Here is a 56,542-nt window from a genome sequence, read left to right as displayed (position 1 = left end):
TTCCCAATTGAGGCAACAAACGTCATGAGGCAGACATAACCATCAGTATGGTTCGCCCCGTTGAGTCTGCCGTTCGTAATCAGCGCGTTGGCCAGGTTAAGTTCAGGCTTTACGGCAGTGCAGGATATCTCGCCACACCAGGAGAACGGAGCGTCATCGCTTACGATGAGGACGTGACAGAGACGCCACAGCAGGCCTGGCTTAAAGCGCAGTGCGCGGGGCTGAAAGTTGTGTTCTTCAGTAATGATTTACGTATACAGGCTATTACGGCGGCTGGCCATGCCGGTATAGCGCTGCTACCCGAATACCTGGCGAATGAATATCACCTTGTGCCGACAGATCCCGATGGCCCGGTTCTCATTCAGGACATCTGGTTGAGCGTTCATGAAGATGTCCGGTATGCGAGACGCATCAGTACTGTCCTGGACTTCCTTAAAGGCTGCCTTGAGCCTGCCTGTAGCTTGTGAATTTTTGCATACTGAGCAGGTGATAATCTGGAATATCACACAGCGTTGCAGCCTCCTATACTCTTCCTGACTCTGAAGACGGGTAATAAACCCGGTGTTTATTACCCGACCCGTTCAGGTTCTCTCGTCATTTCCGGTAACCCAGTAAAGGTAATCTTCTATGAACAGTAATATGAGTGGAAAAGTCATTGTTATCACCGGTGCCAGCAGCGGTATTGGTGAAGCCACTGCCCGGATTTTAAGCGCCGCAGGCGCGAGTGTCGTGCTGGGTGCCCGTCGTCTTGAAAAGCTGACTGCTCTGGCGGATGAACTGACACGGGCGGGCGGAAAAGCAGAAGTCGTGCAGATGGACGTGTCAAACCGTCAGGATGCCGAAAAACTGATTAAGACAGCTGTAAACACGTTCGGCAGGATTGATGTGCTGATTAACAACGCGGGTATTATGCCTAATTCACGACTGGACCAGTTGCGGGTAGAGGACTGGGAAAAGGCTATTGATATCAATCTTAAAGGCACGCTGTATGGCATTGCCGCAGCCCTGCCCTTTATGAAAGACCAGAAAAGCGGCCATATCATTAACGTGTCTTCTGTAGCTGGCCTGCATGTTCGCCCTACCACGGCTGTTTATTCAGCGACTAAATTTGCGGTACGGGCTATATCAGAGGGCCTGCGTATGGAAATGACGCCATACAATATTCGCAGCACGATTATTTCGCCCGGACCGGTTGATACGGATTTACCGGGAAGCGTGACAGATGCTGCCGTAGCAGAGAAGGTCAGAAAGATACACGAAACGGCTATCCCGGCAGAAAAACTGGCTGAAACCATCGCGTTTGCAATCAGCCAGCCAGAAGCCATCGACATCAACGAAATCGTTATACGTCCCACCGCAATAGACTTTTGACCATTGCCCTGAGACAAGCTGGAATGTCGGCAGGGGCACAAGAAACATGCCATCTTCTCCATTGCTTCCCTGACGGAAGCCGTGGGCCCATGAAAGATGCGCACCCTTCACCGTAAAGGAAGAAGCCCCGCGAATGCTGCGGGGCGCTTTTGCGTCCGGTCTCACCCGTATTGCGCCTGCTGGTCGTGCCGCCTCTCTCTCCTCGTACCGGATGAGGCTTCTCACTCACGACAGGCTTCCGACACGGCGTAGCTGTCCTCAAACATACGGAAACGCGTAATGAGCCCCTGTTCGATGTACATATCGAGTACAAATTCGGTCTCAATTAACTTACCGGTTTTTTTAACGCGCGTGGCAAGCTCGCCCGTGGCGACGACGTGGTTGCCGTTGATAAGAATGTCGTTGATGTCGAACTTTTCTGACGTCGTCTGCTCCCGGATTTGCGCATAGAATTCGGCCACACCTGTTCTGCCTTTTTTACGCCCAATCCAGGGAACCACTTGTGTATTACCGGCGATAAGCCAGTCCACCTTTTCACTGACCAGTTCAGCGATCTCGCTCACCGCCTCTGAGGTGGCGATACGATGAAAGAAGGTTTCGACTACAGCCTGAGGTGTTAGCGTCGTCATAAAGTGTCACTCCCGTTAACTGAAGCCCAGGCCCTCAAGATTAATTTAGTGTTCCGGCAAGCGGCTTATCTGCAGATGCGGTTATATGGTGCAGGTCAAAACTCGGGTCACTGACGTGATCGTGTTTCGAAGAGCATGTTGCATAACGCGGGCGGTTTCCCCTTTACCTCGTCACTTGAGATAATGCCGCGATCATTAACGCGGTTATATTCAGGCAAAACGAAGACGAACCGCTTTCCAGACCTGTTTGCTTTGTTCTGAAAAAACATTTAGTCATGCCGGGCGAGTTATTCTGGATAATCCCTCCACAGGGTAACGCCGCATAATCGCTTTTACCGCTCTCTCTGAGATGAAATGCAGCTTATTGTAATAGTGAGCTGACTGACTTAACAGCAATGTAATGCCAGCGTATTCCGTTACAGAGAAAGAGGATTGCGTCAGCCATATAGTCACTACAAGTGATTATACGAGAAGCCCTTTAATAGCGGCAGGTTAACGCCCTCTGAAAATCTTATCCCGCGCTTAGTACACCATTTTATTTTCTCTAGCGAAAAATATAATTCTGTTCCTTTCGGGTTATTTATTCTCCTTTTCCACAAAATCACTATTTAAAAATAACCCATTAATAATAAAGAAAAAAAACACCTGGAAATCTTTTATTGATGGACGAAAAATGTTAAAAGTGAAAACCGGTGAAACAGCTCTTTACATTTCTCGCCTGGCCAGTGCCGAATATAAAAGCATTTATTCACCCTGTTTCTCCAGCCATTTTTGAAATACGCTTCAGTCACTCGCGCTTTGAACAGGGTGCCATATACTTCAGGCATATTCTCATTCGGAATATAAAACTCATTTCAATTTATGGCAGCGCAAACGGCCCTGTAAAGTCGTCTGTGCAAGGAGACAGTATTATGGATCAAACCGCATTTTTGATCGGGTTTTCGGTCATGGCAATTGCGTCACTGGCGATTTATGCCACCGGCAAAAAAACCTTTCCCTTTCGACATCACACGTTAATGCATGCCTCAGTGCCTTTTATTGCCGCCACCGCTTATCTGGCCATGGCCTTTGGTTTCGGAAATCTGGCCACAGAGAGTGGCAGTATCGTTTATCTCGCTCGCTATGCTGACTGGTCTGTCACCACGCCTGTTTTACTGGCAGGGCTTGTTATGGTTGCCTTTCATGAACAGAGTAAACCGGGTGAAATGGGGGGATTTTTAACGGCCATCATTATTCTGGATGTGATGATGATTATCACCGGTCTGGTCTCTTCGCTGGCGGCAACGTTCGCCGCGAAATGGGTGTGGTATCTCTGGTCCTGTGCTGCGTTTCTTGGCGTGGTTTACCTTCTTTGGGGGCCGCTGCGGACGATTGCCGCGGAGCGCGGCAGGGCGATAGCGGACGCTTACAACAAAAACGTCGCATTACTGACGGTGGTCTGGTTCATCTACCCTATCGTTTTCCTTGTCGGTCCGGAAGGGTTAAAAATCATCACCGATCCTGCGTCCGTATGGGCATTCCTGGTTCTTGATATCATCGCCAAGGTGTTTTACGCCTTTTACGCGGCGTCCAGTCTTGAAAAAGCGCTGCGCCATACCACATTTGATGGTGCTGTGCGGGTATGACTCTGCGGCAGACTGCCGGCTGGACAGGACTTTGGGGGGCAGCGCTGGCTGCCTCTTTCAGTCCGATGCCCGTGCAGTTGATTTTTGCCATTGTCGCAATAGGTGTTATTGGCATGGCACACGGTGCCAGCGATCTGGCCGTAGTAAAACGCGGGCGTAAGTTGCCGTTCCTGGCTGCTTACGGCGTGATCATCCTGCTTTGCCTGTTCTGGTGGCACTGCTCGCCGGCACTGGCATTACCTGGTTTCTTGCTGGCATCTGCGCTGCATTTTGCCCTTGAAGATGCGCCAAAGGGAAGGATGACAGAACGCCTGGCCAGAGGCGTCAGCATGATAGCGACGCCCGCCCTCTTCCACCTGCAAGAATACAACATCATTCTTCACCAGGCAGGACTGGCACCCACTCTGCTCGGTTCTGTGACGTTATGCATGGCGATTGCGGGCGCACTTTGTGCCATTAGCCTGATGATCACCGGCTTGAGGCGTCACGATGTGCGGCTCATTACCGGGACGCTGGCGTTACTGCTCCTTCCCCCTTTTGTCGGCTTTTCCATGGGTTTTTTAATTTTGCATGCCCTGCCACAAACCCGGTTACGTCGTCTTCAACTGGGTTATGCGCATTACACCGGCTACCTTTATGCAACCTGGCCGGTGCTGGCAGCGGCCATTCTGCTGGCGGTCGCGACAACCTGTATGATGTACCCGTCCAGTGACGCAGACATAAAATCGCTGTTTGCTGCGCTCGCTTCACTCGCTATTCCCCATATGCTGGTTACCCCTTACTTCGAGCCGGGTAACAGTGGATAACGTCAGAAGTAACAGGAACGCTTCGCCGGACGCAGAAGGTTAACTGTGGCGTCAGCATGTAGATGCCTGGCTTTCAGGCATGATAATCAGCGTGTTGCCCTTTCCACTGCACACGTTGCAACGTTCCCCTAAACATCCCCTGACCCCGGCGCTGAGCGCGTGCGTAATAATGGCGTAAGGTTATGCCGCCGGAATCATGCAGCGGCAAAAGGGGTGAACGTCAGGGAAACGAGGGGAAAGACGAGTATCGGGATTCAGCCTGGCCGTCGTGGGGGATCAGTTCCCGGATTTACGACCGAACAAAAGACCCAGGAGTTCACGGTAGTGCTGCTCTTCTTCTGCACTTCCTGCCAGCTCCAGGCGGCGGACAAGTTTGCTGCATATGGCCGTGCGGTTCAGGCTTTTTCCTGCGCGAAGAATTTCTGACGCGATGCTCCCCAGCGTTTCCTGCTGAGTGGGCAGTGACGCACTGTCGAAGTAGCGGGCAATGGCGCTCATGGCGTCGGATTTGGACGAGTTTTTGTACAATGTTGGCTCTGGGAAAATGTTTAATGGGTTTACTATTACTTGTGGGTAAAGTTATAGACTTGATGGTCCGCTGTACAGGTGTATTTTGGGAAACGCTCGTTTTCTTTTGCAAAACGTGCTTTTACTATTATTCTGAGGATGATGATGAGAGTCTGGCAGACTTTCGGCCCTGACCCAGGCTGATTCAGTGGCATAACAAACGCCATGGCCGCATCCCTGTACAGGTGCTGCTTTCCGTGACAGAGATGAAATGAGAGCGGTAAAGGCACGCTAAGCGAAGGGGATTTTGCGCCATTATTCCCGGTCACTGTGCTGAAAACGTCGAAGGAGATCGGCAAAGATTAACCCATTTCCGCATCAGGATTCAGGGCCCGCAATTGTTTTGCATCGTGGCTGCAAAAGAAGGTAATTTCCTGATGATAGTGACTTAACACCGCACGAAGCTGCCGTTGCGTATCCCGTCTGGTTTTATTATCCATTGCCATCATCCACTGATAGAAACGTAGCCCTGGCGTACAGTGGGGTTTATGCAGTGCCATTTCTTCCCGATAGAACCAGGCGTCCCCGCCATGAAGCAGCCATCCTTCCGCCCCGCGAACTGCAATGCCTGCATGCCCTTGTGTATGACCGGGCAGTGGCACAAGCAGAATATCAGCGGGAAGTCCTGTAAGAGATGTTACGGCATCGAAGCCGTACCACCGCTCTCCCTGAACCTGATAGCCCGTCCAGCCGGAAACGCCTGTCCATTGCCCCGGTCAATAGCGCTCACGGGCCAGCCAGCTGTGCCGTTGCTGTGAAGTATCGATTTCGGTTTGCAGCAGATGTATCTGCGCACCAGGAAAATCAGTGAGCCCGCCTGCATGGTCAAAATCGAGATGAGTAAGAACTATGTGACGGACATCTTTAGCGTCAAACCCCAGCGCCTCAATGCGAGAACGTGCGGTAAGATCTTCACGTCGTTGAATATTGTTCAGCAGTCGAAAAAAGCCAGAAAGGCGTTTTTCTGGCTGGCGCATATCCTCCCGCCCAAAACCGGTATCAACCAGTACAAGGCCGTGCCGGTCTGTTTCTATCAGCAGACAATGGCACACCAGATGCGCATACAGACCTTTACTGAAACCGTCAAACAGCGCTCCACCTACGGGGCACATACATCCACAGTTGAGATGATGAATTTTCATAAATTATCCAGTTTTAAGGTGTAGTCAGGCATTCTGACAACCCCTATCTTTAGGCCTGCTTGCTTAAGGACCTAACGCAGGAAGCAGAATGGCTGAATATTTTTTGTCGCTTCCCTGATGATTGACGCGTCAGAGGCAAAAGCAGAACTGGCGAAAAGCCGCCCTTCAGGCGGGTTACGATGACTGTATTAATGGGGCTCATTGTTCTGTGCAGCAGCACTAAGCCTGTCATCCTGCCCGTCACCCGACGCTCGCTTCAGTGATTTCATCAGACATGAATGGTCAGAGGGGTTATCCACCTGACATGCCGGACTGTCTGCCAGAAATAATGCTGTTCATGCCAGGCAGAGATAAAAAATTCCCCACCTGAATAGCGGGGAGCGAACTAACTAAACAGTTCCAGGCTACTTTAGCTGCAGGCGCCAGCAGCCCCCCACGTTAATGAATTATTGTACTGATATCTGAGCGTTGCAAACGAGACGGTGACACGACGCTAATTTACGTACCGGTTTCTTTTTACTTAGTCAGAATCCGACAAGATCTAAAAATATCAGGACAGCCGCTTCGTTAAAATTAACATCAGAGGAAAACATGACAGACACAATATTGCGCTTATTTGCAAACCAGACAAGAAACGCAAGGCGATTTTATATACGTTTAATAGGATACCTGCTCCACTAACGCCCCCCTTTTACGCCATTTCTTGTTGAAACCCTTAAAATCACCCACACTCTTTTTATACCAAAGAAAATAAAATTAAATGCATAAAATTCAAAATATTAACTAAATAATCAACCCCAAAACTTTGGTTAAAAGATAAATTAGATTTCAGATGATAACGCCTGAAATAATGAAATACCTGATTTTAAGCCAATGAGAATGGGCGGGATTAGGTTGATCAAAATCAAATAAATTTAAAAATAATGGGCAAAAATCAAAAGAAGCATAATGAATGTATCTTTTGTGCCGATATACGATTACCGCCTGAGAAAACCTAAGGCTCGGGGTAACGTTCAACACAGGGTTAATTAAATGAAAATTATAAAAAGCTTTTACAATTTAAAGATAGGCGGGAAACTGGTTCTGGGTTTTCTGTTAGTTATTCTTGCCTCACTGATTATCTCTTCGCTGGCGCTCAAATGTTTTTTAAATATCAAAGAGAACTCTGCCAAACGTGACATTACCGTACAAATGCTGGATTCACTGGCTAAAGCCCGGCTTAACCGCACACTTTTTCAGTATACTCGTGAGACGAAGTTTATCGAAATCAATGGCGAGGCAATGAACCAGCTTTCGGGTTTACGGCAAAGCCTGGAGCACTACTCCTGGTCCACGGCCGGGCGTGAAAAGCTTTCTGTTCTCAGCGTTGCCCTGAATCAGTATCGCGAGAAACGGCAGACTTTTCTTGCGAGTACAGACAAAACCGTCTTCGCCTTAAATGAACTGAACCGCCTCGAACTGGCCACGCTGTCAGAAAAACTGGCTGCCCGACAGACGTCCGTTCCTGCTGACGCTGCTGCTCAACTGCTCACGCTGAGCCTGAAGATCGAACAGGCCGCGTTTTATGTGCAGGCATTTATTAAAACGCCAGATTCGTCATCGCTGGATAAATTTGCTGGCATCAGGGATACCCTGTCATCGCTTAAGACCCAGCTGTCCGGTCCGTCCGCTTCAGAATTCACTACCTTGTTAGCCGAAGTGGAGCAAAAAACAACAGCCGGCCCTGTGCTGTTGAACAACTATCTTCTTGCCGTTAACGCAGAGAAACACGCCTCAGACGACATGACGGCCGCCGCAGGCAAACTCAATCAGTCCATGACAGATTTGGCTTTCTTCCAGTCTCAGATGGCTGAAGAGTACATACATACCGCCCTCTGGCAGATAGGTTTCACCACGATTACCTGTATTATTCTTAGCCTTGTTGTCGCCTGGAGAATGACCCGTAGCATTACCGTTCCCCTGAAAGAGACGCTTTCTTCAGCAAAACGCATTTCAGCAGGCGACCTGACGTCAGAAATAACCAGTTCGCGTACTGATGAACTGGGCGAACTGATGACCGCCGTCGGTGCCATGAATCACAGTCTGCGCACCATCATTTCAAAAGTCCGGGACGGTGTGAACAGCGTAGCTCGCGCCTCCTCTGAAATTGCAGCAGGTAATACTGACCTTTCCTCACGAACAGAACAGCAGTCCGCAGCCGTTGTAGAGACCGCTGCCAGTATGGAAGAGCTGACCTCAACCGTAAAACAGAATGCTGAGAACGCCCATCATGCCAGCCAGTTGGCTACCGAAGCATCACATAACGCCAGCCGTGGCGGGGAAATTATCAGCGACGTGATCGCCACGATGGGTGGGATAAGTCAGAGCTCGGGCAAAATTGGAGAAATCATCACTGTCATTAACGGTATTGCTTTCCAGACGAACATTCTGGCGTTGAATGCCGCGGTTGAGGCGGCACGGGCAGGCGAACAGGGACGCGGCTTTGCTGTGGTAGCAGGTGAAGTACGTAGCCTGGCACAGCGCAGCTCTGTTGCGGCAAAAGAAATTGAGGCACTCATTCGGGAATCCCTGGAGCGCGTAAACAACGGTACCGAACTGGTTAACCGTGCCGGTAATACCATGGGAGATATCGTCAAATCCGTCACGCAGGTCAGAGATATTATGGGCGAAATCGCTGCCGCGTCTGACGAGCAGAACCGGGGCATTACCCAGATAGCGCAGGCGATGACGGAAATGGATACCACGACGCAACAGAATGCTGCGCTGGTTGAGGAGTCATCTGCGGCGGCCAGCAGCCTGGAGGATCAGGCGCTGGAACTCGAAAAAACCGTGGCCGTATTTCGGTTACCGCCGCCCTCTTCAATGACCGCGACCAGCGCCCCGGTGATCGCGCGCAGTCGGCCCATTCCGGCTTCAGTGAAAACCTCAGACGCCAACTGGGAGACATTTTAAGGCATAACGCAAGGCCGTGCTGGGGCGCTGTGTGTGACGCGCCTCAGCAAGGGTTGATGCGCCTGACGGCATTGAGAGGATACGTGACTGAAAATAAAATGCATACCGCTCACCTTATCGTTGGTGAGGCAGCCGAAGCCCTGTTTTATGAAGCCGATTCAATCACGCGGAAAACGTTAATTGATAAGCTCTACAGCATTCTGCAGCAGGAAACAGGTGGTCAGCGTAAAGCCGCAATCATCGAAGCAATAAAACTGTTCATTTGATTTGCACACTCAGTGCCTGAGGAAATGTGAAGGCCCTTCAGTCAGGAAGCATCCTTACCTTACGAAACGTAAGTGCCACTCAGGCGCATCATACGCTTGAGGTCCTTTTCACGACCACAAAGGCGAAGAATGGCCGCAAGTTGTGCTTTCACGGGTAAAAACACCTGCTGCGATTTGATACTCACGGTAACGGTTTCGCCTACTGAGAGAGCTGTCCAGCCTTGTTCTGTCAAAATGTGGAAGCCACCGAGGAGTTCAACCGGCACCGGACCAGGCTCAGGTCGCAGCAAAAAGTCGGAGCGGAACCGTAAAGACGTCTCATCAGCATAGTTGGGCCAGGCGTATTTCTTGCTCAGAAAAGCCGCGGCATGCGAAGGCAGGACAATATCGATATCGTTCACCGGCCCCTTTTCAAGGCCGTAAAGCACCATGGCCGCTCCCCCGATCACCATCCAGGGCAAAGCGTGCTGATTCAGTTGCTGTGCCATTTTTGCCAGGGTTAATTCTAAATCGTCCATATATCACTATCACTCGGTTGAGCGCGTTTTACGACGTAATGTTTTTTCGTTGTGCTGACGTTGTCTTAACGCAACTGGATAACTGTATGCCAGATTTATGACATCTGAAGGCAACTGCAAGGAAGGGTCAGAATCGCGACAGGTTGGCTAAACAGCACCATCATAAAGCCCTCTGCCGCCTTACCCGATCAGGAATGACGTAAACCGGTGCAGGAAAAACGGCGCAACCTGTCGTCAGGCCAGCCACAACGCGCATCTGAAAAGCCCGACCAGGGCCGTTCAGGCGCGGCGAAAGGCCTGAACGCAGCTCGTACCACCGTTTATTTGCTCACTCACAAATAAACTGCGCTTCGCACTGGCGGGCGATTTCCCACAGCCTGTTGCGAATGACCTGCTTAAGTTGCAGCGTGGACTGGGACTGGGGTTGATCACGACGGCTGATCAGCATCACTTCAAACGGCAACGGCTGTGCGACGGGGAGTAATTTTAGCTGTTCGGCATAGCGGCAAGCCGTGAACAGATCCACCACGCCCACACCGCCGCCCGCCAGTACCATATCCGCAATTACCGAGTAGGTTTTAATCGATAACGACACCGCCGGATTCAGCTTTTTATCGCGTAGCGCGCGGTGCAGGACACGCCCAAGCGGATCCTGGGTCTGCATCATCAGCAGGTTATTCGCGCATAACCATGCCAGCGTAACGGGTTCATGCTGGGGATGATTTGGCGGCAGCAGCGCCACCATTGACGACTGAAACAGCGGTTCCGCCAGCAGCGCTGCATCCACCTGCTGACCAAAGACCAGGGCGAAATCAAGCTGATTCTCCAGGATCATTTGGCATAAGGTACTAAAGTGTTCCGTGACCAGCTCAACGCTGACCGAGGGCACCTGTTGTCGCCAGGTGACCAATGCCGGTGCCAACACCATTTGACCGAAAGCGTGAGCCGCACCAACACGGACGATCTGCCCTTCGCCGCGTCGCAGTTGTTCAGTGAGCTGGGTGATGGATTGTAAGCGTTGGTAGAGGTCTTCCACCTCTGGCAGCAGCCTTCGCCCTTCTGCCGTGACGCTCATGCCCTGGATACGCCGCTCAAACAGCGCAAAGCCCAGTTGCTGTTCTGCATGATTCAGCACGCGGCTGATATTGGGCTGCGATACGTTGAGCAGGCGCGCGGCTGCGCTGATGCTGCCGGTCTGTACGATGGCCTGAAAGACTTCTATGTGACGGAGCCGCATCATTATTTACCCTGTGTGGATTCAGCTACCCGCAGGCCGCTGTGATGCACCCTTTTCAGCGCTTCACTTACAGCACCGCCAACGCCTGAATCAAAATGGAAAACCTGAACCATCTGTCATCTCACCCGCGGTACGGGCAAAGAAATGGCCAGCGCCTGAATCTGTCCTGCCTCTGTCGTTATTCCTTACTGCCGATACGATCCGGGCGGGTAAAGACAGGACAACCCCTGCTGCAAAAATTGTACCGTAAAACAGAGGGAGGCGAAGCGACCCGCTACCGCCTTGCGCTGAAATAAGGCGGCACCGGGCTTAAGCAAGGGGAAACGGGTGCAAATCGCGCCGGTATCGGCCCATTTCCCCTCACTGGCTGAATTATTGAAAAGGGTAAAGCCAGGCGTTCGCCCTGCCATGGTGCAGCGGGGAGACGGCCGGGTTATCTCATGTGGATCGACGGTGCCTGGTGGCGGATTGTCGGTCAGTGCGCACGACCGCGCCCGGCAGCGATGTTTCTGAAAAAAGGAAGCTGCAGGGACGAAGGTTACCCGCCCCTGACCTCATGGCTGTCCCTGTGCTACGACTGGGTACTCGCCAGGTAAGAAAACGCACTGAGCAAGCTGATCAACGTCTCCATCCGCTCTGCCTGATATCCCACGGTAACCGCATCGATGCGCGTGACGCCGGGGATCAGGCTGAACAGATCGGCCAACACGGGTTTACTGGCCTGAAGCTGCATATGATAAGGCGCGGTCAACCGGGTCGTGCGTGTATCGCGCTGATGCTCAAGCGCGGCGCGTGCAGCACTGCCTATGGCACGTTGTGCCGCTTTGGGACTAATGGATTCCGCGCAGGTATGGGAAATGGCGCGTTTGACACAAACGTAGTCAACCGTTGGGTAATATTCGGCTATCCAGCTCTGTAGCTGATCGTCGCCCGTGACCAGCCACAGTGGCGTGCCCTGCTCAGCGGCGGCAGCGGCGTAAATATCAGTTTCGCCCATCACCAGGCCATTGATATGGATACGCCAGAATGCACGGCCATTAATGGTGTGCGCCAGTACGCCGGGTTCGCCTGCTGCGCTGTGATAGCCCACCAGAAATAATCCGTCGAACGTCTGCTGTTCTATGCCTTCAACCATCGATAAGCCGCGCGGTTTGCCCTGCACCAGCCGGGCGCGGGGATCAAGATTTTCCGCCCGCAGGTTGGTCATTTGCGCATGGCTGTCTGCAACGACCACCTCCGTTGCGCCTCCCGCGAACGCCCCCTCTATCGCGGCATTCACTTCCTGTTCCATCAGACCGCGGGCCAACTGATATTCCGGGTTGCCGGGTGTGCATTGCTCCGGGCGCATAACGCCCGCGATACCTTCAATATCGGCAGAAATAAAAATTTTCATGTGGTTAACCTGTCCAGAATCTGAGTCAGTGAGGGGCGATGGTGACCACGAAAGCCGGTAACAGGCTCTGCGCTCAACAAGGCATCCAGTACAGCCTGTTCAGTGGCATCTGCCGCGGCGGCAAGCAGCGGCTCCAGCATGGCGTCCTGCGGCGGTTGTGGCAGCGGTTGCGTTGAAAACGCTACGGCGATATCGCCCGAGCCGTGGCCCCAGTAGCTGCCCAGCCGCCCGAGGCCGGCACCGGCACGCTTCGCGATACGCTTCAACTGACGCGCATCCAGCGGCGCATCCGTCGCCATCACGATGATGACAGAACCGGCATCACGCTGCGGTGCCTCTCCTGCCAGCAGCGGTGCAATCACTTCACCAAGCCGCACACCGTCAAGCGTGAGCGCGCTGAGCGCGCCAAAATTCGCCAGCACCAGCACTCCCAGCGTGGCATTGAGCGACGGAATAACACGCGAGGCCGTGCCGATCCCGCCCTTCAGATTAAAACAGCTCATCCCGCGTCCTGCGCCAACGCTGCCGCGGGAAAAGTCCGCTGCGGCTGTATGCAATGCTTCCTGCGCCATCGCCTCACTGATGGCCAGCGCCTGAATATCATTGAGCCAGCCGTCGTTGCACTCCAGGGCCAGCGGGTTCACCGTCGGCAGCGTTCGCCCGAGTTCCGGGTTACGACTGATGGCGTCCCGTACCAGCGTGGTAAACAGCGTGCCCACCGCCAGCGTGTTACTGAGCAGAATCGGCGTGTGTAACACACCCAGCTCCTCGACCTGTGTCAGTCCGACCGGTTTCGCAAAGCCATTCAGAACTTCAGCTCCGCACGGCAGCGGCGTGAGAAACAGGTTATCACCCGGCGGAACGATAGCGGTGACGCCAGTCTGCCGCTCTCCCTCAGCCAGCGTGACGTGGCCGACGCGCACACCAGCCACATCGCTGATGCGATTAGTGGGGCCGCATGCGCTGCGCGGCTGCCCCAACTGACGCTCGTTACGCCAGCGATCCAGCAGCAGTTCGCACTGCCATTGTTGAAAGTCCATCGTCAGCCCTTGAGTTTCGGGTCGAGCGTGTCACGCAGCGCGTCGCCGAGCAGGTTAAACGCCAGCACCGTGATAAAAATCGCCAGCCCCGGAAACACGCTCATGTGCCACGCGCCCGCCATCATCATGCTCCGGCTCATGGCCAGAATATTGCCCCATTCAGGCACATCCGGCTCCGGTCCGAGGCCAATAAAGCTTAAGCCTGCCGCTGTGAGAATACTGGTGCCAATGCGCATCGTAAAATAAACAATGACGCTGGAAAGCGTGCCCGGCAGAATATGGCGCAGGATAATGATTCGGTCGGGTGCACCGGCACAGCGCACGGCTTCCACATAGGCAGCCTGTCTCAATGACAGCGTGGAGGCGCGAACAATCCTGGCAAAGACGGGCACGCTGAACACCGCGACGGCGATGATGACATTGTTCAGGCCCGTTCCCAGAAGCGCCACCACCGCAATGGCCAGCAGCATGCCGGGAAACGCGAATAACACATCGGCACCGCGCATGATCAGCATATCGACCCAGCCACCGTAATAGCCCGCCAGCAATCCCAGCACGACGCCGACAATCATGCCGAGCGTCACGGACAGCACGCCGATATACAGCGAAATACGCGCCCCATAGATAATACGACTGAGCAGGTCGCGCCCCAGTTCGTCGGTGCCCATCCAGTGTGCTGCCGAAGGGGGCGAGGATAACGCCATCCAGTCGGGCGCCATCGGATCCCAGGGAGCCAGCCAGGGCGCAAAGATCGCCACCAGAATCAGCAGCAGGACAAATCCGCCTGAAACCAGCGCCAGAGGATTGCGCACAAAAGCATGCAGGAAATCGCGCCACGGCGAGCGAATAACCTGAGGCGGGTTATCAGTCAGCGATTGATGACTCATCTCGGCTCCTGTCGCAGACGAATTGCCGGATTGACGACCGCGTAAAGCAGATCCACCAGCAGATTAATGACGATAAATTCAAACACAAACAGCATCACCAGCGCCTGAATGACCGGCTGATCCTGCGCTTTGATCGACTCAATTAACAGCCAGCCTAACCCTGGCCAGTTGAAGACGCTTTCCACGACAATCGAACCGCCCAGCAGAAAACCAAACTGCAACCCCAGCATGGTGATTACCGGGATGAGCGCGTTACGCATCACGTGTTTCCACGTCACCAGACGGTTACGCAGCCCTTTCGCTTTCGCGGTGCGCACGTAATCTTCCTGTGCCACTTCAAGGAAGGCCGAGCGGGTAAAGCGTGCCATGACCGCCGCAACGGACGATCCCAGCGTGATGGCGGGCAGGACAATATCGCTGGCCTTGTTAAAGCCGCTGACCGAGAACAGGCCAAAAGGCATCGCAACGAACTGGATTAGCAGCAGCCCCAGCCAGAACGCCGGCATCGAGATACCGCCCACCGCCACGCTCATTAGTGTCCAGTCTTGCCATTTCCCTCGTTTCAGGGCCGCGAGTACGCCAAGCATCAGGCCGAGAAGCACAGACCAGGCGAAACCGGCTAAGGCGAGCCACAGTGTGGGCAGGAAGCCCTGCTTAATCACCTGCAGCACCGGTTGCTGGGTGCGGTACGTGGTGCCAAGATCGCCATGTAACAGGCTGTCTATCCAGTTAACATACTGCTGCGGCAACGAGTCGTTGAGCCCGAGGTGCTGACGTGCCGCTTCGACCGCTTCAATCGGTGCATCCGGTCCGGCATAAATGCGCGCCGGATCGCCCGGCAGCAGCTTGATGAAACCGAAAACCAGCAGCGAGACCACCAGCAAAACCGGGATCATCTCCAGCAATCGGCGAATGATGTATGCAAACATGCCATTCCCTGAAATAAAGGTGAGACGGGGAGCCTCACGTGCCGCCGCAACCGGCAAAGGCACGTGAGGGACATCCGCGACTTATTTAAACGACGCCTGATTAAACAACAGATTGCCATCAGGCAGCATCGAAACGCCGCTCAGGGTGCTGCGTTTGCCTACCAGATTGTCTGGCGTGCCAAGGAACGCCACGGGGGCCTCTTTCCACAACAGCTTTTGCGCTTGTGCATAGGCGATACCACGTTTTGCCGGATCGGCCGTCGCCAGCCCGGCAGCAATCGCCTTGTCAACGTCAGGATTGCTGAAATAGGAGACATTGTACGAGGTAGGTACCCATGATTCGGTGGCGAACAGCGGACGCAGAGCCCAGTCGGCATCGCCTGTAGACGTCGACCAGCCGCCATAATAGAGGTCAAATTCGGCTTTTTTCGGGTCCTGAACGCCCCACAGCTTCGCGTTGCGCGTTCCGGAATCCATCGGTGTCACCGTGGCGCGAATACCCACCGTGGCCAGTTGCGCCTTCAGCACCTGGGCGGCGCGCACGCTGGCGGTCGCATTGGTGACCCAGAGCTTGAGATCCAGCCCATTCGGGTAGCCCGCCGCTTTCAGCAACGCTTTGGCCTTATCCGGCGCATAGTGGTAATCGGGATCGCTCTGCTTCTCATAGAACTGCACCCCTTCCGGCATCGCGGAGGTGGCCGGTTTACCCAAACCGGCAAAGGCCACCTTCAACCACAGATTACGGTCAATCGCATAGTTGATTGCCTGGCGCACGCGGACATCGGCCAGTGGCTTATGCTGCGTATTGATCGCCATGTAATAGAGATAGATGCTCGGATCGCGCTGAATCGCGAGGTTGCTGTCCTGCTTCACCGCCGCGATCAGATCCGAAGGCAAAGGCCAAATGGCATCCACCTGACCCGATTTCAACGCGGCAACCCGTGTCGCATCTTCCGGGCTGGGTGAGAAGATCACCTGATCGACTTTGGGCCAGCCCTGCCGCCAGTAACCGTCATACTTCGCCAGCGTGACCGCTTTGCCCGGAGTCCAGTTTACGAATTTAAATGGTCCGGTCCCCACCGGATGCAGCCGCAACTGGGCCTCGTCCGGATACTGTTTCAGAACCGACGGGCTCCACATCACCGCCGAAGGGTGCGCCAGCGTGTTAATAAAAGCACCAAATGACTGATTGAGTGAGATTTTCACCTGATCGGGTGCCAGCACCGTCACCTTATCGATCATTTTGTACAGGCTGTTGCGCTTCAGCCCTTTTTTCTGGTCAGCCAGACGATCAAGGTTCGCTTTGACTGCTTCCGCATCAAAAGGCGTACCGTCCTGGAAGGTAACGCCTTTACGCAGCGTCAGCGTAAATTCCGTCGCACTGTCGTTGGAGGTGTAACCGGTCGCCAGCCAGGGCTCCAGCTTCATCTGGGGATCAAACTGAAACAGGCGCTCAAAGATACCGCTCTGCACCGAGTAGCTGACATTATCTGAGGTATCGTGCGGATCGAGCCCCGTAATATCGGCATACATTGAAATGCGCAGATCCTGTGCCTGCGCGGTCATGACCAGTGTCGTCGTTAAGGCGAGGGCGAGTGAAGTACGGCGGAACAGCGTTTTCATAAAATCTCCTGGTCGTTAAGGATTATCGCAATGCAATGCCGTCAGCGACCCAGTGTTGCGGTGCAACCTGCCGATAACGGGGTTTCGTGACCGTTTCGCCCACCTTTCGCAACGGCGAAGGGATTTCGCTGTCATCAAAACGGCGAGGCTGACGGTTCTCGGGATCTGCCACTGGCACGGAGGCCAGCAGACGTTGGGTATAAGGATGTTGCGGTTGATTAAAGACCGACTGGCGCGGTCCGAGCTCGACAATCTGGCCGAGGTACATCACCGCCACGCGGTTGGCAATGCGCTCGACGACCGCCATATCATGAGAGATGAATATCCAGGCTACGCCCGTTTGCTGCTGGAGATCCATCATCAGATTCACCACCTGCGCCTGAATTGAAACGTCAAGGGCCGATACGGCTTCATCAGCAATAATCACTTTCGGTTTCAGGGCCATCGCGCGGGCAATGGCAATACGCTGGCGCTGACCGCCCGAAAATTCGTGCGGATAACGACGCGCGTGCTCCGGCAACAGCCCGACGCTTGTCAGCAGCGCATCAATGTGTGGAGAAGCCTGTTCCAGTGAGTCCACCATGCCATGCAACAGCAACGGCTCGGCAATGGTAAACCCCACCGTCAGACGTGGATTCAGTGACGCATAGGGATCCTGAAACACCATCTGAATTTCACGGCGCAGCGGCTGGAATGCCGTCTCTTTCAGATGAGAGATTTCCTTTCCTTCAAAGTGGATGCTTTCCGCCTCACTGGCGATCAGGCGCATCAGCGCACGCCCGGTGGTCGATTTACCGCAGCCACTTTCACCCACGATGGCCAGGGTTTCACCCGGCCACAGACTGAAATCAATCTGCTCAACCGCATGCACATGATGCGTATGGGTCGAGAAGATGCCGCTGCGGATGGGGTAATACACTTTTAGCCCACGTACATCGAGTAGCGGTTCGCTGTCGTAGCGCGCCGTCAGCTGTTCGTGTTGCGCCGCCTGTTGTGCACCCAACAGAGGAAAGCGTTGCGGCCACGCGTATTCGCGCATATCGCCCAGTTTTGGCACGGCTGCCAGCAACGCTTTGGTATACGCATGCTGCGGGGCGGCAAAAATCTCTGACACGGTGCCCTGTTCGACCACTTCGCCACGCAGCATGACCACAACACGATCCGCAATTTCCGCCACAACGCCCATATCATGGGTGATAAACAACACCGCCATGTTCTTCTCGCGTTGCAACTCACGCAGGATATGTAAAATGCGCGCCTGTACGGTGACGTCCAGCGCCGTCGTGGGTTCGTCGGCAATCAGGAGTTGCGGATCACAGGCCAGCGCCTGAGCAATCATCACGCGCTGGCGCATTCCGCCGGACAGCGCGTGCGGATAGCTTTTCATGACGCGATCGACATCGGCAATACGTACCTGTCGCAGCAGTTCACGTACGCGCGCATGAGCCTGTTTCTTGTCGCACTGATGATGGTCGCGTAACGCTTCGGTGAGTTGATCATCGATACGCAGCACCGGATTCAGTGAGGTCATCGGCTCCTGAAAGATCATCGCCATTTCACGGCCACGCAACGTGCGGCGCTGACTGTCATCCAGCGTTTCTAACGCATGAACTTCTCCGCGGCGATCGCGAAACTGCATGCTGCCGCGATCGATACGGCCGCTGCTCGCCAGCAAGCCCATCACGGCCAGCGACGTGACTGATTTACCTGAGCCGCTCTCGCCCACCACGGCGACAATTTCGCCTGGATAAATGGCGAAACTGATGCCTTTCAGCGCCTGATTCTCACCACTGCGTCCACGAAATGAGACGCTAAGGTCCTGAACAGCAAGCACCGGTGATGCACCGTCAGCACGTGTGGCAGAAGAAGTGAGTCGTGTGTCCGTCATCAATGCCTCGTCGCGTTACAGCCAGATACGGCCATCGGAGTAATTCAAAAAAGGAGAGCTGTCAGCCGCCAGCCAGATCGGGCCATCTAAATCGACGTGCTCTGCGTGCACCGCCACAGGCAATGCCGCTTCCATCGCCAGGGATGAACCCAGCATGCAGCCGACCATGATGCGCATGTTCTGCTTGTGCGCTTCATCGACCATCGCCAGCGCTTCCGTCAGACCTCCGCACTTATCCAGCTTGATGTTGATCATCTCGTAGCGATGACGCAGGCTGGCAATATCCTCTCGCGTGTGGCAACTCTCGTCCGCACAGACGGGAACAGGATGACGGAAGCGTTGCAGGTCATGATCCTGACCTGCGGGAAGCGGTTGCTCGACCATCGCGATGTTATAGGCCTGAAGCGCCACCAGCAGGCTTTCCAGATCCATTCCCGACCAGGCTTCATTGGCATCGATAATGAGCGTCGCACGCGGGGCCGCCGCACGAATCGCCGCCACTTTTTCCAGAACCGCATCGCGGTCAAGCTTGATTTTGAGCAGGATGGCACCCCGCGAGACGGCATCCGCCGCTGCCAGCGCCATGTTTTCCAGCGTATTGAGGCTGAGGGTTTCCGCCGTGACGACCGAGCGTGGCGGCGGGCATGCACTCTGTTGCCAGAGCGTTTGACTGGCCCGTGCGGCGTCAAGTCGCCACAGTGCGCAGTCCAGCACATTGCGCGCGGAGCCAGCAGGCAAACGGTGTTGCAGATCATCGCGGCTCAGGCCTGCTTCCACGTCAGCGCGTACCGCCTCAAGCTGGGCCTGAACGCTGTCTGGCGTTTCATCGTAGCGCGCCGTTGGTGTACATTCGCCCTGCCCAATAAAGCCGTTTTGCTCAAGCGTGACGCGGATAACCGTCACGGCGGTACGCACACCGCGCGAGATAGCAAACGGTCGCGCCAGCGGCAGTTCCACCACGTTGATCTGCACCTGTCTCATCTCAGCCCCGCTCCTGAAGCAGCGCGGCGATGTCATCGATACCAAAACGCACCGGATCGGTTGCCGGTAAACCGAATTCGGCACGGATTTCAGCACAATAGGCGCGCGCGTCTTCTTCCGTGTAGTTTGAGGTGTTAATCGCAAAGCCAGCCAGTTGAACGGACTCACTGGTCACCCGGGCGGCGCGCAGATTGGCTTCCACGCAGTCTTTCAGGCTGACCATCGGTTGATGCGGCAAATGGCGCATATGCGGACGGCCCATTTCATGGCACATCACCAACCAGTGCGGTTGCGCACCGTGCATAAGCCCCATACTGACGCCCGCGTAAGAGGGATGGAACAACGATCCCTGCCCTTCCACGATATCCCAGTGATCATCATCGTTGGCAGGAGACAGGGCTTCTGCCGCACCGGCAATAAAGTCCGCGATTACCGCATCCACAGCAATGCCTTCCCCTGCAACCAGAATCCCGGTCTGTCCCGTGGCACGAAAATCCGCTTTCATTCCGCGCGCACGCATTGCCGCTTCCAGCGCCAGTGAGGTGTACATCTTGCCCACTGAGCAGTCGGTCCCCACCGTGAGTATCCGCTTGCCTGAACGCTTCTTACCGCTGCCAACACTCAGCTTCGGACGCATATGACGTAAATCGAAAAGCGCAACACCAAACGTCTCTGCCAGCGTGACCAGCTCGGGCTCATCTACCAGACGATGATGTAATCCGCTGGCCACGTTCATGCCGGCTTTGATGGCACTTTTCACCGTATCCAGCCAGTGTTCGGGCAGATATCCCCCTGCGTTGGCGGTGCCCAGCACCAGCGTTTTCGCGCCGCGCGCTTTGGCGCTGGCGATATCAAGTTCATCCAGCCCCAGGCTGACCGTACAGCCCGGCAGTTTAATTTCGCCAACGCACTGTTCCGGTCGCCAGATATGAATACCGCGCGCCGTTTTTGCCGCGAGGGGATCGGTAACATCGCCAAGAAAAAGTAAATAGGGTTGTGGGATTAGCATGAGAGTTCTCGTTTCAGACAAAGGTAAGGTTCTGAAACCACTATTTCATGCGTGTTGAAAAGTGACGAATGCTTGTTTGGTTGCGGGGTATAACGGCAGGCTATAGTCAGATAAAAAACTAATGGCAACCGCGTTATTTCAACGAATCAGGGTGAAATCGGCCCCGGTGCCGGGGCGAGTCATAGGAAAAGGATAATATCCGCCGGGGAATCCATGGAGAGATATCGCTTTATGTCAGTCAACGGGAAGCAAGGCCGTTTACTTCGACGCTGTCTTTCATAATGCCCCGGCGTGGTATCGGGTGCCACGGATAACACGCTTAGGTGCGTGGTGAGGATGTTATCTTTCCTGTCAAAACGCTGTGACTGACAACCGAGAGGAAACGCGGTAATTACAGCTTTCCGGTCAGATACTGTGCTTCACCATCCGCAAAGCTCCAGTCACCCGGCGCATTGGTAATAAAGCTGATCATCAAATCTTTCCCTTCCACCCCACAGTGTTCTGCCAGTTCCCGTGCCAGTTCCGCCATGAAACGCGTTTTTTGCTCTTCACTTCTCGGGCTGGTAAACACCCGGACCATCACCAGACGGTCGCTGCGTTCAAACCCCAGCCCGGTATCCTGGAACACCATCTGGTAATTTTTATTTTCGTGAACAATCTGATAACGGTCACGTTCGGGAACGTTAAACGCGGTGAGCACAGCCCGATGTGCAGCGTCCAGCATTGTTCTGATTTCCGTAGCAGAACGTCCCTCAATGATGTCGAATGTCAGCAATGGCATAAATAAACCCTCGGTTGGTCTAAATCGTAAGTGTATGATGTCGCGCTATGTTGACGACTACTGCTGAAAAGAAAAAGAGACAGGGCTGAAATGATTATTCGCTATTTTGAACAATCCCGATGAAAGCATTCCGCACGGATGAACTGTGGGTGCATTTGTACTGGCTGACGGTACTCGCTGAATCGGGAAGTTTTACCCGCGCGGCTGATCGGCTGGAGGTCAGCAAGGCAGCCATGAGCCAGAAAATCAAAGAGCTGGAGAATATGGCCGGCACAGCACTGGTGCAGCGCACTACCCGCAGCGTCCGTCTGACCTCGGCGGGCGAAAAACTGGTGGATAACTTACGCGATCCTTTTGCGCAAATTGAGCAATCCTTTTTACGCATTCGTGATGAAACCGGCCCGGTGAGAGGCCTGGTGCGTGTCAGTGCGCCGGTAGCCTTTGCGCGCCAGCAGCTCGTCCCGGTTATTGGCGATTTTGTCCGGGAGTACCCGCAGGTCACTATTCAGCTGGATGTCAACGACCGTCTGGTATCACTGACTCGTGAAGGTTTTGATTTGGCCATCCGTCACAGCCAGACACTTCCGGAGACCCACATTGCGCTGAAGTTGTGTGACACGCATGCGGTTCTGGTTGCCTCCCCCGCTTACCTGGCGCAATACGGCACCCCGCAAAAGCCCGACGACCTGGAGCGGCATAACTGTCTGTACTATCTGCGCGGACAGGAACCGCCGCGATGGCATTTCCACAAAGTGACGGGCGGAGAGGAAACCGTAATGGTGAAGGGACAGGGAAACTTTGCCACTAACAACAGCGAATCCGTCCGCGATGCGGCATTACAGGGACTCGGTATCGCCCTGCTCCCTGATTTTAGTGCGCGCGCCGCGCTGGCTGCAGGGACACTAACGCAGGTTCTGCCCGCATGGCGAACGGTAGACGCATTTGCCGAAAGCTTATGGGTAATACGTCCGCATACTGCGCAGGTTCCTAAGGCTGTGACCACGTTTATTCGGTGGCTGCGGGCGAGGTTTGCGGAGTAGAGATTAGTAGAATGGTGGTGGTGATTATGTGCGGATGGGCTGCATTGTGCCAGGAGCGGACGTTGCTCATATCACTGTTTTAATGAGAGGGTGAGTGTTTTATGTACACAGAGCTTCCTTAACTTCACGTTGTCATGGCACCAGGTAAGGACGCAATAGTGGTCTTGTGATAAAACATCGTGGTTTTTGCACGTTTTATAGGGGTCAGTAATCTTATCCCTAATCACCCTCTTATCTTAAGGCATCACTGATATGGTCACCTGTTTTCTAAAGTACGTCATAGATCCCTATAAGCTGGATGAGTTTGAGTCTTACGCGCGGGCATGGATTCCTATTGTGAACCGTATGGGGGGAAGTCATCACGGTTATTACCTGCCTCACGAGGGAGCGAACAATCTGGCCTATGCTCTTTTTAGTTTTCCCAGCCTTGCGGCATATGAAGCGTACCGTGAAGAAATGAAGAGAGATCCTGAATGCCTTTCTGTCTTTGCAACTGAACAGGTTAATCGAAGCATCATAAGTTATGAACGAAGCTTCATGCGGCCAGTCACTCAGGCGTAGGAAACCGTGATAAAGAGCGGCACGAATGCCCTGAAAGAGAGTGTCCGCAGGATCACGTGAGAATGAGCAGAATGGGTATGGGAAAGCGCAGGTTGCCTGAATACAGCCTTTACGGCAACAGGCGCAACGATCGCGAGTGACCTGATCTGTTCTCTGCAAATGAATATACGGCCTCATTCGCAAATTCTTCAGCTACTCTCGACTAACTGCGCGCGTCCGCTTTTCGCTCATAGCAGACGTTCATTTTTTAACAGCCATCACGTATCTTCTCATTCCCGAGCTGCCTGCTACCTAATACCCTGCCCCTCACCTGCCAGCGCACTAACTCGCCGGCATCGCCCATTCCCCCCGATCACGTAACGGCTTTATCTATTACTTTTCGTAAAGCGGATCACAAATCAGCGCGCCAGATGACTCACTGCACAATTTCATATTGAATATCAATTTTCCAGGTGTCAAGATTAACCGGCATCACGCTTGTTACCGATTATCGGGCAAAACCTGAATGCAGGCTGAGGGATAATCCCTTCAACGCTGTATTTATGTTTTGCCCGATTGTGTTTCAGGAGTGAGCGATGCTGGTCAGACAAATACTGAATAATAATGTGGTCAGTGCCGTAGATGATAACGGCCTTGAAGTGATTTTAACCGGTCGGGGGCTGGGATTTAATACACGCAACGGGGCCCGTATTCATCTGCACGAAGCAGAAAAGATATTTCGGCTGCAAGATTCAGGCATCTCTGCACGCTTTAAAGATCTGGTCAGTGAAGTTCCCATCGATATTCTCCAGTTGACCGCCGATATCGTCAGCCTGGCGCATGAAACGCTGAAGCATAAACTAAGCGAAGGGCTGTATGTCACGCTGGCCGATCACCTCTACTTTGCGCTGGAGCGGCATAAAAATAACGCGCTGCTCGCCAACCCACTGGAATGGGAAGTCCGTCATTTTTATACCGCAGAATATGCGATTGGCCGCCAGGCACTGGGCATGGTGGTGGCCCGCACCGGCACCGTGCTACCAGACAGCGAAGCCTGCAGTATTGCGCTGCATATCGTGAATGCCGGGCTCAATGATAACTTAGGCAAAACCACTAAAATCACCCAACTCCTCTGTCAGTTACAACAAATCGTAAAATACTTTTTTACGCTGACCCGCGATGAACACAGTCTGAATTACCAGCGCTTCATTACCCATTTAAAATTCTTTGCGCAGCGGGTCATTGCTGGCGAAGTATTAAATAACGACGACGAGGAATTATTCACGCTGGCACAACAGCGATATGCCCGAACGTTTGAGTGCGTAGAAGCCATCAGCACCTTCGTAAAAAAACATTATCACCACAGTATGAGTCACTCAGAAAAACTCTATCTAACGGTACACATTGAAAACATCGTGCAGCGCAGTGCGCATGATGTTGACACCTCATAATGCATTACTGAATTGCTTTACCGGCTTGTGACTGTTTAATCAGGCAAACCCCAGAAAATATGCCACCCGGTTTATGCCGGTCATTGTGGATGACGTCATATCGACTTCAGTCTGGAGGAATTTATGAATTATCAGGACACCGCACAGCAAATTATTCCCCTGATAGGCGGAAAAGATAACGTACAGTCTTTATTTCACTGCATAACCCGCCTGCGTTTTTTACTAAGAGATAACAGTAAAGCCGACCATCACGCGCTTGAAGCACTGGATGGCGTGATCGGGGTTAATATTTCTGGCGACCAGTTTCAACTCATCATCGGTAATGATGTCAAACCACTATGCGATGCGCTGCTCAGTCAGCTTCCGCTTCAGGAAGCTCCTGTCCGCCCTGCTTCGCCCTGTAACCCTGTTTCCGCAGTGCTTGAAGGGCTGTCCAGCATCTTCTCACCGATTATTCCGGCCATAGCGGGTGCAGGGATTCTCAAGGGCATTCTGGCGCTAATGGTGGCGTTTCACTGGCTGGAGACACAAAACCAGAGCTACCAGATCCTGCTGGCGCTCAGCGATGGCGTGTTCTATTTTTTGCCGCTGGCGCTGGCGTTCAGTGCGGCAAAACGCTTTGGTGCCAATCCTTATGTCGCTGTTGCGCTGGCGGCATCACTCTTTCATCCTGCCCTGCAAACCCTCTTTACCGCAGGTGAGCCGATACGTTTTCTGGGTTTACCCGTTCCCACGGTGAACTATGCTTCGACAGTCATTCCGGTCCTGCTATCAATCTGGCTGTTGAGTTACGTGGAGCGCCTGATTGACCGCATTATCCCTGCCGCCCTCAAAACCATGTTTGTTCCGCTTTTAAGCCTGCTTATCGTCACGCCGGTGACGCTGATCGCTATCGGGCCATTAGGGATTTTTGCCGGTAACGCGCTGACCGGGGGCATTATCTGGCTGGTCGAAAACATGGGCATTATCGCGGGCGTGGTGGTCGGCGGGACGTTGTCGCTGATTATTATTACCGGCATGCACTATGTGCTGGTGCCGGTCATGATCCATAACATCAGCCATCTGGGATTCGACCCGTTTAAAATTCTTTTCTATGTGGCTAACCTTGGTCAGGCCGGTGCGGCGTTTGGCGTCTTTCTGCGGGCCCGGGATAAAAAGCTTAAATCGCTGGCGCTTACCACCAGCTTCAGTGCTGCCATGGGCATCACCGAGCCTGCGATGTACGGCATCAACATTCGCTACAAACGTCCCTTTGCCGCCGCTCTGCTTGGCGGTGCCTGTGGTGGTGCGTTTGCGATGGCGATGGGCGTAAAAACCTATGCGTTTGCACTCAGCGGCCTGCCCGGCATTCCCGCCCTGGTTGGTCCCACCTTCTTATCAGCACTGCTGAGTCTGGTCATTGCCTTTTCCAGTGCGGCCATGCTGACCGTCATACTGGGTTTTGAGGAAGCGCCCCGGAAGAACGTGGACAATACAGCCTCCTCACACTGTCATCATACACAGGACCACGTAAGGCTTTTTGCGCCGGTCAGCGGTGAGATCACTCCGTTAAGCGCCTTAGCCGATCCGGTTTTTGCCGATGAAATTTTTGGCAAAGGGCTGGCGATTTATCCGACCGGCGGCAAGTTGCGCTCCCCCATTGATGGCCGCGTCGAGTCGCTCTTTGAAACCCACCACGCGCTGGGGCTGAAAAGTGACACTGGCGCGGAAATCCTGATCCACATTGGCATCGATACCGTGAAACTCGGCGGCCGCCATTTCACCAGCCATATTCAGCCGGGCCAGTTTATCCGCACCGGCGATCTGCTGATCACATTCGATCTGAACGCGCTTGAGGCCGAAGGCATCGATCCGAGCGTGATTGTAATCGTGACCAACTGCGAACGCTATGGCGAGGTTCGCCCGGTAAAAGCCGGGGGACATATCGCCTGCCGTGACGCTTTTCTGACACTCACCGCTGCAGCGGTTTAAGGAGCAAAGCATGACGTATTCACCCTCTTTTCCCGAAGGTTTTCTGTGGGGCGGTGCCACGGCCGCGAATCAGCTTGAGGGCGCCTGGCATGTCGGCGGTAAAGGGCTGTCCGTATCGGATGTGTACACCTTTGACGCATCCACACCACAAGACCAGTGGCTGGATCAGTGGTTAAGCATGACCCATGCGCAGGTAGCGGAAGCACAGAATCCGGAGAGCAAAAAATATTATCCCAAACGTAAAGGCAACGGGTTTTACACCCACTTTAAAGAGGATATCGCGCTGTTCGCCGGGATGGGATTCAGGTGCTTCAGGATGTCGATTGCCTGGACGCGCATCTTTCCACGCGGCGATGAAGCAGAACCCAACGAGGCGGGCCTGCAGTTTTATGATGCAGTGCTGGATGCTCTGCTCGCTCACGGGATCGAACCGATTGTGTCATTGTCACATTACGAAATGCCGCTTGCGCTGGTGACGGATTACGGCGGCTGGCCCAATCGCCAGTTGGTAGATTTCTATGTGCGTTTTGCCACCACAGTTTTCATGCGCTATCGAAAGAAAGTGAAATACTGGATGACGTTCAACGAGATCAACTGTGTTAAGCATCACCCTTACGTGAGCATTGGCGTAATTGAAGAAGGTCACCCGCATATTGAACAGGATAAATACCAGGGTGCCCATCATCAGTTTGTCGCCAGCGCGCTGGCGACAAAGGCTTGCCACGCCATTATTCCCGGTGCGCAGGTGGGCTGTATGATCAGCTATCAAATCCTGTATCCGCACACCTGCCATCCGGATGATGTGCAGGCGTGCGAAGAGATGCAGCGCGTGTCGTTGTTTTTTAGCGATGTGCAGGCACGCGGCTACTATCCGGCTTATGCAGAAAGAATGCTGGCGGAAAAAGGCGTACAGCTGATTAAAGCCGTGGGCGACGATGAAATCCTGCGGCAACATCCGGTGGACTTTGTTTCCTTTAGCTATTACATGTCCAGCACGGTCAGCGCCCATCCTGAAAAACTCACCGGCGCGCAGGGCAACCTGATCACAGGCGGCATCAGAAATCCGCACCTGGAAACCAGTGAATGGGGCTGGCAAATCGATCCCAAAGGCCTGCGACTGGCACTGAATCAGCTGTATGATCGCTATCAAAAGCCGCTCTTTATTGCCGAAAACGGCCTTGGCGCAGTCGATACCGTCAAGGCCGATGGCAGTATTGATGACGATTACCGCATTGACTACCTGCGCCAGCACGTCGCGCAAATGAAAGAGGCCATTGCGGATGGCATTCCCCTGTTTGGCTACACCTGGTGGGGACCGATTGACGTGGTGAGCGCAGGTACGGCGCAGATGTCTAAACGTTATGGGTTTATCTACGTGGATCAGGACGATATGGGCAATGGCACGCAGAAACGTACCTTAAAAAAGAGCTATCACTGGTATAAAAAACTGATAGCCTCCAATGGCGAAGACACAGGTCATTAAGCCGGTTGAACGCCATTGCTGTGACCTGCTGGCAGTCGCTGTCAGCAGGTCGTTTTGATCTCAGCCGCTGCCATGCATATCTGGCAGAAACACGTTGCTGTCACATCAACCTGAAGAGAGGGTTAAGTTGAACACGCTGCATCTCGTCGATCCCGAGCTACGTCCCCTGCTCGCTAACAGCGCGCCGCTGGAACTCACGCCTGACGCAATCATTGCGCTACGCCAGCAGCGCCAGGATGCTGCGCTTGAGCAGGTCCAGTCGTACCTCGACCAGGGGCTGAACATTGATGAACACCTGATCGCGTTTCCCGGCCATCCGTCGGTCAGAGTCTGTGTGATCACGCCCGTTGCGGCCGCCGGTAAACGCATGGGCATATTACATCTTCATGGCGGCGGTCATCTGTTTGGCAGCCCGGAGCAGTCCCTGTCGCTGACCAGCGCGACGGCACGGCGACATAACTGTGTGGTGGTCTCGGTGGACTATCGGCTGTCACCGGAAACCGTATTTCCGGGATCGCTGGAAGACAGCTATCAGGTGCTGAACTGGATGGTGAATGAAGCCGCGATGCTGGGCATCGATCCGGCACGTATCGGTGTTATGGGCGACAGCGCCGGTGCCGGGCTGGCGGCCTCACTGGCGCTGTTCACCCGCGATCGGAATGGCCCCACGCTGGCCTTTCAGAATCTGATGTTCCCGATGCTGGATGACCGCACGGTCACCGAAACCCACCCCAATCCCGTGACCGGCGAGTTTGTCTGGACGCGGGAATACAACCGCATCGGCTGGTCGGCGCTGCTGGGCGAAGCACCCGGTGGCGAAGCCGTTTCGCCTTATGCGGCCCCCGCTCGCGCCACAGACCTGCGCGGACTTCCCCCAGCCTGGATTGGCGTGGGCACGCTGGATCTGTTTCTGGATGAGAACCTCGACTATGCACAGCGGTTAATCCGCGCCGGGGTTGCCGTGGAGTTGCACGTCTGGCCGGGCGCGTTTCATGGTTTCCACGGCAGTGAGACGGCGGCAGTATCGTTGCAGGCCCGGGAACTGCGCCAAATCTGGCTGTCGCGCTTTGCGCCCTGATACTCAGCCAGGCCAGGGTTAACGTCCACCCAGGGCTCACGGAGTGAAGTGATGCAAATGCTGCACATTGTGCCTCGCCTGATGACAGCGGTGCGGGCGGGCAACAAACGCCATACGATACGCTGGCAGGAACAGGCCATTACGCCCGGCCCACTGCGTTATATCAACCACGAAGATCCTGCTGACAGCGTCATTGTGACTGTTGAACGGGTTGTCATGATGCCGCTGTCATCCGTCGCGCAGCATCTGGGCAAAGATGAGGAATGGCCCGATGCGGAACTGCTGGCGGGCATGCAGGAGCACTATCCCGCGATTCAGCTCGATTCTCAGGTGGCAGTGATACATCACACCGCCCCCTGTGAGACGGAGACAGGACGCTATCAGACACTGCTGGCCGCATTGACGGCGCTGGAATGCAGTCTGCATCAGGAAAAACGTTACGATGCAGCCTGGCTGGCGCAGCGACTGCATCCTGAATTTCAGGAAATTACCCGCTCGGGCGTGCGGGTGAATCGCGCGCAGACGATTGCGGCCTTACAAGCTGAAGCGCATGCGCCGGCAATCGTCAGCCGCGATTTTCAGCTGATACAGACAGGTACACATCACGCCCTGTTGCTTTACCGTACCGCAAGACCCGATGGCCGTCATGCCGCATGGCGGTCGTCCCATTGGGTGTACCACGCAACGCAAGGCTGGCAGATGATTTTTCATCAGGCCAGCCCCGCAGCAGAACCGGATTTTTAGTGCGGATACCGGCGCATCCTGAAGACGGATGCGCCCGCCTGGCTATTTCACTACCGGGTTTTTCTGCAACGACAGCGCATCCATAAACGCATCGTCCAGTTGCAGGTGTTGTTTCACCAGGTCGCGCGGCGTACCGGCCAGCCATTGATTCAGTGAAATGTCAGCGTAATAATCGCTTTTGAACAGCTCCAGGAACCGCAGCGGCCCCTTGCCGGTGTTTTCCACATAGTGCCCCATGGCGAACGGCACATAGCCGACATCTCCGGCCCGGTAATCAAAGGTTCTGGCCTGGCCGGATGAACCAAACACGCCCATGCGCCCTTCGCCTTCCAGATAGTATTGCCACTCATCGTTGTTTGGATGCCAGTGCAGCTCACGCAAGCCACCGGGTTCGATCTCGACCAGTGCCGCCGCAATGGTTTTGGAGACCTTAAAGGTGGAAGAGTCGGTGATGCGGACCGTGCCGCCTGGCGCTTTGATCGGGTCCTGCGCCAGCATACGGTGAGTAAAGGTGCGTTTGGCTTTGGTTGCCCCTTGCACCTGCACCGATGACAGGCTGCCGGGCACCGGTGCGGCAAAGATATATTCGTCCTGCGGCGACGGTAGTTTCGCAAAGGTTGAGACAGGGACCTTAAAGTTTTTCGCCAGGATCTCGGGCGGAATATGTTTAAACCAGTCGGACAGCAGGAAGGTGCTGTCTTCATCGAATCCACCGTTATCAAAGGCCAGCAGGAACTCACAGCCGTCCGGCCCCAGGCCCTGAATAGAGTGCGGAATGCCCGGCGGGAAATACCACAAATCACCCACGCCAATATCGTCCACGAACCAGGTGCCGTCGGTATCAAACGCCGTGACGCGGGCGTTGCCATAGGTCATGTAGGCCCATTCGCCCTCTTTATGCCAGTGCAGCTCACGAATGCCCCCTGCATTGAGGCGCATATCCACGCCCGCAATCGTGGTGGAGACGCCGAGCTCACGTTGAGTGACCTGGCGGGTCCATCCACCGCTGCTTTTACGTACGTGCGCGTCACTGAAGGAAAAGCGCAGATTCGGTAACGTGCCGCTGTCCGTCACCGGTGGATTCACGATATCCGGGTTTTCGGCTTCGCGGATCGGATCGTGCGGGCCGGGATCGCGGCCCCCGCCGGAAAAAGACTGGATGCTGTCATGCGCGTGCACCTGTCCGGCCGCCAGCGCGACGGTGCCGCCCGCCGCAAAAGCCATAAAACTTCTTCGGGTTAATTTACTCATAAATACACTACCTCGTTCCTTGCTGATAAAGTCGCCGACATGCACTGTCCTAAGGAATGTATAGCGGGGAAAGTTGAATTTTATTTATGTGATATGTAAATTTTGATGACAACCACAAGACAGGTATGGCGCAGAAGTTATCAACGCGTGCGAACTCTTTGCCGCCGGTTTAGGAATGGTTAAGTTTTCTTATTGATACTGCCCCAGAACTGGCACGAAAAGATAATTTTCGCGTCCGGCCTTCGTATCGTTTTTGGTCACACTTTGTTACAGGTGCAGGCCAGTGAGTGCACCGGCGCAGGCGGGTGACTGAGCAGGCATAAGGTGAATTGACTGCATAACGGGCGATCAGGTTATCCGGCCAGCATGACGGTGGTGTCCTGACCGCCTGAACAGGGCGCAAATAAGTCGGAGCAGTGCGGCGTCTGGCTGACATAACCTGCGTGACCCGACATGAACGTCCTGTCAGAACACGCCGTCCCGACGCGGTCTGGCGGCCTGTTGGGGTGCGCGTGCGGAGAAAGGCGCATCAGGTTGTTGCGCACAAGACGGGTAAGCGCTGTGCCGTTCAGGCAGGTTAACGATGATGATGCTCTCTTCCGGTCCGTCGAGCACCTCATCCATCAGGTTCAGATAGTCGTAAGCATTTTGCATAAATCGTCTCTGTTCAGTTATCCATAGTGAAGCAGGTAATCCAGTCAACACAGGCACGAAATGATCACTGCGAAGGATCGATAATAGCCGCTAATCACCCTGTCACAAGCAGATTACGCTTATATGACAACCATCAGAGGAAAATGCGGCGTGCACAGGGCACGCCGCACCAGGTCAGAAGAAGCCAAGTGGCTGAATGCTGTAACTCACCAGCAGGTTTTTAGTCTGCTGATAGTGATCAAGCATCATCTTGTGGGTTTCACGACCAATGCCCGATTTCTTGTACCCGCCAAAGGCGGCATGGGCAGGATAGAGATGGTAACAGTTAGTCCAGACGCGACCGGCTTTGATCGCACGGCCCACCCGATAGGCGCGGTTGATATCCCGCGTCCAGACGCCCGCGCCCAGCCCATAGATGGAATCATTGGCGATGGCGATGGCTTCTGCCTCGTCTTTAAAGGTGGTGATGCCGACGACCGGTCCAAAGATCTCCTCCTGGAAGACGCGCATGCTGTTGTTGCCTTTCAGCAGCGTCGGCTGGATGTAGTAGCCGCTGGCAAGTGCATCGTCGAGCTTTTCAACGCCGCCGCCGGTGAGGATTTCGGCCCCTTCCTGACGGGCAATCTCCAGATACGAGAGTATTTTGTCGAACTGCTGCTGTGACGCCTGAGCACCGACCATGGTCTCCGTATCCAGCGGATCGCCGCGTCTGATGGTTTTGATGCGTTTAAGCACCGCCGCCATAAAGGGCTCATAGATGGATTCCTGCACCAGCGCGCGCGACGGGCAGGTACAGACTTCGCCCTGATTCAGGAAGCCCAGCACTACGCCCTCTGCCGCTTTTTCAATGAAGCTCTCTTCGGCCTGCATAATGTCTTCGAAGAAGATGTTAGGTGATTTACCGCCCAGCTCAACGGTGGACGGGATCAGGCTTTTCGCCGCCAGCTCCAGAATGTGTCCGCCCGTCGCCGTCGATCCGGTAAAGGCCACCTTGGCAATACCGGGATGCGAGGCCAGCGCCTCACCGGCTTCTTTTCCGTAGCCGTGAACCACGTTCACCACACCGGGCGGCAGCAGATCTTGAATCAGTTCAACAAACAGCGTGATCGACAGCGGCGTTTGTTCTGCCGGTTTAAGCACCACGCAGTTGCCCGCACCCAGTGCCGGTGCCAGCTTCCAGGCCGCCATCAGCAGCGGGAAGTTCCACGGAATAATCTGCGCCACCACGCCCAGTGGCTCGTGGAAATGATAGGCGGCGGTAAACTCGTCGATTTCAGCTGCGCTGCCCTCCTGCGCCCTGACGCAACCGGCGAAATAACGGAAATGATCCACCGCCAGCGGCATATCTGCAGCCAACGTTTCCCGCACCGGCTTACCGTTATCCCATGTTTCATTGACCGCCATGTATTCCAGATTTTCTTCCAGGCGGTCAGCAATTTTTAACAGTACCAGCGCACGTTGCTGAGGTGAGGTTTTGCCCCATGCGTCAGCGGCTGCGGCGGCGGCCGCCACGGCATTATCGACATCGGCCTTGTCCGATCGGGGAAACTCGCCCGCGGCTGAGCCGTTAACGGGGGACGTATTGGTAAAATAGTTACCGTTTACCGGGGCGACGAACTCGCCGTTGATGAAATTGCCGTAGTGCTTCTGCAAAGTGATGAGAGAACCCTGTTCTCCTGGAGCGGCATAACGCATGCTGGATCTCCTTACGCTGTGTGATGTGAAACAACTTTGAAACTTGTTGTTAACATATTCGATCAGCGCCAGCCTGACAGGTTTGTTGTCCCTAAACTGTGACCGCGGCGAAGGAAATACCCGCCAGAGCCACTACAGATAATTCCGACTTTTTACCGCTTCGCCTGTTAACTGGAAACTTTCGGCGCGAATGAGGTCAATATGAGGATATGTTCACTCTGGAGGTAGGTCAGCATGTTGGCTTCGGCTTTCACGTTAATGCGCGCAAAAGCAGATTTCGTCCACCAGTTCATCCGCAATCCGCGCAAGATGGGCAGCATCACCCCGTCTTCCGAAGCGCTGTGTCGCACCATGGTGGAAGCGGTCGACTGGCGTCATCAATTCCGGATCGCTGAGTTAGGCGCAGGCGATGGTGTGCTGACGCGTCGCCTGCTGGCAAAGATGGCACCTGAGGCCACACTGGACGTATTTGAAATCAGCAGCGCGCTGGCACAAAAGCTTAACGCGCTGGATGATGAACGCATGACGGTACGCACCTGTTCGGCGGAGTACCTGAACGGCAGCTATGACGCTATTTTTTCTGGCCTTCCGCTTCTGTCGCTGTCGCCGGAACTGCGCGAGGCGATTTTACAGGCGGTTTTCCACGCGCTGGGCCCAAACGGCGTCTTTGTACAGTTTCAGTACACATCCCTGACCCAGCCCGATTTGTCCCGTTACTTTACCTGGGAACGTCAGCGGGTTTTAAAAAACGTGCCGCCCGCCTGGGTTTACCGCTGCGCCCGTCACTATGCGCCCTGAGCGCTGTCGACCGCCGGGCGCGTTTGCAGCCAGAAATGGGTTAAAATGCTGCGTGCCCAGTCCGCCCCCTGCAGTTCGGCGCCATCGCTGTCCACATCGTCGGGCAGACAGGCATCCATAATCTGGCGATCAAATTCGGGATGGAACTGCATGGACAGCGCATTCGGCGAATAGCGCAATACCTGGCAGGGATCTTTTTCTGACTGTGCCAGAATCGTCGACTGCGCCGGCGGTATCACCACCGACTGACGATGAGAAAGCCAGGCCTCGAAGTGTTCCGGCAGGGTCGCAAGCAGGGGATCGTGCTTCGCCGCGGTCGTCGTGTTCAGCGCCAGTAATCCCCGTTCCCAGCCATGAGGGTTGTCCGCGACTTTACCTCCCAGCGCATACGCCATGAGCTGATGCCCGTAGCACACGCCCAGTAGTGGCAACTGCGCGTCCATCCCCGCGCGAACCCAGGCGGCGGTGCGTTCGCTCCACTCCTCATGGTCAGTCACCATTGCCCACGAACCGCTTAATACCGCGCCGGAGATTTCAGTAAACTGTGGCAACGGCTCACCCAGATGCGGACGGACGATAAGGTAATCTTCAGGCTGTAAATTCAGAGCATCAATAAACCAGACCGGCTGTTCACCGATTTTTTCGACCACACTGGCAGGAGGAACATCTAACTGAATCAGGGCAAGCGGCAAGGCAGGTGCATAAGTCATACCGAATCGGATCCTCACAGGCGTTAACGTTTCGGAAAATCAGTCTGACAGCAACTGTTGTAAAAGTCTTATGAATTTTTAGAGTTAACTAAATAAAAAAAACGTTAATCATTGTCTTAACCGCGCGGGTTCATGCCATGATTATCGGGTAACGTGTTTTTTCAAAGGATGACATTGTGGCAGTGCGGCATTTCTTTACGGTTCTGATGGTCGTGTCCATCTGGGCCTTTAATAACGTGGCGGTGAAATGGGGCTTAGTGGATTTACCGCCCCTGTTCCTGACCTGGATGCGGTTTTTCGTCGTGGCGATTGTCCTGGTACCGTTTTGCCGGATTAACCGTCAACAGTTTCCCTGGCTGTTACTGCTGGCCTTTACGTTTGGCTTTATGCACTTCTCGCTGCTGTTTCTCGGCATGCGTTACACCGATGCCGGAACAGGAGCGATTGTGGTGCAACTGGGCACGCCGATTGCGATGCTGCTGGCGATGGTATTCCTGAAAGAGAAGCTGCGGCTTATCCAGCTTATCGGCATTATGATTTCGCTGAGCGGTGTAGTGGTGCTGTCCGGCAGCCCGACTATCCCCGCCTGGTGGGTGCTCTGTATCCTGCTTTGCAGCGCCACGGGCTGGGCGGTGAGCAATCTGATTGTGAAAAAATCGCCCCCGATTAAGCCGCTGACCATGACGGGCTGGATCGCGTTTCTGGCGTTGCCCATTGTCGGCGCGGCCAGCTATATGTCCGAATCACATCAGCTTTATGCCCTGCAACATGCGGGCTGGCGCGGCTGGTTTGCCATTCTCTACAGTGCGATTGCCTCTTCGGTAGTCGCCTATACCTTGTGGTATTCACTGCTGAAGAAATACAACGTTAACCTGATTATGCCCTACTCCCTGCTGACACCGGTGCTGGCAGTGATCATGGGCATTGTGGTGCTGGGCGACAGCCTGAACAGTTTCAAAATTATTGGTGCCTCGCTGGTGATCCTCGGCACTACCATTGCGGTAATCAACCTGCGTAATCTGCGCATGCACGCCCGGTTTCCGCGCTTACGACGTCGTTAAAGGCACATGCTATGCTTCAGGAATCGTCCGCTTCAGGAGCCTGTAGCATGAATCATCTGGCCAACGCACTCTGGCAGCAGATGTGGCAGGGATTGCATGGCAACCCTGCGCCACACGCGCTGCCCGTTTTCACCGATCACGCGGCCTTTTCCTCCGCCTATGCCGTCAGTGAACTGGCGGCCACCAGTCTGGGATTAGCGACGCAGGGCATCGCTGAATTACTCAATCGTCCTGCCCGTGCACAGATCAATGTCCGCCTTGCCTCACGCTGGTTCCAGCACAGTTTTATGCCGCTTAACCGCCCTGCACCCGCGCTGTGGGATGCTTTCGCGGGCGATTACGCCTGCCGCAACGGCTGGATCCGTCTGCATACCAATGCGCCCCACCATCGCCTGGCGATGGAGAGCGTGCTGGGTCAGCATCCGGATCGGGATGCGCTGGCGCGGGAAGTGGCGCAGTGGCAGGCCTCCGAGCTGGAGCAGGCCGTGATTGACGCTGGCGGTTGCGCTGCCGAAATGCGCAGTGCTGAAGCCTGGCGACAGCATCCGCAGGGACTGGCCGTCATACATGAACCGTTGTTTGCCCGGCAGACCATGACCGAAGGCCCTGCGGTCGACTGGGCGTTGCCCGACGCGCGTCCGTTACTGGGCATCAGAGTGCTGGATCTGACGCGCATCATCGCGGGCCCGGTGGCCACGCGCTTTCTCGCCAGCCTGGGGGCAAATGTGTTGCGTATCGATCCACCCGGCTGGCAGGAGCCGGGCGTGGATGAGGAGCTCGCCTGCGGCAAGCGCCGCGCCGTGCTGGACCTGAAACAGCCCGCTGACCGTGCACAGTTTATCTGGTTGCTGAAACAGGCCGATGTGCTTGTGCACGGTTACCGTGCCGATGCGCTGGAAAAGCTGGGATTTGATGCGGAATCGCTGCAAAGCCTGTGTCCCGGCCTGGTGGACGTGGGCCTGAATGCCTGGGGCTGGCAGGGCCCCTGGCGCAACCGGCGCGGTTTCGACAGTCTGGTGCAGATGGGTTGCGGTATTGCCGAACAGGGCATGCGCTGGAAGCAACATACTGCACCGGTGCCTCTGCCGGTTCAGGCGCTGGATCATGCCACGGGTTACCTGATAGCGGCGGCCGTGCTGGCCGGTCTGCGTCAGCGCCTTCATGAAGGCAGCGGAAGCCAGACGCGCCTGTCGCTGGCGCGCACCGCCTGGCTGCTGGAGCAGCACCGTTACGCCAGCGACATGGCCCATTCGGGGATCATCCCGCAGCACAGCGACAATCAGCCCAGCCTGGAACTTACACCGTGGGGAATCGGCGTACGTCTGCACTCCGCCGCATGGCTGCCCGGCACCGCCCTGAAGTGTGCCACGCCCGGCTGCCCACCCGGCAGCCATCCGGCGACGTGGTAAATCAGGCGTCGTCGCCCTGCTCGCTGGCGCTTTCCACCAGCTCATCGTACATGGCCTGAATCGCTTCACGGCTCAGCTCGGCCAGGGTGCGGTAAAAGGCGGTAGTGGCATGCGCCTCGACTTTGCCCAGGAATGCGCCGCACCACGGCATCAGAAACGTATCAAACAGCGCCAGTTGAGCGGCGCTTTCGTCTGCCGCAGACTGATCTTCCAGCCATGACGCCGCCAGCAACAGCGCGCCAAAATGGTCCGTCGGTGCTTCACCCAGCGGCATACCGCGCGAGGTTAAAAAGGCGCGGATCTCGGACTCCGGCTTTCCTTCCGGCCAGTGTGAGGCAAAGGGCGAAACGTTACATGATTCGCCAACAAACAGCGCCTCATAGTCGGCAGTCAGTGCCTGCGGATCGCTGCTCTGCTGTAACCGTTTCAACAGCGCATCCTGCTCCAGCGGCCACTGCGCCGCCAGTTTGCCTTCGCGAATCAGCGTAAACAGCGGTGCCAGCAGGGGATCCTGCGGATGGCGGTTAAACAGCGAGCCGATAATGCGGCACAGAATGGAAAACTCATTCATGAGTCAGAATTCCTTGAAGGAGAAAAATTAAAAGTCCGCCAGCTCGGGGATCGTCTTGCCCGTGCGCAGTGCCAGAAAATCGAGCAGGCGACGCGGCGTGACATTTAACACGCGATCCTCCGGAAAATCCACTTCTCTGGCGATACGCAGGCAGTGCTCAAAATTGCCCAGGGTAAATGCCGTATGGGAATCAGAGCCGAAGGCCAGGCGTCCACCCGCCTTGCCGACGGCTTCGGCAATCGCCCGGCAGTTCGGTTCGCTGCCCGGACGCGAATGGGTAAAGGAGGAATTGTTCAGCTCCAGCGCCACATCGTAGTGTGCGGCCGCTTCGGTAATCGCCGGGATATCAACGGGATATTTCGGGTTACCGGGATGGCTGATGATATGCACTAACCCTCCCGCCATGGCGGCAATCATCGCCTCGGTATTCTGAGTAAGGTCGCGCGGTGCATAGACGGGTTCGTGGAAGCCCGCCACAATCAGATCCAGCGATTCCAGCATCGGGCCGGAACAGTCGATTTCGCCCTGCTGGTTTTTGATGTTGGCCTCGATGCCGCGCAGGATCGCCACGCCGTCAATGATACGGGGCCAGATGCGCATATTCACAAAGTGCCAGTAGTGCGGTGCATCGGCCATATCCGGGCCGTGATCGGTGATGGCAAACAGTTTCAGGCCGTTCAGTTTAGCCTGCGCGACATAATCATGTAGCGTGCTGTAGGCGTGGGTGCTGGCAACCGTGTGCATGTGAAGATCGACGGGATACATTGTCTGCTCCTGTAGGGGCCGGTTACGGCCCGAATCGTTAATAGCCACGTTGGCGATCGACGTAGCCCTGTGGGTTTTCACCTGCTTCAAGTTGAGTAATCGCGCGGGCAATGTAGTCCATCGCTTCCTCTTTCAGGGTGACCGCCGCATTATGCGGAGTAATTGTGACGCGCGGATGGAACCACAACGGATGATCGGCAGGCAGTGGCTCGACCTGGAAAACATCCAGTGCGGCGCCCTTTATTTGCCCGCTATCCAGGGCGGTGAGCAAATCGGCTTCCACAACCTGATCCCCACGAGCGAGGTTAAGGAAAAACGCGCCCTGCGGCAACCGGGCTAACAGTTTCTGATCAATCAGATTGCGCGTTTCTGCGGTGCTGGGCAGCAGATTGATCAGTACCTGAGTGTCACGCAGGAAATCGTCCAGCGCGTCGCGCCCGGCGAAGCTGGTCACACCGGCAATCTGCTTGGCTGAACGGCTCCAGACGCGCACCGGGAATCCCCAGGCCGCCAGGCTTTTCGCCACCTGTTGCCCCAGCACGCCCGCGCCTAAAATCCCGATATGAAACTGGTCACGCGAATACGACGGCAGCGGTTGCCACTGGGCCGACTGCTGCTGCTGTTGGTAATCATCAAAGCGCCGAAACCAGCCCAGCACCCGACAGACCGCGTACTCCTGCATCTGTTGCGCCATGCCTGTGTCTTCCAGACGATAAAGGGGAACACTGTCTGCCAGCATGTCCGGGTTTTGCTGCAGCTGACGCAAAATTTCGTCTACGCCCGCCCCCAGCGCAAATACCCCTTTCAGGTCATTGCGGCCCCGCAGCATGGCCGGTGGCGGCGAACGGACCAGCGCATAATCTGCCGGGGACGTATCGTCGGTTGTCCAGTGACGGACACGTGCATGAGGTAAGCGCTGCTGTAATCCGCTGATCCAGTCGTCAGCAGGTTGCGATGGATGAAACCAGATGATGTCCATAGTGATCCTCTTTTTTTCTCAGCCTCGGGGAAAAGTGGTCTCAGGGCAAGCGGAGCCTGAAAAAAAAGCACAAAATTTCGCAGGTTATGATCATCAATAAGTTACGCGGCTTCACATTTCCGCCGGACGAAAGGGTGAAAATTGCGGTTAAGGTCTAAAGTTGGAGAGTGGTCAATGCGTGACACATGATCACATTTCGGACAAGGAGAAACACCGATGAGAAACACTGAGGTAACAACGACTAAACGGTCTCAACGTCATGCGCCCGTTTTGCTTGGCGTGTTGTTAAGTGCGACCGTTTTCAGCACCTGGGCAGCCGAGGATTCCCGATTACTGACCAGTCAACCCCAGCCGCCCGATGTCCGTTTAGGACCGTTGTTCAATGCCGTACAACAGGCAAAATTTTACCCTGACCAAAAGACGTTTGCAGATGCCGTGCCTAAATATGATCCGTCCTCCATTCTGGCCGACTGGCAGATGCAGAAGAATCAGCGCGGTTTTGATTTAAAGCGCTTCGTCGCCGCGAATTTCACCCTGCCCACCGACAGTGACAAATATGTACCGCCTGCGGGCCAGAACCTTCGTGACCATATTAACGGCCTGTGGCCGGTGTTAACGCGGACGACAAGTAACACAGGAAAATATGACTCGTTGCTGCCGTTGCCCAAACCCTATGTGGTGCCAGGCGGGCGTTTCCGTGAGGTTTACTACTGGGACAGCTACTTTACCATGCTCGGCCTGGCGGAAAGCGGCCACTGGGATAAAGTGCAGGATATGGTGGACAACTTCGCCTCGCTGCTGGATCGCTATGGCCACATTCCCAACGGCAACCGCACTTATTACCTGAGTCGCTCACAGCCGCCATTCTTTAGCCTGATGGTAGATCTGCTGGCGACGCATGAAGGCGATAACGTCTATGTGCGTTATTTGCCGCAGTTACAAAAAGAGTACGATTACTGGATGGCGGACAGCGACAGCGTCGCCGCAGGTAATGCCAGCAAGCGGGTGGTCAAACTGGCCGACGGGACAGTGCTGAACCGCTACTGGGACGCACGCGACGTGCCGCGTACCGAATCATGGATGGACGACATTGCAACGGCAAACAAAGCGCCACAGCGCAACAAAGCAGAGATGTATCGTGATCTGCGCGCCGGTGCGGCATCGGGCTGGGATTTCAGCTCACGCTGGTTTACCGATGCGCATAACCTTTCGACCATCCGCACCACGCAACTGGCCCCGGTCGATCTCAACAGCCTGATGTTCCATCTGGAAAAAACGCTCTCGACGGCGTATCGCCTGAATAAACAGGATGCGCAGGCTAAAGCCTTTGCCGATCGGGCTGAAAAACGTCAGGCGGCGATTAACCGCTATCTGTGGGACAGCAAACAGGGCTGGTACGCCGACTACGACTGGAAAACGCGTAAGATTCATCCGCAGCTAACGGCTGCTACGCTGTTTCCGCTCTATATGCAGATTGCCAGTGACAAACAGGCTGACAGCACCGCCAGCGCGGTGGAAAAACAGCTGCTGAAACCGGGCGGTCTGGTGACCACCACAGTGAACAACGGCCAGCAATGGGACGCTCCCAACGGCTGGGCACCGCTGCAGTGGGTGGCCGTTGAAGGGCTGGAGCACTATAAAAAGCCGCAACTGGCGCAGCAGGTGGGTCTGCGTTTCCTGCGTAACGTTCAGCTGACGTACGATAAAGAGCATAAGCTGGTCGAAAAATACGTGGTCGAAGGCAACAATCTTGGCGGCGGCGGCGGTGGTGAATATCCGCTTCAGGACGGTTTTGGCTGGACGAACGGGGTCACGTTAAAATTGCTGGATAAATATTGTCCGAAAGATAAAACCTGTAACAGCGCCCACGATATTCCCGAGGCGCAAAGCAGCGCGAAATAAAGCGAGCAGGCGAGAGATCGCGTTAACATAAAAAAGGCCCGCTGCGAAGCGGGCCTTTTTTGGTTATCTGCGTACGTTAACTGCGTACTTTGCGGTAGATAAACAGCACAACCAGCGCGCCGATGACCGCGACGACAAAGCTACCGAAGTTGAACCCGTCCACACGGCCAAAGCCGAAGAAGGTACTGATCCACCCACCGACAACGGCACCCACGATACCCAGAATAATAGTAATGATGAATCCACCACCATCTTTGCCTGGCATGATCCACTTCGCCAGGATACCAGCGATTAAACCAAAGATGATCCATGAAATAATACCCATCTGTTACTCCTTCCTTTTGGTTAGTCAATGGCGATCGCCTGATTAATCAAGCGGTTCACGCGCTTAGTATAGTCGCAATTTTTAAAAATGCTGCGCGTGAAGGTTATGATAGTGGTTATTGTGTTAAAGCTTTATTATTGTCAGCCGATAACGAACGGGTAGTAACAGGATAAATATAAATGATAAAGCGTTGCTCATCGGGGGCCAGCAAGTGAAAGAAGCCGATAAAGAACATTATCTCAAACGTGGCACGCTGGCGGTTCTGGGCGTCATGAAAGACCTGCTTCAGGCGCAAACACCTTTGCTGGTGAATTTCTCACGCGGGCAGTTTATCAGCCGTATGCTGGCGGCGGATGAAAACCGCATTGTTTTTGATCTGGGCAGTAATAATCTGGATAACGACTACGCACTGCAGTGCAACGATATTACCGTGTTTGCCGAAACCCAGGGCGCGAAGGTTGAATTTGCCTTACCTGGGCTGGAGAAAACGGAATTCGACGGCCTGCCTGCATTTCAGGCAACGTTACCGGAGGTGCTGTGGCAAATTCAGCGGCGTGAATTCTTCCGCATCAGCGCACCGATGGACCCGCAGTTCTGGTGTCACTGCACATGGCCTGACGGCTCGGCTGCCCGACTGCGATTACAGGATTTATCGTTAGGCGGTATCGGCGTGCTGGTGGACGACGCGATGCCGGACGGCCTGAAAAGCGGCGACGATTTTAAAAATCTGCAGGTGGAACTGGGTGAATACGGCCAGTTCAACGTCAATGCGACGTTAATGCATATTGGTGAACGCAGCATGATTACCAGTAAAAATGAAACCAAAGTTACGCCGCGGCTGAGCTTCCGTTTTACGGCACTCGAACCCCATCAGGAACGGCAGTTGCAGCAGGTGATTTTTAGCCTGGAGCGGCTGGCGCGCGACAAAGCGCAACGCTTCCAGTAACCTCCGCTCTTTTCCCGCGCCGCACATCTGCGGCGCATCCAGGCTATGCTTTCCTTGCTTTCTCGTTTAACCGGAACCAGCAAGGAGACACTCCCCAATGGAAAACTGGCTCAGTTTGCGTCATTTTCAGTCCATTCTTTTTAATCAAACGCTGTGGATCAACAGCGCCATCGTCATCGTTGCCACCCTCGTTATTTACTGGTTGCTGCGCAGCCTGATCAGTTTCGTGTCCAACCGCATTGCGCACTTCAGCGAAGACCGCCACGTCCGATTTACCGGCATCCTGGTGGAAATACTGCGCAGCACCAGCCACCTGCTGCTGCTGATTTTTTCGCTGCTGATTGCCCTGCGTTTCATCGATTTGCCCGACTCGTGGCGCTCGACGGTTTCTCACAGCTGGTTTCTGGCGCTGATTGTGCAACTGGCGTTGTGGATCGACTGCGGCATTCGCCTGTGGTTAAAAAGCCTGCTGCGCGATCCGCTTCACGTGCGCAATCCGGTGACCACCGTCATTCTGGGGATTCTGTTGCGGGTCGTGGTGTGGGTCATGATGCTGCTGGCGATTCTGTCGAATATGGGCATCGACATCACGGCGCTGGTAGCCAGCCTGGGCGTGGGCGGTATTGCCATCGCCCTGGCGATTCAGACCGTCCTGAGTGATGTGTTTGCTTCCCTGGCGATTGGCTTTGATAAGCCTTTTGAGCACGGCGATTTTATCGTGTTTGGCGATATTGCCGGCACTATTGAGCATATAGGCCTGAAAACCACGCGGCTGCGTAGCCTGAGCGGTGAGCAGATCGTCTGTTCCAATACCATTTTGTTGCAGCAGACGATTCATAACTACAAGCGGATGCAGCAACGTCGTCTGGTGTTTACATTCGGTATCAGCTACGCCACGCCGTCTGAGCAGGTGCGCGAAATCAGCGAACTGGTGAAAACCATCATTCAGGGTATTGAAATGACGCGCTTTGACCGCGCCCATTTTCTGGCCTTCGATGACTCGAAGCTGACCTTTGAAGTGGTCTACTTTGTGCTGAGCGCCGACTACAACGTCTACATGGATATTCAGCAGGAGATTAACCTGCAACTGATGGCGGCGCTGGAAGAACGCAATATTCGCTTTGCCTTTCCGATCCGTCAGGTCGAATTCAGCGGCGGAAGTTTACCGCCGGTCGATCTTAAACCGGTGCCGGACGATGAAGAGACTGTCCCGCAACGCGTCAGTCGTTAACCTCGCTGTACTGAGGGCTGGCTGTTACAGTCTGGCCCTCATTTTCCGTTCATTGTGGCTGATAGCGACAGCGGGTCACCGCGTTTTTCCAGCCCTGATAGTTATCCTGCATGTGCTGCGCCAGATGGGTGCGCGGCATGATGATCGGCCCGCCCTGCAAGGCCAGCATATCGTCGCCCTGCTGCCACCATCCCAGCCCTTTTCCTGCCAGCAGTGCCGCCCCCAGCGCAGAGGCTTCGGCGGTCGGCGCGCAGTGCAGCGGACGTTGCAATACGTCGGCCTGAAACTGCATTAGCCAGGGGTTTTGCGTGGCGCTGCCGTCAACGCACAAGGCCGGAAGCGCTGTGCCGCAGGCCTCTTCCATGGCAAAAAACACGTCAGCAATCTGCCAGCAGATGGATTCCAGCGCCACCCGCGCCAGTACGGCGGGCGTGGCCGCATCGGTCAGGCCGCAGATCAGGCCTCTGGCCTTGAGATCCCACCACGGCGCCCCCAGCCCCGACAGCGCCGGAACAAAATAGCAGCCCTGATTATCATCACAGCCTTCAGCCAGTGCCGTAAGTTGCCGGGGATCGTGAATGCCCAGCATCGTCCCCAGCCAGGCGGCCCCGGACCCGGTGTGCGTGATATTACCTTCAAAGGCAAAGCGCGCCTGGCCGTCGTGCCAGGCAACGGTGGTGCTGAGCCCGTTATCGGTCAGCAGCGGCGTGGCCATCGACATCATCAGCGATGATCCAGTGCCGTAAGTGGCTTTGACCACTTCCGCCGTGCCGCGTCGCTGAGCATAAAGCGCGGCATGAGAATCGCCGATGCGCGCCAGAATCGGTGTGCCGGGTGCGAGTCCCGGTATATCGCTCACGCGTATCATGCCTGCCACGCTCGCCGACGCGGTAATCTGTGGCAGCGCCGCACGCGGCAGGCTGAACAATGACAGCAGTTCATCGTCCCAGTCATTGCGGTGCAGGCTGTAAAGCTGCGTGCGCGCGGCATTGGCATGATCGGTCACAAATGTCGTGCCCGCCGTCAGTTGCCAGGTCAGCCAGCTGTCCACGGTGCCGATGCACAGTTCCCCCGCCGCTGCACGGGCGAAACCGTCCGGTATGGCTGCCAGCATACCGGTCAGTTTGGCGGCCGGGAACATCGGATCGACCGCCAGGCCCGTCAGAGCGCTGATGCGCGCGGCGCTGCCCGACTGCTGTAAATCCCGGCAAAACGATTCTGACCGACGATCCTGCCAGCTCACCAGCGGCGTTAACGGCACGCCATCACGGCGCTGCCAGATCAGTACGGATTCGCGCTGGTTACTGATAGCCACCCCTGCCACGCTTGCTCCGTCGCACTGCGCCAGGCAGTCGGTGATGGCCTGCCTGACGGCTGACCATATCGCCTGGGGATCCTGTTCTGCCAGGCCGGGTTGCGGATGTTGTAACGTTAAACCCTGACTGCCGCGCGCCACCATGCGTCCCTTTCGATCGACAGCGACCGCTTTGGCATTGGTGGTGCCTTCATCAATGGCCAGAATCACCGACTCCCGCATCGTCAGCCTCCTGCACAGAGGCGTAACGCCTGCGCGGCGATGCTGCTGGCATCAATGCCATGGTGCGCGCGCGTGGCGGCCCGATCGCCGGCTATAGCATATTCGCCGTTGGCAATCCCCAGCCGCAGAAGCTTAACCGGCAAGCCGTATTCCGCCAGCACCTCCGCCACCAGGCTGCCTAAGCCGCCATTAATGTTATGCTCTTCCACCGTAATCACGGCGCGGAAGTGGCTGAGCAGATTGTGCAGCTGCTGCGTATTACAGGGGCGAATGGACGGAACCGAAATCACGGCGGCAGAAACGCCCTGCTTTTCCAGTTGCTCTGCGGCGGTCACGGCTTCATGTACCGTCGAGCCCATGGCAACAAGCGCAATATCGTGGCCTTCTCGCAGCCGGTCAATCTGACCGGGCCGGAAGCGGTAATTTTCGTCGTGCAACGACGGCAGCGCTTTGCCGTCCAGCCGGATATAAACCGGCCCCCTGTGGTCAAGCGCATAATCGATAATTTGGCGGCACTCGACTGGACAGGCGGGCGCATAAATTTCGATATTGCCGAATCCACGCATGACGGCGATGTCATCGATGCTGTGATGGGTGCTGGCAAGCGGACCATAGCTGGCTCCGGCATTCAGTCCAAACAGCTTTACGTTAGTATTGTTGTAGCAGACATCGATTTTGATCTGCTCATTGGCGCGCGAAATCAGAAAGGGCGCGGCGTTACAGGTCACAGCGATTTTGCCGCCCAGCGCCAGGCCAGCGGCTGTGCTGACCAGCGCCTGTTCTGCAATACCGACGTTAACCAGACGACCGGGAAAGGCGTCAATAAAGGGCGCAATCTTCGCGGTGGAGGTCGAATCCGCCACGACCGGCACCACATCGATGCCGCGATGTACGGCATCTGTTAACGCGTCGACCATGACGTTGGCCAGGTGTTGTGCATTACTCATCGTTTAATTCCTCCAGTGCCCGCGCAATCTCGTCCCCTTTCGGCACCCGATGGTGCCATTCGGCTTGTCCCTGAATAAACGAGATGCCAAAGCCCTTTTCGGTGTGCGCGATAATGACCTGTGGCTTACCGTTCACAGGCAGGTTTTCCAGCGTATTCACCACTGCGGCCATGTCATTGCCGTTGCATTCCCTGACCTCCAGACCAAAGGCGCGCCATTTTTCTGCCAGTGGATCGGTATTGAGAATGTCACGCGTTGCACCCGCCAGTTGCAGCTTGTTCTTGTCGTTTATGATGATGAGGTTATCCAGGCCATAGTGCGCGGCTACCAGCGCGGCTTCCCAGTTGCTGCCTTCTGCCAGCTCACCGTCGCCGGTCACCACAAACACACGGCGCGGGCTGTGGCTCTTTTTCGCCGCCAGCGCAATGCCCACCGCCACGGGCAATCCGTGACCCAGCGCACCGGTGTTGAGTTCAACGCCCGGAGTTTTCTGCCGTACCGGATGGCCCGGCAACGCAGAATCGGCATGTTGATAAGTAGGCAGCCAGTCCAGCGGGAAATAGCCGGCTTCCGCCAGCACGCAATAGTATCCTCCCACAGCATGACCTTTTGACTGGATATAGATATCACGTTGATCGTCTTCCGTTCGATCCGGTGCACAATTCAGAATGCGAAAATAGAGCGCGGTCAGAATCTCAACCTGTGACAGATCGGCACCGGTATGCCCGCCTGCCGGACTGCCCGCGTTAAGCTGGATGATGCGGCGGCGTACGGCCCGGGCCTTTTTTTCGAGCGCATCCACAGAAAGCGTAAATGGATTCATATTTCACCTTTGAATTTTAAGTCGAACTTGAATATATATTCAGAGAGAGTACAACTCTCCCTTCTTTCGCCGTGATGACAGCAATAACCTACCCTTTCATCGCCTGCTATTACGCGCAGAAACACAACAGCCTTAACAGTTATGAATATATATTCAATAATGATTTTATATTCACAAGTACTATGCGCCCGACGAACGACGGCGTCTATGCACGAAGTGATAAAAAGCGAAAACGATCACAAATTGCCCTGGATTGTGCTTTTCACGTCAGTGGTTAACAATGGCGGGCAGAACACGAGAGGAAAAACAGATGGCGAAGCAGGACGAACAGCGGCTCATGGTGAAAATTGCCACGCTCTACTATGTCGAAGGCAGGAAGCAATCCGATATTGCGCAGTTACTTAAGCTGTCCCAGTCGTTTGTTTCACGCATCCTGACCCGCAGTGTGAAAGAAGGCGTGGTGAAAATTAGCGTGGTTCCCCCCGCCAACGTTTTTCCTGAACTGGAAAAAGCGATCGAGCAAACCTATCAGTTACCTCAGGCCATCGTAGTGGATGTGGCAGAACAGGCTTCTGTCAGCGAAATTAAACAGGCGATTGGATCGGCGGCGGCTCACTATCTGGAGACGCGACTGCGCCCCGATGAGCTGATCGGCATCTCTTCCTGGAGCGGCACCATTCGCTGTATGGTCGATGCGTTGCATCCGCTGAATGCCTCATGCAAAGGGGTGATTCAGCTCCTGGGCGGCGTGGGGGCGAACGGCAACGTGCAGGCGACTATCCTGACGCAAAACCTGGCCGCGCTGCTGAACTGTCCGGCCTGGCTGCTGCCTTCGCAGTCGATTGAACATTCGGTGAGCGACCGTCAGCGGCTGGCGGCCAATCCGGAGGTGGCCGAGGTGCTGAATAAGTTCGGCGAAGTAGACCTGGCGATTGTCGGCATCGGCGACCTGGAGCCGTCCGCCCTGTTGCGCAACTCCGGTAACTATTACGATGCAACCATGTTGCGCACGCTGGCAGCGCGCGGCGCGGTCGGCGATATCTGTCTGCATTATTTTGACGAACAGGGCCAGCCCGTGCTGCAGGCCGACGAAGATCCGGTGATTGGTATGGAACTGGAACAGGTCAGACAGTGTCAGCAGGTGGTGGCGCTGGCGGGTGGCAAAGAGAAGGCCCAGGCGATTCGCGGAGCCCTGCGCGGCGGTTATGTCAATGTGCTGATCGTCGATTATCCGACGGCCCGGCTGCTGGTGGGTTAAGTGTTTTCTCCTCACCTTCTGTCAGGTGAGGAGAAAAAACGCGACTCAGCTGATAGCCCGGTAGGCCGTGGTGACTTTCCATAAGTAACGCGGTGCCTGAGCAGCCGGATGCTTGTTCTGCACGTGCTGGTAGAATTCGTCCGGCGTCATGGCGTTAATCATGGCAATCGCGCGGTCACGATCGCGCGAGAACGTGCGAAGCAATGCCCCGGCACCGTTAGCGTAAGAAACAATCGTGGCATAACGCAGCGTGAGTGGATCGCGGATGCCGGACAGCGCAGACTGCTGGAGGATTTTGATATAGGCGGTGCCGATCTCAATATTCCTGGCGGGATCGCGTAACTCAGCGGTGGTCGGTTGACCCCGGCGCCCCTGGGTACGGTACACTTCACGTCCGGCCGTTGCCGCTTTGATTTGCATCAACCCGACAGCATTCGAACGGCTGACCACGCCCGGATTTCCTCCGGATTCCACATTAATAATCGCGCTAATCAGTTTCTCATCCACCCCGTACTGGCTGGCCGCGCTTTCGGTAAAGAGTGACCATGTGCCCGAAATACGCGACGGCGGTGCCTGCGTCAGCGGTGTATTCTTCTCTTTAACATACGTATGCGGCGGTTCACTGGCACAGCCTGTCAGCAATAATGCTGAAATGACAAAGTAGCGAATTTTAAGCAATTTTTTATCTCGTCGCAGAAGTGGCGGAAGCTATCATACCTGGCAGGGTAAATTGCAAAATTACCGTTTATCCTAATTACAGTAGTCGGATGACTTATTGGCACTTTTTCGTCATTATCGTGACGTCTGTCACTGACTAATTTCAGGAATTTACTATGACGTCACGTTCAATCCGTCTTATCGCCCCTTCAGGTTATTGCCACAATCAGCCTGCAGCCCATCTGGGGGTTGAACGCCTGCGCGCAGCGGGGCACCAGGTTGAAAATACGGGGGCAATCGCACGGCGTTTTCAACGTTTTGCCGGTACGGATTCGGAACGCTTAGACGATATCAATGCGCTGACCGAGCTGGCGACCTTACCTGATATTGTGCTGGCAGTGCGCGGCGGCTACGGTGCCACGCGCCTGCTGCCCTCAATCAACTATGCCGCGTTACAGCGCCGCTTAGCGGACCAGCCGCTGGCACTGTGTGGCCACAGCGACTTCACCGTGATTCAACTGTCCTTACTGCAACACGCCGGAATAATCAGCTTCAGTGGGCCGATGCTGGCGGGCAACTTTGGCGCTGCGGTTTTATCCGAATTTACCCTGCAGCACTTTTGGCAGGCGCTGACATCACCTACAGTCAGTGTGAACTGGAAAAGTGACACGCCCGATAACGGCACCTGGCACGGTACGTTATGGGGAGGAAACCTGGCGATGATCAGCTCGCTTATCGGTACGCCGTGGATGCCAGCCATCACAGACGGCATTCTGGTGATTGAGGATGTGAATGAGCATCCGTTCCGGATTGAACGTATGCTGCTGCAGCTCCACCAGTGTGGGATTCTGGCGCAGCAACGGGCGATTATCACCGGCAGTTTCACCAGCACCGCCTTGTCCGACTACGATAACGGGTTTGACTTCGCCACGGTCTGGCAGTACCTCCGCGATCTGAGCGGTCTGCCCGTTATCAGCGATCTGGATTTCGGTCATGGCCCTGACACCGTGACCCTGCCGTTGGGTGCCAGGGCGACCTTAGCGGTACATCAGGGACAGGTCAGTTTACAGGCAAGCGGGCATCCCGTATTGCGCACATAACTGGAGTTGCAGGAGATCGACATTGAAGCCGCTGTATGACGATTTGTGGATCTCTACGCCGGAGTTTCCGGAAGACGATGCCGTCGATATCATGATGCATGGGTTTTTACTGCGCCATCCGCGCGGTAATTTACTGATTGGCCGGGTGGAAAATCCGCTCGATCATGAAGTGCTGGCCGATGAGAACGGCGTGATTCGCCATTATCTGACTCACTGGCATGAGTCTGCACCGGGCGCAGCGGTAATCCAGAAGCGTTTTAGCAGCGCGCTGTACTGTCACAGCCGCTCGCTCGGGCAAATCAGCCGCTTTGTGGAGCCGGACGATACTTTTACCCAGCAGGAAACCCATTTCGGTGATTTTCATCTGTTGCCCACGCCCGGCCATACACCCGGCAGCTGCAGCTACCTCTACCATTCGCCGCAGGGGCCGACCTATTTATTTGTCGGGGATACGCTGACGCGTGATCATGACCGCTGGGTAACCGTGTTGGTACCCGACAGCAATCCTGCCGAACTGGCGGCGTCGCTGGAGCTTTACCGTAGCCTGCGTCCCGATGTGGTGCTGATGAGCACCACGCGTGGTCATCTGTCCTGGCAAAAGGTTACACTGCCCTGCTGGCTGGCCGCGATTGATGAGGCTGAGCAGCACCCGCTGGATTTGCGGCAGCAGGCGCTGCCCTCAGCATAGCGTTTTCGTCAGATAGTGACGCTGATGATGCATAATGTACTCGCCCAGCGTCAGCCGGACACGGTAACCCAGCTTTTCGTAAAACGGCTTTGCCTGAAAGCTGCCGGTATCCACCTGTGCAAAACGGCAGCCGCGCTGGCGGGCTTCCTGCTCAGCCGCCAGCACCAACTGGCGACCGGTGCCTTGCCCACGCAGCGCCTGTGCGACCCAGAGTAAATCAATGCGTAGCCAGTTGCCGGTGGTCGTGCCGGTCAATCCGGCCAGTTTCCTGCCCTGCGCATCGCAGATGAACAGCCCAAGGGGTTTAATCAGGTCAGCATCGTAAAACTGATTGTTCCAGGCATTCAGGCCCAGCCGGATTTCATCCAGATCCTTACTGCTCACCGTGTCAGTCAGGGTAATCTGCATTTATCTTCCTTATCGCTGCGGGTCAGGAGTCGTTGCGCTGGCGATCATCATAGCGCTCAAGGCTCAGCGCATCGACCTCACGCGTCGTGGTACGGCGGCACGGGATCAGATCGTCGCTGTCATGGTAGACAAAGAAGGTGTCGAGATTGCTTTTGTTCACAATCAACTGATCGCCGTTGCGAAAGCGTGTAATCGCGACCTTGTCGCCGTTATCCGTGCGGGTTTGCAGCTGGCCTGCGGCAATCTGGAAATGCTGTTTCGGCCAGTAGAGCGTGCTGAGCCCATATTGCGCCCGCGAGACGGTCATAACGGGACGTCCGGGACACTGGATCTGAAACTCACTTTCGCTCCATGCGGATGCGCTGAAACCGGCGATCAGGCACAGGGCAAGACGGGCTGCTTTCATCTGATTCCTCCACTGAAAATAAGGGCGGCCACATGTCAGGTGGCGCTAAGACGCTGTAAGCAGGGGTAAAGCATCGCGCGGTGAGCGCGACCGCGCAATAAAAAACGGCACATCAGGCCGTAAGAGACGCGTGACTGGCTGCCGCCAGCGGGATGACACTCGCGCATGCGGATACCAGGCGCGACGGATGAAACTTACTCTGCCGCAACCTCCGCCGCGACCAGCATCAAGGCCAGACCGGCAGGTTCGTTGTCGAAACTGCTCATGACATCGCGGATTTCTGCCGCACAGGCAATCACCTGCTGCCTTTTCTCTGCGTCCAGCGCATCGATGGCATGGCGAATAATCATTAGACTGGCTTCTTCTTCTTTCATCTTTTATCCCTGAATTTGCTTAAGCGACGCGCAAAGATGGCAAGAATAACGTTTATTTGCACCGAAAGTCATCTTTTACATTCCCACTGCTTAACGATTGAACAAACGGCAAATCAACCCGGCGCGCGTAAACGCTATGATCATGTTATTTGTCGCGTTTCAGGCTAAAATCGGTCATTCATTCTATGGACCGGGGCAGGAGCAGGCTATGTTGCGACCAGGATTTTTCATTTTTATGGCACTGCTCTCAGGCTGTTCCTCTTCGCCGAAAGGCGTGGAGTGTCCGGGCGACGTCAGCACAATTTACGGTCAGTCACTGGGGCAAACGCAGGGAACGGTATTCGATCTGGTCACCGCGTTCAGCGTCAGTCGGGATGGCGTAAACGTGCGGAGCGGGCCGCTTCAGTCGCTGGATCGCTTTCAGTATGTCCCCTCTGCGGTGACGTCTGAAGGTTACTACGCCCAGCGCCTGTCCGATAAACAGTTTCGTCTGATCAACCCTTATCAGGACACCATGATTACCTGGACCTGTCCGTAAAGCGGGCAATCCTGACACTGCGTGATATAGTGTCAGGAAACGTCAAGCGACAGGTCAGGCTCATCATGGAAAAACGGCTGGATAACAACGGTTATATTGATTTCCCGTTCCCTGCTACCCGCAATGCAGATGGCTCCGTTAATCCCTGCGGTATCGACCTGACCCTGGAGACAGAACGGCTGGACGAGATCGCCGTGATTCGTCACTCCCCTAACCTGCAACGTTTACTGGAAGAGGTGAATCTGCAGGAAGGCCTGTTTATGACCCTGGCCTGCGACTGGCAGCAGCAGGAAAACGCGGTATGCGGATTCATTGATATCGCCTTTCGGCCCGAACTCCTTCACTGTTCTCACAAGGAGGCACTTCAGCTAGAAGCCGCCTTTTATGACTATCTGAAGGAACAAGAGCAGCAGCACGCGCTGGCAGCCGACACGCTGGTGAACTTTGCCCGTTGTGTACTTGACTGGGGCTGGTCACCGCTACAGCAACGCCAGCGCCATTATGAAAAAATTACGATTCAGTATTACTGCCAGCAGGCTGAGGATGCCGAGTGGTGCTTTGACCATCTGCGGCATTTTCTGGTGAGCTGGTATCCCAACACGCGATCCCATCCACTTCATCCCGTCAGGTGAAACAGCTGGTAATAATTTTCCTCGCCGGGCCCTTCGCGTGGTGGCGTTAACGCGCCCTGTCCGCTTCATGCCCGTCTCTCCGCGCCTTCCGCCAGTCCGATGGCCATCACCAGGCGGAGTTTTCATCTGGTCAATTCCCCCCTGACAGACGATTAATGCGTCTAAACGCAGCACAGTGGCGAAGGTTTGCTACGCTTTAAATGACTGTGATAACCAAGGAGATGAAGCATGTCAGGAAAAATTGAAGATGCCGTAAAAGAAGTCGCCGGTGCCGCAGAGCAACAATGGGGTGAAGTCACCGATTCGCCGCGTCACCGCGCCCGTGGTGCAGCCCGCCGCTACACCAACCAGGCATCCTATGCCGCACGCGATGCCGCCGACTGCATCAAAGATCAGATGCAGTCTAACCCGTTTGCGGGTCTGGCGGTCGCGGCCGGTGTGGGCGTCGTACTGGGCTTCCTGCTCGGTCGTAAGTAAGTTCAAAACGGGGGCGTTTGCTCCCGTTTTTCCTTTATGTCAGCTCCCGCGTGTGGTCGTCTTTATTGAGTGTCATCAGGGCCGGGATGGAAACCAGTGCCGTTGCCATCATATACCAGGCCGGAATATCCAGATTGCCCGTCTGCTTAATCAACCCTGTAATAATTAAACCCGCACAGCCGGAAAACACCGCATTGGATAACGCATAGGCGACACCCAGCCCGGTATAACGTACCGTTGTTGGAAACATTTCCGACAGCATCGCAGGTCCCGGCCCGGCGAGCAAACCAACCAGTCCCCCCGCTATCAGCACCACCAGCGCTTTTAGCAGCAAACTCACGCCATCCGCCTGCACTATTTTCAATAGCGGCATCGCCATAAGTAGCAGGAGTACGCTGGCGCTAACCATGACACGACGCCGACCAACGCGATCACTGACGATGCCCGCCGGGATAATTGTCAATGCGAAGCCCACATTAGCGATCACGGCAATCAGCAGCGCCTGATTCATACCGGTATGTAGCGCCGACTGCAAATAGCCGGGCATGATCACCAGACAGGTATAGCCTGCGGAGGACCACAGCATGACGCGCGCGATCGCCAGGAAAATAATTTTTATCGTCTGGCGCGGTGCAGCCCTGACGCGCTGCTGTTGCTGGCGTACAAAGTCCGGCGTTTCTGTGATTGCCAGACGCAACCATAGCGCAACCAGGCCCAGCGGTAACGCCAGCCAAAACGGAATGCGCCAGCCCCATGCCAGCATCGCCTGCGGGCTGAGCAGCCAGGACAGCAGCGCCACCAGCCCCACACCGGCCAACAGGCCAAACGCCACGGTCAGCGACTGCCAGGCACCATAGCGTCCACGTTGACCGCGCGGCGCAAATTCGGTCATCAGCGCCACCGCCCCGCCATATTCGCCGCCGGCAAATAGCCCTTGCAGGATACGCAGTGCCGTAAGCAACACGGGCGCGAGAATGCCCGCCGTCGCATAGGTGGGAATTAACCCGATAGCGGTGGTCGCCAGCGTCATCAATATCAGGACGGTAATCAGGACAGGCTTGCGGCCCAGGCGGTCGCCCAGTCGGCCAAACACCAGGGCGCCAAGGGGGCGAAAAAAGAACGCAATGGCAAAGGACGCCCAGGTCAGGATCAGACCACTCAGCGCTGACTCGCCCTGAAGCTGAAAAAAATTGTGCGCAATAATTGTGGCGAGGAAACCGTAGATGGCAAATTCATACCATTCGATAAAGTTGCCTACCGCACCCGCGATCAGTGCGCGTTTTGAGTGTTTTACGGGTGAAAGAGGCGTTTCCATTCAGGGTTCCTCCGGGATTTATGCAAAATCAGTACGGCGTTGACAGTGAGAGTATAGAATTTCAGCCGATACGATTTTGTCTCCCGGACGAAAATAATCACATCACACCCTGGCGCCCTGCCCTGCGCGCAGTGCCGACAGCAATATACCGTCGGATAAACGGTTCGCGCAGGGGATTAAAAGCGCCGTGCGTGAGGCGTTGCTACGTAATGAAGACGCCCTGTCAGGCAAGCGTGAGTGTTTTCGCCGTTGAATTTTTTTACGCATCAGAGTACGCAAAGCGATGGATACCCTGGCGCAGGACGGAATCATTCGCGCGGCTATGCCACACCGATTTGCAGCGCGCTGGAATAGTCATTAAAAGGACCGCACGGCTTTTCACAACAGGTTGGGTTAAGTGGCGAAAACCGGACACCCTGTGGCTGTAAAAACGCCGGATGCACTGCGATGTGGAGATTGCGGAAAAAGTGCAGTGAGCACCCGACGTCACGCTTACTAATCGCAAAGCACACGACAACGCGTATTCGCCATCCAGCGTTCTTATTAACTTCAATAAACCACCGCTTCGTTTAGTCAGAAGAGTCTGCCGTAAGCGGCTGGCGCAGCTCATTTCTGGACATGCTTCTTTTCGCTTTGCTGACATACTAATTTCTGCGTATTTATTAAACTACGCGCTGAGAATGAACGTTCATTACAGGGTAATTCATGAAAAATTTTCAGCGCAGTATGATCGCCGGGCTGGTGTTGATCATGGCGGGTTGCGATCAAAGCGGTCAGCAACCTGATGCAGACATGACCACCGAGGTCGGGGTGAAAACGTTGCAAAGTACATCGGTAACGTTGACCAGCCAGCTTGCCGGGCGCGTCACCGGCAGTATGACGTCGGATGTCAGGCCGCAGGTGGATGGGATCATCCAGAAACGTCTGTTCACCGAAGGCGATGACGTGAAAGCGGGACAGGTGCTGTATCAGATTGATCCGGCCAGCTATCAGGCCAGCTACGATCAGGCCGTCGCACAACTTAAGAATGCGCAGGCCCTGGTGAAGAGCAGCAAACTGAAAGCCGAACGCTATGCCGCACTGGTGAAAGATAACGGCGTGTCGCGGCAGGATGCGGATGATGCGCTGGCAACT

Annotated in this window: 56 protein-coding genes and 1 pseudogene; 26 read left to right on the top strand and 31 right to left on the bottom strand. The window is 55.3% G+C overall.

All coding sequences use genetic code 11. The features are described 5' to 3' along the window. Positions 1–32 precede the first annotated feature (32 nt). Positions 33–467: pseudogene (locus RAC90_RS03250) on the top strand (LysR family transcriptional regulator); the annotation flags it as partial. A gap of 160 nt (positions 468–627) precedes the next feature. Continuing rightward, positions 628–1,371, top strand: a complete 744-nt coding sequence (locus tag RAC90_RS03245) for an SDR family oxidoreductase (RefSeq protein ID WP_375123953.1) — start codon at positions 628–630, stop codon at positions 1,369–1,371. Between the two features lie 221 nt (positions 1,372–1,592). On the opposite strand, the gene RAC90_RS03240 is transcribed toward RAC90_RS03245, so the two are convergent. Then, positions 1,593–2,000 (bottom strand): nuclear transport factor 2 family protein, encoded by a 408-nt coding sequence (locus RAC90_RS03240; protein WP_375123952.1) that lies wholly within the window; start codon positions 1,998–2,000, stop codon positions 1,593–1,595. Positions 2,001–2,911: 911 nt separating this feature from the next. Here RAC90_RS03240 and RAC90_RS03235 point away from each other — a divergent pair. Together RAC90_RS03235 and RAC90_RS03230 are read left to right on the top strand one after the other, a co-directional pair. After that, on the top strand, positions 2,912–3,625 hold the full coding sequence (locus tag RAC90_RS03235) for a bacteriorhodopsin (RefSeq protein WP_054634118.1): 714 nt from the start codon (positions 2,912–2,914) through the stop codon (positions 3,623–3,625). Continuing rightward, positions 3,622–4,431, top strand: a complete 810-nt coding sequence (locus RAC90_RS03230) for a Brp/Blh family beta-carotene 15,15'-dioxygenase (RefSeq protein ID WP_375123951.1) — start codon at positions 3,622–3,624, stop codon at positions 4,429–4,431. The genes RAC90_RS03235 and RAC90_RS03230 overlap by 4 nt, the downstream gene beginning before the upstream one ends. Positions 4,432–4,707: 276 nt before the next feature. Here the strand turns inward: RAC90_RS03230 and ycgZ are convergent, their stop codons facing one another. The 3 genes from ycgZ to RAC90_RS03215 all read right to left on the bottom strand — a co-directional run bounded on the left by ycgZ (position 4,708) and on the right by RAC90_RS03215 (position 6,140). Next, the gene (ycgZ, locus tag RAC90_RS03225) at positions 4,708–4,959 is read right to left on the bottom strand and encodes a regulatory protein YcgZ (RefSeq protein ID WP_155489659.1); all 252 of its coding nucleotides are present in this window, start codon (positions 4,957–4,959) and stop codon (positions 4,708–4,710) included. Between the two features lie 341 nt (positions 4,960–5,300). After that, complete coding sequence (locus RAC90_RS03220) at positions 5,301–5,498, bottom strand: hypothetical protein (RefSeq protein ID WP_375123950.1); 198 nt, start codon at positions 5,496–5,498, stop codon at positions 5,301–5,303. A gap of 216 nt (positions 5,499–5,714) precedes the next feature. After that, positions 5,715–6,140 (bottom strand): MBL fold metallo-hydrolase, encoded by a 426-nt coding sequence (locus RAC90_RS03215; protein ID WP_375123949.1) that lies wholly within the window; start codon positions 6,138–6,140, stop codon positions 5,715–5,717. 1,032 nt (positions 6,141–7,172) lie between these two features. On the opposite strand from RAC90_RS03215, the gene RAC90_RS03210 reads away from it, so the two are divergent. Together RAC90_RS03210 and RAC90_RS03205 are read left to right on the top strand one after the other, a co-directional pair. Next, complete coding sequence (locus tag RAC90_RS03210; protein ID WP_375123948.1) at positions 7,173–9,092, top strand: methyl-accepting chemotaxis protein; 1,920 nt, start codon at positions 7,173–7,175, stop codon at positions 9,090–9,092. A gap of 83 nt (positions 9,093–9,175) precedes the next feature. Next, positions 9,176–9,358 carry a hypothetical protein gene (locus tag RAC90_RS03205; protein ID WP_375123947.1) on the top strand — a complete coding sequence of 61 codons (183 nt, stop codon included), beginning with the start codon at positions 9,176–9,178 and terminating at the stop codon, positions 9,356–9,358. A 59-nt stretch (positions 9,359–9,417) separates the two neighbouring features. Here RAC90_RS03205 and RAC90_RS03200 read toward each other — a convergent pair whose 3' ends face one another. The 11 genes from RAC90_RS03200 to RAC90_RS03150 form a co-directional block, all read right to left on the bottom strand. Next, a complete protein-coding gene (locus tag RAC90_RS03200) occupies positions 9,418–9,876 on the bottom strand; it encodes a hypothetical protein (protein WP_033737137.1) in 459 nt (152 codons plus the stop codon). A 328-nt stretch (positions 9,877–10,204) separates the two neighbouring features. Next, entirely contained in the window at positions 10,205–11,113 is a 909-nt protein-coding gene (locus RAC90_RS03195) for a LysR substrate-binding domain-containing protein (protein WP_375124054.1), read from the bottom strand. Between the two features lie 571 nt (positions 11,114–11,684). Further along, on the bottom strand, positions 11,685–12,506 hold the full coding sequence (locus tag RAC90_RS03190) for a M55 family metallopeptidase (protein ID WP_015065586.1): 822 nt from the start codon (positions 12,504–12,506) through the stop codon (positions 11,685–11,687). Then, positions 12,503–13,546: a P1 family peptidase gene (locus RAC90_RS03185; RefSeq protein WP_054634124.1), complete on the bottom strand. Its 1,044-nt coding sequence runs from the start codon at positions 13,544–13,546 to the stop codon at positions 12,503–12,505. Before RAC90_RS03185 ends, RAC90_RS03190 begins: the two co-directional genes overlap by 4 nt. A 2-nt stretch (positions 13,547–13,548) precedes the next feature. Beyond that, complete coding sequence (locus tag RAC90_RS03180) at positions 13,549–14,433, bottom strand: ABC transporter permease subunit (RefSeq protein ID WP_375123946.1); 885 nt, start codon at positions 14,431–14,433, stop codon at positions 13,549–13,551. Continuing rightward, positions 14,430–15,362, bottom strand: a complete 933-nt coding sequence (locus RAC90_RS03175; RefSeq protein ID WP_015065583.1) for an ABC transporter permease subunit — start codon at positions 15,360–15,362, stop codon at positions 14,430–14,432. Before RAC90_RS03175 ends, RAC90_RS03180 begins: the two co-directional genes overlap by 4 nt. Positions 15,363–15,443: 81 nt before the next feature. Beyond that, a complete protein-coding gene (locus RAC90_RS03170) occupies positions 15,444–16,985 on the bottom strand; it encodes a glutathione ABC transporter substrate-binding protein (RefSeq protein ID WP_283787146.1) in 1,542 nt (513 codons plus the stop codon). 22 nt (positions 16,986–17,007) lie between these two features. Further along, entirely contained in the window at positions 17,008–18,873 is a 1,866-nt protein-coding gene (locus tag RAC90_RS03165) for an ABC transporter ATP-binding protein (protein ID WP_058701351.1), read from the bottom strand. A 15-nt stretch (positions 18,874–18,888) separates the two neighbouring features. Next, positions 18,889–19,854 (bottom strand): N-acetyl-D-Glu racemase DgcA, encoded by a 966-nt coding sequence (gene dgcA, locus RAC90_RS03160; protein WP_375123945.1) that lies wholly within the window; start codon positions 19,852–19,854, stop codon positions 18,889–18,891. Position 19,855: 1 nt separating this feature from the next. Beyond that, positions 19,856–20,863: an N-acetyltransferase DgcN gene (gene dgcN / locus RAC90_RS03155; RefSeq protein ID WP_375123944.1), complete on the bottom strand. Its 1,008-nt coding sequence runs from the start codon at positions 20,861–20,863 to the stop codon at positions 19,856–19,858. Positions 20,864–21,254: 391 nt separating this feature from the next. Next, entirely contained in the window at positions 21,255–21,644 is a 390-nt protein-coding gene (locus tag RAC90_RS03150) for a tautomerase family protein (RefSeq protein WP_015065578.1), read from the bottom strand. Positions 21,645–21,763: 119 nt separating this feature from the next. Here RAC90_RS03150 and RAC90_RS03145 point away from each other — a divergent pair, with 119 nt between their 5' ends. From RAC90_RS03145 to RAC90_RS03115, 7 genes are all read left to right on the top strand, one after another. Continuing rightward, positions 21,764–22,684: a LysR substrate-binding domain-containing protein gene (locus tag RAC90_RS03145; protein ID WP_375123943.1), complete on the top strand. Its 921-nt coding sequence runs from the start codon at positions 21,764–21,766 to the stop codon at positions 22,682–22,684. A gap of 252 nt (positions 22,685–22,936) precedes the next feature. Further along, on the top strand, positions 22,937–23,245 hold the full coding sequence (locus tag RAC90_RS03140) for an NIPSNAP family protein (protein WP_375123942.1): 309 nt from the start codon (positions 22,937–22,939) through the stop codon (positions 23,243–23,245). A 575-nt stretch (positions 23,246–23,820) separates the two neighbouring features. Further along, positions 23,821–24,675, top strand: coding sequence for a BglG family transcription antiterminator LicT (gene licT / locus RAC90_RS03135; RefSeq protein ID WP_375123941.1), 855 nt, complete (start codon positions 23,821–23,823; stop codon positions 24,673–24,675). Between the two features lie 123 nt (positions 24,676–24,798). Next, a complete protein-coding gene (locus RAC90_RS03130) occupies positions 24,799–26,646 on the top strand; it encodes a beta-glucoside-specific PTS transporter subunit IIABC (RefSeq protein WP_375123940.1) in 1,848 nt (615 codons plus the stop codon). Positions 26,647–26,656: 10 nt separating this feature from the next. Next, a complete protein-coding gene (locus RAC90_RS03125; protein ID WP_375123939.1) occupies positions 26,657–28,129 on the top strand; it encodes a glycoside hydrolase family 1 protein in 1,473 nt (490 codons plus the stop codon). A 127-nt stretch (positions 28,130–28,256) separates the two neighbouring features. After that, the gene (locus RAC90_RS03120; protein ID WP_375123938.1) at positions 28,257–29,207 is read left to right on the top strand and encodes an alpha/beta hydrolase; all 951 of its coding nucleotides are present in this window, start codon (positions 28,257–28,259) and stop codon (positions 29,205–29,207) included. Between the two features lie 51 nt (positions 29,208–29,258). After that, positions 29,259–29,951, top strand: a complete 693-nt coding sequence (locus tag RAC90_RS03115; protein WP_205959450.1) for a DUF4440 domain-containing protein — start codon at positions 29,259–29,261, stop codon at positions 29,949–29,951. Between the two features lie 42 nt (positions 29,952–29,993). On the opposite strand, the gene RAC90_RS03110 is transcribed toward RAC90_RS03115, so the two are convergent. The 3 genes from RAC90_RS03110 to RAC90_RS03100 all read right to left on the bottom strand — a co-directional run bounded on the left by RAC90_RS03110 (position 29,994) and on the right by RAC90_RS03100 (position 33,551). Next, positions 29,994–31,202, bottom strand: coding sequence for a cupin domain-containing protein (locus RAC90_RS03110; protein ID WP_375123937.1), 1,209 nt, complete (start codon positions 31,200–31,202; stop codon positions 29,994–29,996). A 465-nt stretch (positions 31,203–31,667) separates the two neighbouring features. Further along, positions 31,668–31,856 carry a hypothetical protein gene (locus tag RAC90_RS03105; protein WP_039340978.1) on the bottom strand — a complete coding sequence of 63 codons (189 nt, stop codon included), beginning with the start codon at positions 31,854–31,856 and terminating at the stop codon, positions 31,668–31,670. A gap of 174 nt (positions 31,857–32,030) precedes the next feature. After that, entirely contained in the window at positions 32,031–33,551 is a 1,521-nt protein-coding gene (locus tag RAC90_RS03100; RefSeq protein ID WP_375123936.1) for an aldehyde dehydrogenase family protein, read from the bottom strand. Between the two features lie 234 nt (positions 33,552–33,785). On the opposite strand from RAC90_RS03100, the gene RAC90_RS03095 reads away from it, so the two are divergent. After that, positions 33,786–34,349, top strand: coding sequence for a class I SAM-dependent methyltransferase (locus RAC90_RS03095; RefSeq protein ID WP_162286833.1), 564 nt, complete (start codon positions 33,786–33,788; stop codon positions 34,347–34,349). Here the strand turns inward: RAC90_RS03095 and RAC90_RS03090 are convergent. Beyond that, on the bottom strand, positions 34,337–35,059 hold the full coding sequence (locus tag RAC90_RS03090) for a glutamine amidotransferase (RefSeq protein ID WP_277281786.1): 723 nt from the start codon (positions 35,057–35,059) through the stop codon (positions 34,337–34,339). The two genes, RAC90_RS03095 and RAC90_RS03090, sit on opposite strands and share 13 nt — an antisense overlap. 176 nt (positions 35,060–35,235) lie before the next feature. Between RAC90_RS03090 and RAC90_RS03085 the strand changes: the two genes are divergently transcribed. Together RAC90_RS03085 and RAC90_RS03080 are read left to right on the top strand one after the other, a co-directional pair. Continuing rightward, a complete protein-coding gene (locus RAC90_RS03085; protein ID WP_006119699.1) occupies positions 35,236–36,120 on the top strand; it encodes a DMT family transporter in 885 nt (294 codons plus the stop codon). A gap of 47 nt (positions 36,121–36,167) precedes the next feature. After that, positions 36,168–37,529, top strand: coding sequence for a CoA transferase (locus tag RAC90_RS03080; RefSeq protein WP_375123935.1), 1,362 nt, complete (start codon positions 36,168–36,170; stop codon positions 37,527–37,529). A gap of 1 nt (position 37,530) precedes the next feature. Here RAC90_RS03080 and RAC90_RS03075 read toward each other — a convergent pair whose 3' ends face one another. The 3 genes from RAC90_RS03075 to ghrA are packed head-to-tail and all read right to left on the bottom strand — an operon-like array spanning position 37,531 to position 39,844. Next, positions 37,531–38,100 (bottom strand): molecular chaperone, encoded by a 570-nt coding sequence (locus RAC90_RS03075; RefSeq protein ID WP_006119701.1) that lies wholly within the window; start codon positions 38,098–38,100, stop codon positions 37,531–37,533. 27 nt (positions 38,101–38,127) lie between these two features. Then, the gene (locus RAC90_RS03070; protein ID WP_006119703.1) at positions 38,128–38,865 is read right to left on the bottom strand and encodes a phosphatase; all 738 of its coding nucleotides are present in this window, start codon (positions 38,863–38,865) and stop codon (positions 38,128–38,130) included. 37 nt (positions 38,866–38,902) lie between these two features. Next, a complete protein-coding gene (gene ghrA / locus RAC90_RS03065) occupies positions 38,903–39,844 on the bottom strand; it encodes a glyoxylate/hydroxypyruvate reductase GhrA (protein WP_058701366.1) in 942 nt (313 codons plus the stop codon). Positions 39,845–40,060: 216 nt separating this feature from the next. On the opposite strand from ghrA, the gene treA reads away from it, so the two are divergent. Further along, positions 40,061–41,746, top strand: a complete 1,686-nt coding sequence (gene treA, locus RAC90_RS03060; RefSeq protein ID WP_039340997.1) for an alpha,alpha-trehalase TreA — start codon at positions 40,061–40,063, stop codon at positions 41,744–41,746. A gap of 76 nt (positions 41,747–41,822) precedes the next feature. Here treA and RAC90_RS03055 read toward each other — a convergent pair whose 3' ends face one another. After that, positions 41,823–42,071 (bottom strand): GlsB/YeaQ/YmgE family stress response membrane protein, encoded by a 249-nt coding sequence (locus tag RAC90_RS03055; protein ID WP_033737514.1) that lies wholly within the window; start codon positions 42,069–42,071, stop codon positions 41,823–41,825. A 211-nt stretch (positions 42,072–42,282) separates the two neighbouring features. Between RAC90_RS03055 and RAC90_RS03050 the strand changes: the two genes are divergently transcribed. Beyond that, positions 42,283–43,017, top strand: coding sequence for a flagellar brake protein (locus tag RAC90_RS03050; protein WP_006119706.1), 735 nt, complete (start codon positions 42,283–42,285; stop codon positions 43,015–43,017). Positions 43,018–43,114: 97 nt separating this feature from the next. Continuing rightward, positions 43,115–44,248, top strand: a complete 1,134-nt coding sequence (locus RAC90_RS03045) for a mechanosensitive ion channel family protein (protein ID WP_033737515.1) — start codon at positions 43,115–43,117, stop codon at positions 44,246–44,248. A gap of 49 nt (positions 44,249–44,297) precedes the next feature. On the opposite strand, the gene RAC90_RS03040 is transcribed toward RAC90_RS03045, so the two are convergent. Genes RAC90_RS03040 through RAC90_RS03030 form a run of 3 tightly spaced genes read right to left on the bottom strand, consistent with a single transcriptional unit; the run spans position 44,298 to position 47,555 of the window. Beyond that, entirely contained in the window at positions 44,298–45,785 is a 1,488-nt protein-coding gene (locus RAC90_RS03040; protein WP_283787185.1) for an FGGY family carbohydrate kinase, read from the bottom strand. A gap of 2 nt (positions 45,786–45,787) precedes the next feature. Continuing rightward, entirely contained in the window at positions 45,788–46,732 is a 945-nt protein-coding gene (locus RAC90_RS03035) for a transketolase family protein (RefSeq protein WP_375123934.1), read from the bottom strand. After that, entirely contained in the window at positions 46,725–47,555 is an 831-nt protein-coding gene (locus tag RAC90_RS03030; protein ID WP_006119710.1) for a transketolase, read from the bottom strand. Before RAC90_RS03030 ends, RAC90_RS03035 begins: the two co-directional genes overlap by 8 nt. A 310-nt stretch (positions 47,556–47,865) precedes the next feature. Between RAC90_RS03030 and RAC90_RS03025 the strand changes: the two genes are divergently transcribed. Then, positions 47,866–48,813: a sugar-binding transcriptional regulator gene (locus RAC90_RS03025; protein WP_324028564.1), complete on the top strand. Its 948-nt coding sequence runs from the start codon at positions 47,866–47,868 to the stop codon at positions 48,811–48,813. 45 nt (positions 48,814–48,858) lie between these two features. Here the strand turns inward: RAC90_RS03025 and emtA are convergent, their stop codons facing one another. After that, positions 48,859–49,491: a membrane-bound lytic murein transglycosylase EmtA gene (gene emtA, locus RAC90_RS03020; protein ID WP_006119712.1), complete on the bottom strand. Its 633-nt coding sequence runs from the start codon at positions 49,489–49,491 to the stop codon at positions 48,859–48,861. Positions 49,492–49,646: 155 nt separating this feature from the next. Between emtA and ldcA the strand changes: the two genes are divergently transcribed. Further along, a complete protein-coding gene (gene ldcA, locus RAC90_RS03015) occupies positions 49,647–50,570 on the top strand; it encodes a muramoyltetrapeptide carboxypeptidase (protein WP_054634148.1) in 924 nt (307 codons plus the stop codon). A 22-nt stretch (positions 50,571–50,592) separates the two neighbouring features. After that, positions 50,593–51,258 carry an MBL fold metallo-hydrolase gene (locus RAC90_RS03010; RefSeq protein WP_033737520.1) on the top strand — a complete coding sequence of 222 codons (666 nt, stop codon included), beginning with the start codon at positions 50,593–50,595 and terminating at the stop codon, positions 51,256–51,258. Here the strand turns inward: RAC90_RS03010 and RAC90_RS03005 are convergent. The 3 genes from RAC90_RS03005 to RAC90_RS02995 form a co-directional block, all read right to left on the bottom strand. Next, positions 51,250–51,666, bottom strand: coding sequence for a GNAT family N-acetyltransferase (locus RAC90_RS03005; RefSeq protein ID WP_205956322.1), 417 nt, complete (start codon positions 51,664–51,666; stop codon positions 51,250–51,252). The genes RAC90_RS03010 and RAC90_RS03005 overlap by 9 nt on opposite strands. Before the next feature lie 22 nt (positions 51,667–51,688). After that, positions 51,689–52,072: a hypothetical protein gene (locus RAC90_RS03000; RefSeq protein WP_033737521.1), complete on the bottom strand. Its 384-nt coding sequence runs from the start codon at positions 52,070–52,072 to the stop codon at positions 51,689–51,691. 194 nt (positions 52,073–52,266) lie between these two features. Next, positions 52,267–52,446: a hypothetical protein gene (locus tag RAC90_RS02995; protein ID WP_006119718.1), complete on the bottom strand. Its 180-nt coding sequence runs from the start codon at positions 52,444–52,446 to the stop codon at positions 52,267–52,269. Between the two features lie 208 nt (positions 52,447–52,654). Between RAC90_RS02995 and RAC90_RS02990 the strand changes: the two genes are divergently transcribed. The 3 genes from RAC90_RS02990 to RAC90_RS02980 all read left to right on the top strand — a co-directional run bounded on the left by RAC90_RS02990 (position 52,655) and on the right by RAC90_RS02980 (position 54,093). After that, entirely contained in the window at positions 52,655–52,984 is a 330-nt protein-coding gene (locus tag RAC90_RS02990) for a hypothetical protein (RefSeq protein ID WP_054634357.1), read from the top strand. A 65-nt stretch (positions 52,985–53,049) separates the two neighbouring features. Beyond that, entirely contained in the window at positions 53,050–53,616 is a 567-nt protein-coding gene (locus RAC90_RS02985) for a hypothetical protein (RefSeq protein ID WP_054634149.1), read from the top strand. Positions 53,617–53,844: 228 nt separating this feature from the next. Then, the gene (locus RAC90_RS02980) at positions 53,845–54,093 is read left to right on the top strand and encodes a DUF883 family protein (protein WP_006119721.1); all 249 of its coding nucleotides are present in this window, start codon (positions 53,845–53,847) and stop codon (positions 54,091–54,093) included. A gap of 34 nt (positions 54,094–54,127) precedes the next feature. On the opposite strand, the gene RAC90_RS02975 is transcribed toward RAC90_RS02980, so the two are convergent. Further along, positions 54,128–55,408: an MFS transporter gene (locus RAC90_RS02975; protein ID WP_054634150.1), complete on the bottom strand. Its 1,281-nt coding sequence runs from the start codon at positions 55,406–55,408 to the stop codon at positions 54,128–54,130. 705 nt (positions 55,409–56,113) lie between these two features. On the opposite strand from RAC90_RS02975, the gene RAC90_RS02970 reads away from it, so the two are divergent. Further along, positions 56,114–56,542: biotin/lipoyl-binding protein (locus tag RAC90_RS02970; protein ID WP_375123933.1), on the top strand; the 429-nt coding region annotated here is incomplete at its 3' end.

Origin of the sequence: Pantoea sp. CS_6 (assembly GCF_041954745.1) — a bacterium.
Classification (GTDB): domain Bacteria; phylum Pseudomonadota; class Gammaproteobacteria; order Enterobacterales; family Enterobacteriaceae; genus Pantoea; species Pantoea stewartii.
Note: the sequence above shows the minus strand (reverse complement) of the source record. Positions and strands in the feature narration are given on the sequence as shown.

Bases quoted from the DNA above. Each gene is read 5' to 3' on its own strand.
- RAC90_RS03030 (WP_006119710.1), bottom strand. From the start codon at position 47,555: ATGAATCCATTTACGCTTTCTGTGGATGCGCTCGAAAAAAAGGCCCGG.
- RAC90_RS03095 (WP_162286833.1), top strand. From the start codon at position 33,786: ATGTTGGCTTCGGCTTTCACGTTAATGCGCGCAAAAGCAGATTTCGTC.
- RAC90_RS03035 (WP_375123934.1), bottom strand. From the start codon at position 46,732: ATGAGTAATGCACAACACCTGGCCAACGTCATGGTCGACGCGTTAACA.
- ldcA (WP_054634148.1), top strand. From the start codon at position 49,647: ATGACGTCACGTTCAATCCGTCTTATCGCCCCTTCAGGTTATTGCCAC.
- RAC90_RS03170 (WP_283787146.1), bottom strand. From the start codon at position 16,985: ATGAAAACGCTGTTCCGCCGTACTTCACTCGCCCTCGCCTTAACGACG.
- RAC90_RS03080 (WP_375123935.1), top strand. From the start codon at position 36,168: ATGAATCATCTGGCCAACGCACTCTGGCAGCAGATGTGGCAGGGATTG.
- RAC90_RS03180 (WP_375123946.1), bottom strand. From the start codon at position 14,433: ATGAGTCATCAATCGCTGACTGATAACCCGCCTCAGGTTATTCGCTCG.
- RAC90_RS03185 (WP_054634124.1), bottom strand. From the start codon at position 13,546: ATGGACTTTCAACAATGGCAGTGCGAACTGCTGCTGGATCGCTGGCGT.
- RAC90_RS03105 (WP_039340978.1), bottom strand. From the start codon at position 31,856: ATGCAAAATGCTTACGACTATCTGAACCTGATGGATGAGGTGCTCGAC.
- RAC90_RS03125 (WP_375123939.1), top strand. From the start codon at position 26,657: ATGACGTATTCACCCTCTTTTCCCGAAGGTTTTCTGTGGGGCGGTGCC.
- RAC90_RS03245 (WP_375123953.1), top strand. From the start codon at position 628: ATGAACAGTAATATGAGTGGAAAAGTCATTGTTATCACCGGTGCCAGC.
- RAC90_RS03070 (WP_006119703.1), bottom strand. From the start codon at position 38,865: ATGTATCCCGTCGATCTTCACATGCACACGGTTGCCAGCACCCACGCC.
- RAC90_RS03200 (WP_033737137.1), bottom strand. From the start codon at position 9,876: ATGGACGATTTAGAATTAACCCTGGCAAAAATGGCACAGCAACTGAAT.
- RAC90_RS03140 (WP_375123942.1), top strand. From the start codon at position 22,937: ATGGTCACCTGTTTTCTAAAGTACGTCATAGATCCCTATAAGCTGGAT.
- RAC90_RS03115 (WP_205959450.1), top strand. From the start codon at position 29,259: ATGCAAATGCTGCACATTGTGCCTCGCCTGATGACAGCGGTGCGGGCG.
- RAC90_RS03025 (WP_324028564.1), top strand. From the start codon at position 47,866: ATGGCGAAGCAGGACGAACAGCGGCTCATGGTGAAAATTGCCACGCTC.
- RAC90_RS03190 (WP_015065586.1), bottom strand. From the start codon at position 12,506: ATGAAAATTTTTATTTCTGCCGATATTGAAGGTATCGCGGGCGTTATG.
- RAC90_RS02995 (WP_006119718.1), bottom strand. From the start codon at position 52,446: ATGAAAGAAGAAGAAGCCAGTCTAATGATTATTCGCCATGCCATCGAT.
- RAC90_RS03130 (WP_375123940.1), top strand. From the start codon at position 24,799: ATGAATTATCAGGACACCGCACAGCAAATTATTCCCCTGATAGGCGGA.
- RAC90_RS03110 (WP_375123937.1), bottom strand. From the start codon at position 31,202: ATGAGTAAATTAACCCGAAGAAGTTTTATGGCTTTTGCGGCGGGCGGC.
- RAC90_RS03195 (WP_375124054.1), bottom strand. From the start codon at position 11,113: ATGCGGCTCCGTCACATAGAAGTCTTTCAGGCCATCGTACAGACCGGC.
- RAC90_RS03235 (WP_054634118.1), top strand. From the start codon at position 2,912: ATGGATCAAACCGCATTTTTGATCGGGTTTTCGGTCATGGCAATTGCG.
- dgcA (WP_375123945.1), bottom strand. From the start codon at position 19,854: ATGAGACAGGTGCAGATCAACGTGGTGGAACTGCCGCTGGCGCGACCG.
- RAC90_RS03230 (WP_375123951.1), top strand. From the start codon at position 3,622: ATGACTCTGCGGCAGACTGCCGGCTGGACAGGACTTTGGGGGGCAGCG.
- treA (WP_039340997.1), top strand. From the start codon at position 40,061: ATGAGAAACACTGAGGTAACAACGACTAAACGGTCTCAACGTCATGCG.
- RAC90_RS03000 (WP_033737521.1), bottom strand. From the start codon at position 52,072: ATGAAAGCAGCCCGTCTTGCCCTGTGCCTGATCGCCGGTTTCAGCGCA.
- RAC90_RS02990 (WP_054634357.1), top strand. From the start codon at position 52,655: ATGTTGCGACCAGGATTTTTCATTTTTATGGCACTGCTCTCAGGCTGT.
- RAC90_RS02985 (WP_054634149.1), top strand. From the start codon at position 53,050: ATGGAAAAACGGCTGGATAACAACGGTTATATTGATTTCCCGTTCCCT.
- RAC90_RS03100 (WP_375123936.1), bottom strand. From the start codon at position 33,551: ATGCGTTATGCCGCTCCAGGAGAACAGGGTTCTCTCATCACTTTGCAG.
- RAC90_RS02975 (WP_054634150.1), bottom strand. From the start codon at position 55,408: ATGGAAACGCCTCTTTCACCCGTAAAACACTCAAAACGCGCACTGATC.
- RAC90_RS02980 (WP_006119721.1), top strand. From the start codon at position 53,845: ATGTCAGGAAAAATTGAAGATGCCGTAAAAGAAGTCGCCGGTGCCGCA.
- RAC90_RS03145 (WP_375123943.1), top strand. From the start codon at position 21,764: ATGAAAGCATTCCGCACGGATGAACTGTGGGTGCATTTGTACTGGCTG.
- RAC90_RS03045 (WP_033737515.1), top strand. From the start codon at position 43,115: ATGGAAAACTGGCTCAGTTTGCGTCATTTTCAGTCCATTCTTTTTAAT.
- RAC90_RS03165 (WP_058701351.1), bottom strand. From the start codon at position 18,873: ATGACGGACACACGACTCACTTCTTCTGCCACACGTGCTGACGGTGCA.
- RAC90_RS03055 (WP_033737514.1), bottom strand. From the start codon at position 42,071: ATGGGTATTATTTCATGGATCATCTTTGGTTTAATCGCTGGTATCCTG.
- RAC90_RS03175 (WP_015065583.1), bottom strand. From the start codon at position 15,362: ATGTTTGCATACATCATTCGCCGATTGCTGGAGATGATCCCGGTTTTG.
- RAC90_RS03005 (WP_205956322.1), bottom strand. From the start codon at position 51,666: ATGCAGATTACCCTGACTGACACGGTGAGCAGTAAGGATCTGGATGAA.
- dgcN (WP_375123944.1), bottom strand. From the start codon at position 20,863: ATGCTAATCCCACAACCCTATTTACTTTTTCTTGGCGATGTTACCGAT.
- RAC90_RS03220 (WP_375123950.1), bottom strand. From the start codon at position 5,498: ATGGCACTGCATAAACCCCACTGTACGCCAGGGCTACGTTTCTATCAG.
- ghrA (WP_058701366.1), bottom strand. From the start codon at position 39,844: ATGGACATCATCTGGTTTCATCCATCGCAACCTGCTGACGACTGGATC.
- RAC90_RS03040 (WP_283787185.1), bottom strand. From the start codon at position 45,785: ATGCGGGAGTCGGTGATTCTGGCCATTGATGAAGGCACCACCAATGCC.
- RAC90_RS03075 (WP_006119701.1), bottom strand. From the start codon at position 38,100: ATGAATGAGTTTTCCATTCTGTGCCGCATTATCGGCTCGCTGTTTAAC.
- licT (WP_375123941.1), top strand. From the start codon at position 23,821: ATGCTGGTCAGACAAATACTGAATAATAATGTGGTCAGTGCCGTAGAT.
- RAC90_RS03090 (WP_277281786.1), bottom strand. From the start codon at position 35,059: ATGACTTATGCACCTGCCTTGCCGCTTGCCCTGATTCAGTTAGATGTT.
- RAC90_RS03210 (WP_375123948.1), top strand. From the start codon at position 7,173: ATGAAAATTATAAAAAGCTTTTACAATTTAAAGATAGGCGGGAAACTG.
- RAC90_RS03150 (WP_015065578.1), bottom strand. From the start codon at position 21,644: ATGCCATTGCTGACATTCGACATCATTGAGGGACGTTCTGCTACGGAA.
- RAC90_RS03240 (WP_375123952.1), bottom strand. From the start codon at position 2,000: ATGACGACGCTAACACCTCAGGCTGTAGTCGAAACCTTCTTTCATCGT.
- RAC90_RS03215 (WP_375123949.1), bottom strand. From the start codon at position 6,140: ATGAAAATTCATCATCTCAACTGTGGATGTATGTGCCCCGTAGGTGGA.